Annotated in this window: 38 protein-coding genes, 1 tRNA gene and 4 pseudogenes (1 of these 43 running past the window's edge); 19 read left to right on the plus strand and 24 right to left on the minus strand. The window is 69.4% G+C overall.

Annotated features, from left to right (window positions below; all coding sequences use genetic code 11):
• Positions 1 to 130: 130 nt before the first annotated feature.
• Complete coding sequence (locus ABZS64_RS27525; protein WP_355835217.1) at positions 131 to 772, minus strand: class F sortase; 642 nt, start codon at positions 770 to 772, stop codon at positions 131 to 133.
• A gap of 117 nt (positions 773 to 889) precedes the next feature.
• On the minus strand, positions 890 to 1,381 hold the full coding sequence (locus ABZS64_RS27530; RefSeq protein WP_355835082.1) for a hypothetical protein: 492 nt from the start codon (positions 1,379 to 1,381) through the stop codon (positions 890 to 892).
• Positions 1,382 to 1,941: 560 nt separating this feature from the next.
• Between ABZS64_RS27530 and ABZS64_RS27535 the strand changes: the two genes are divergently transcribed.
• Positions 1,942 to 2,076 carry a hypothetical protein gene (locus ABZS64_RS27535; protein ID WP_355835219.1) on the plus strand — a complete coding sequence of 45 codons (135 nt, stop codon included), beginning with the start codon at positions 1,942 to 1,944 and terminating at the stop codon, positions 2,074 to 2,076.
• A gap of 6 nt (positions 2,077 to 2,082) precedes the next feature.
• On the opposite strand, the gene ABZS64_RS27540 is transcribed toward ABZS64_RS27535, so the two are convergent.
• Complete coding sequence (locus tag ABZS64_RS27540) at positions 2,083 to 2,265, minus strand: hypothetical protein (protein ID WP_355835085.1); 183 nt, start codon at positions 2,263 to 2,265, stop codon at positions 2,083 to 2,085.
• Positions 2,266 to 2,294: 29 nt separating this feature from the next.
• Here ABZS64_RS27540 and ABZS64_RS27545 point away from each other — a divergent pair, with 29 nt between their 5' ends.
• The 3 genes from ABZS64_RS27545 to ABZS64_RS27555 all read left to right on the plus strand — a co-directional run bounded on the left by ABZS64_RS27545 (position 2,295) and on the right by ABZS64_RS27555 (position 4,835).
• Entirely contained in the window at positions 2,295 to 2,999 is a 705-nt protein-coding gene (locus ABZS64_RS27545; protein ID WP_355835088.1) for a VanZ family protein, read from the plus strand.
• A 68-nt stretch (positions 3,000 to 3,067) separates the two neighbouring features.
• Positions 3,068 to 3,763, plus strand: coding sequence for a response regulator transcription factor (locus ABZS64_RS27550; RefSeq protein WP_355835091.1), 696 nt, complete (start codon positions 3,068 to 3,070; stop codon positions 3,761 to 3,763).
• A complete protein-coding gene (locus ABZS64_RS27555; RefSeq protein ID WP_355835094.1) occupies positions 3,756 to 4,835 on the plus strand; it encodes a HAMP domain-containing sensor histidine kinase in 1,080 nt (359 codons plus the stop codon). The genes ABZS64_RS27550 and ABZS64_RS27555 overlap by 8 nt, the downstream gene beginning before the upstream one ends.
• Before the next feature lie 270 nt (positions 4,836 to 5,105).
• Here ABZS64_RS27555 and ABZS64_RS27560 read toward each other — a convergent pair whose 3' ends face one another.
• The 4 genes and pseudogenes from ABZS64_RS27560 to ABZS64_RS27575 all read right to left on the minus strand — a co-directional run bounded on the left by ABZS64_RS27560 (position 5,106) and on the right by ABZS64_RS27575 (position 8,393).
• On the minus strand, positions 5,106 to 6,155 hold the full coding sequence (locus tag ABZS64_RS27560; RefSeq protein ID WP_355835097.1) for a putative sulfate exporter family transporter: 1,050 nt from the start codon (positions 6,153 to 6,155) through the stop codon (positions 5,106 to 5,108).
• Positions 6,155 to 6,733 (minus strand): cysteine dioxygenase family protein, encoded by a 579-nt coding sequence (locus ABZS64_RS27565; protein WP_355835099.1) that lies wholly within the window; start codon positions 6,731 to 6,733, stop codon positions 6,155 to 6,157. The genes ABZS64_RS27560 and ABZS64_RS27565 overlap by 1 nt, the downstream gene beginning before the upstream one ends.
• 91 nt (positions 6,734 to 6,824) lie before the next feature.
• Positions 6,825 to 7,730 carry a LysR family transcriptional regulator gene (locus ABZS64_RS27570; RefSeq protein ID WP_355835102.1) on the minus strand — a complete coding sequence of 302 codons (906 nt, stop codon included), beginning with the start codon at positions 7,728 to 7,730 and terminating at the stop codon, positions 6,825 to 6,827.
• A 70-nt stretch (positions 7,731 to 7,800) separates the two neighbouring features.
• A pseudogene (locus tag ABZS64_RS27575) lies at positions 7,801 to 8,393 on the minus strand (SAM-dependent methyltransferase).
• Between the two features lie 182 nt (positions 8,394 to 8,575).
• Here ABZS64_RS27575 and ABZS64_RS27580 point away from each other — a divergent pair.
• Together ABZS64_RS27580 and ABZS64_RS27585 are read left to right on the plus strand one after the other, a co-directional pair.
• Positions 8,576 to 9,826, plus strand: coding sequence for an SGNH/GDSL hydrolase family protein (locus ABZS64_RS27580; RefSeq protein WP_355835105.1), 1,251 nt, complete (start codon positions 8,576 to 8,578; stop codon positions 9,824 to 9,826).
• A 73-nt stretch (positions 9,827 to 9,899) separates the two neighbouring features.
• Entirely contained in the window at positions 9,900 to 10,700 is an 801-nt protein-coding gene (locus tag ABZS64_RS27585) for an N-formylglutamate amidohydrolase (RefSeq protein WP_355835108.1), read from the plus strand.
• Here the strand turns inward: ABZS64_RS27585 and ABZS64_RS27590 are convergent, their stop codons facing one another.
• The 5 genes from ABZS64_RS27590 to ABZS64_RS27610 form a co-directional block, all read right to left on the minus strand.
• Positions 10,701 to 11,495 (minus strand): maleylpyruvate isomerase family mycothiol-dependent enzyme, encoded by a 795-nt coding sequence (locus ABZS64_RS27590; RefSeq protein ID WP_355835111.1) that lies wholly within the window; start codon positions 11,493 to 11,495, stop codon positions 10,701 to 10,703.
• A gap of 375 nt (positions 11,496 to 11,870) precedes the next feature.
• Positions 11,871 to 12,416 (minus strand): hypothetical protein, encoded by a 546-nt coding sequence (locus ABZS64_RS27595; protein ID WP_355835114.1) that lies wholly within the window; start codon positions 12,414 to 12,416, stop codon positions 11,871 to 11,873.
• Between the two features lie 189 nt (positions 12,417 to 12,605).
• Entirely contained in the window at positions 12,606 to 13,076 is a 471-nt protein-coding gene (locus ABZS64_RS27600) for a hypothetical protein (protein WP_355835117.1), read from the minus strand.
• A 31-nt stretch (positions 13,077 to 13,107) separates the two neighbouring features.
• Positions 13,108 to 17,763: an RHS repeat-associated core domain-containing protein gene (locus ABZS64_RS27605; RefSeq protein WP_355835119.1), complete on the minus strand. Its 4,656-nt coding sequence runs from the start codon at positions 17,761 to 17,763 to the stop codon at positions 13,108 to 13,110.
• Between the two features lie 338 nt (positions 17,764 to 18,101).
• Positions 18,102 to 19,979, minus strand: a complete 1,878-nt coding sequence (locus ABZS64_RS27610; RefSeq protein WP_355835122.1) for a cellulase family glycosylhydrolase — start codon at positions 19,977 to 19,979, stop codon at positions 18,102 to 18,104.
• A 604-nt stretch (positions 19,980 to 20,583) separates the two neighbouring features.
• Here ABZS64_RS27610 and ABZS64_RS27615 point away from each other — a divergent pair.
• The 7 genes from ABZS64_RS27615 (at position 20,584) to ABZS64_RS27645 (ending at position 33,497) form a co-directional block, all read left to right on the plus strand.
• Entirely contained in the window at positions 20,584 to 20,820 is a 237-nt protein-coding gene (locus ABZS64_RS27615; protein WP_355835125.1) for a type A2 lantipeptide, read from the plus strand.
• Positions 20,821 to 20,963: 143 nt separating this feature from the next.
• Complete coding sequence (locus tag ABZS64_RS27620; RefSeq protein ID WP_355835128.1) at positions 20,964 to 21,770, plus strand: HlyD family efflux transporter periplasmic adaptor subunit; 807 nt, start codon at positions 20,964 to 20,966, stop codon at positions 21,768 to 21,770.
• Positions 21,767 to 24,046 (plus strand): NHLP family bacteriocin export ABC transporter peptidase/permease/ATPase subunit, encoded by a 2,280-nt coding sequence (locus ABZS64_RS27625; protein WP_355835131.1) that lies wholly within the window; start codon positions 21,767 to 21,769, stop codon positions 24,044 to 24,046. Before ABZS64_RS27620 ends, ABZS64_RS27625 begins: the two co-directional genes overlap by 4 nt.
• A 1-nt stretch (position 24,047) precedes the next feature.
• The gene (locus tag ABZS64_RS27630) at positions 24,048 to 26,918 is read left to right on the plus strand and encodes an NHLP bacteriocin export ABC transporter permease/ATPase subunit (RefSeq protein ID WP_355835134.1); all 2,871 of its coding nucleotides are present in this window, start codon (positions 24,048 to 24,050) and stop codon (positions 26,916 to 26,918) included.
• A 276-nt stretch (positions 26,919 to 27,194) separates the two neighbouring features.
• Entirely contained in the window at positions 27,195 to 29,039 is a 1,845-nt protein-coding gene (locus tag ABZS64_RS27635; RefSeq protein ID WP_355835136.1) for a glycoside hydrolase family 47 protein, read from the plus strand.
• Between the two features lie 5 nt (positions 29,040 to 29,044).
• The gene (locus ABZS64_RS27640; protein ID WP_355835139.1) at positions 29,045 to 31,465 is read left to right on the plus strand and encodes an RICIN domain-containing protein; all 2,421 of its coding nucleotides are present in this window, start codon (positions 29,045 to 29,047) and stop codon (positions 31,463 to 31,465) included.
• 10 nt (positions 31,466 to 31,475) lie between these two features.
• Positions 31,476 to 33,497 carry a lectin gene (locus ABZS64_RS27645; RefSeq protein ID WP_355835142.1) on the plus strand — a complete coding sequence of 674 codons (2,022 nt, stop codon included), beginning with the start codon at positions 31,476 to 31,478 and terminating at the stop codon, positions 33,495 to 33,497.
• A gap of 91 nt (positions 33,498 to 33,588) precedes the next feature.
• On the opposite strand, the gene ABZS64_RS27650 is transcribed toward ABZS64_RS27645, so the two are convergent.
• Both ABZS64_RS27650 and ribA read right to left on the minus strand, forming a co-directional pair.
• Complete coding sequence (locus tag ABZS64_RS27650) at positions 33,589 to 35,424, minus strand: protein kinase (protein ID WP_355835145.1); 1,836 nt, start codon at positions 35,422 to 35,424, stop codon at positions 33,589 to 33,591.
• 223 nt (positions 35,425 to 35,647) lie between these two features.
• Positions 35,648 to 36,298 carry a GTP cyclohydrolase II gene (gene ribA / locus ABZS64_RS27655; protein WP_355835148.1) on the minus strand — a complete coding sequence of 217 codons (651 nt, stop codon included), beginning with the start codon at positions 36,296 to 36,298 and terminating at the stop codon, positions 35,648 to 35,650.
• A gap of 125 nt (positions 36,299 to 36,423) precedes the next feature.
• Between ribA and ABZS64_RS27660 the strand changes: the two genes are divergently transcribed.
• On the plus strand, positions 36,424 to 37,173 hold the full coding sequence (locus tag ABZS64_RS27660; protein ID WP_355835151.1) for a creatininase family protein: 750 nt from the start codon (positions 36,424 to 36,426) through the stop codon (positions 37,171 to 37,173).
• Positions 37,170 to 38,051: a RibD family protein gene (locus ABZS64_RS27665; protein ID WP_355835153.1), complete on the plus strand. Its 882-nt coding sequence runs from the start codon at positions 37,170 to 37,172 to the stop codon at positions 38,049 to 38,051. The genes ABZS64_RS27660 and ABZS64_RS27665 overlap by 4 nt, the downstream gene beginning before the upstream one ends.
• 30 nt (positions 38,052 to 38,081) lie before the next feature.
• Here ABZS64_RS27665 and ABZS64_RS27670 read toward each other — a convergent pair.
• From ABZS64_RS27670 to ABZS64_RS27690, 5 genes and pseudogenes are all read right to left on the minus strand, one after another.
• A pseudogene (locus ABZS64_RS27670) lies at positions 38,082 to 38,990 on the minus strand (lysylphosphatidylglycerol synthase transmembrane domain-containing protein); the annotation flags it as partial.
• Positions 38,987 to 40,003 carry a class I SAM-dependent methyltransferase gene (locus ABZS64_RS27675; RefSeq protein WP_355835157.1) on the minus strand — a complete coding sequence of 339 codons (1,017 nt, stop codon included), beginning with the start codon at positions 40,001 to 40,003 and terminating at the stop codon, positions 38,987 to 38,989. The gene ABZS64_RS27675 and the pseudogene ABZS64_RS27670, both read right to left, overlap by 4 nt.
• Positions 40,000 to 41,094, minus strand: coding sequence for a glycosyltransferase family 4 protein (locus tag ABZS64_RS27680; protein ID WP_355835160.1), 1,095 nt, complete (start codon positions 41,092 to 41,094; stop codon positions 40,000 to 40,002). Before ABZS64_RS27680 ends, ABZS64_RS27675 begins: the two co-directional genes overlap by 4 nt.
• A complete protein-coding gene (locus ABZS64_RS27685) occupies positions 41,091 to 41,489 on the minus strand; it encodes a 6-carboxytetrahydropterin synthase (protein WP_355835162.1) in 399 nt (132 codons plus the stop codon). The genes ABZS64_RS27680 and ABZS64_RS27685 overlap by 4 nt, the downstream gene beginning before the upstream one ends.
• Positions 41,490 to 41,552: 63 nt before the next feature.
• Positions 41,553 to 42,530 carry a zinc-binding alcohol dehydrogenase gene (locus ABZS64_RS27690; protein WP_355835164.1) on the minus strand — a complete coding sequence of 326 codons (978 nt, stop codon included), beginning with the start codon at positions 42,528 to 42,530 and terminating at the stop codon, positions 41,553 to 41,555.
• Between the two features lie 106 nt (positions 42,531 to 42,636).
• Here ABZS64_RS27690 and ABZS64_RS27695 point away from each other — a divergent pair, with 106 nt between their 5' ends.
• Together ABZS64_RS27695 and ABZS64_RS27700 are read left to right on the plus strand one after the other, a co-directional pair.
• The gene (locus ABZS64_RS27695; RefSeq protein WP_355835167.1) at positions 42,637 to 43,407 is read left to right on the plus strand and encodes a CDP-alcohol phosphatidyltransferase family protein; all 771 of its coding nucleotides are present in this window, start codon (positions 42,637 to 42,639) and stop codon (positions 43,405 to 43,407) included.
• Between the two features lie 44 nt (positions 43,408 to 43,451).
• Positions 43,452 to 45,281 (plus strand): AMP-dependent synthetase/ligase, encoded by a 1,830-nt coding sequence (locus ABZS64_RS27700; protein WP_355835170.1) that lies wholly within the window; start codon positions 43,452 to 43,454, stop codon positions 45,279 to 45,281.
• Positions 45,282 to 45,360: 79 nt separating this feature from the next.
• Here the strand turns inward: ABZS64_RS27700 and ABZS64_RS27705 are convergent.
• Positions 45,361 to 45,445, minus strand: a tRNA-Leu gene (locus ABZS64_RS27705).
• A gap of 532 nt (positions 45,446 to 45,977) precedes the next feature.
• Here ABZS64_RS27705 and ABZS64_RS27710 point away from each other — a divergent pair.
• Positions 45,978 to 46,224, plus strand: a pseudogene (locus tag ABZS64_RS27710) (L-serine ammonia-lyase, iron-sulfur-dependent, subunit alpha); the annotation flags it as partial.
• A gap of 66 nt (positions 46,225 to 46,290) precedes the next feature.
• On the opposite strand, the gene ABZS64_RS27715 reads toward ABZS64_RS27710, so the two are convergent.
• The 4 genes and pseudogenes from ABZS64_RS27715 to ABZS64_RS27730 all read right to left on the minus strand — a co-directional run bounded on the left by ABZS64_RS27715 (position 46,291) and on the right by ABZS64_RS27730 (position 56,846).
• On the minus strand, positions 46,291 to 46,650 hold the full coding sequence (locus tag ABZS64_RS27715; RefSeq protein WP_355835172.1) for a hypothetical protein: 360 nt from the start codon (positions 46,648 to 46,650) through the stop codon (positions 46,291 to 46,293).
• 201 nt (positions 46,651 to 46,851) lie between these two features.
• Positions 46,852 to 47,937, minus strand: a pseudogene (locus tag ABZS64_RS27720) (enoyl-[acyl-carrier-protein] reductase FabV); the annotation flags it as partial.
• Positions 47,938 to 47,978: 41 nt separating this feature from the next.
• On the minus strand, positions 47,979 to 48,677 hold the full coding sequence (locus ABZS64_RS27725; protein ID WP_355835175.1) for a hypothetical protein: 699 nt from the start codon (positions 48,675 to 48,677) through the stop codon (positions 47,979 to 47,981).
• A 15-nt stretch (positions 48,678 to 48,692) separates the two neighbouring features.
• On the minus strand, positions 48,693 to 56,846 hold the full coding sequence (locus ABZS64_RS27730; RefSeq protein WP_355835177.1) for a ricin-type beta-trefoil lectin domain protein: 8,154 nt from the start codon (positions 56,844 to 56,846) through the stop codon (positions 48,693 to 48,695).
• 373 nt (positions 56,847 to 57,219) lie between these two features.
• Between ABZS64_RS27730 and ABZS64_RS27735 the strand changes: the two genes are divergently transcribed.
• Positions 57,220 to 57,671: the 5' portion of a LamG-like jellyroll fold domain-containing protein gene (locus ABZS64_RS27735; protein ID WP_355835180.1), read on the plus strand. The gene runs 3,946 nt beyond the window's last position; the window shows 452 of its 4,398 coding nt (coding positions 1–452); it begins with the start codon at positions 57,220 to 57,222; its stop codon lies off the right edge, out of view.

Below are 57,671 nucleotides of genomic sequence, written 5' to 3' on the forward strand. Positions count from 1 at the left end.
CTCCCCCTGCCTTCGGCGGGGGGACCCCCATCCTCCGGCCTGCGATGCTCCCCCGTAGCCCTTCGGGCACGGGAGGTGCCCCCATCGCCAGACCCCGCTCCCTCATCCGGCCTGATCCAAAAGACACCCCCTAGTTCAGGCTGGTCAGGCGTGCGTAGACGACCACGTTGCCGAGGTATCCGGTGTCCTTGCTGTAGCCGCCACCGCACGTGATGATGCGCAGTTGAGGGTCGGCGGAACTGCCGTAGACCTTCCGGCTCGGAAACTCGCTCTTGGAGTACACCTCGACGGCGTAGACGGCGAACATCGCGGTCCGTCCGTCACGGCGCGTGATCTCGACGGTGTTCCCCTTGGTGACGGCACCGAGAGGGTAGAAGACGGCGCGGCCGGTGGGGGTGTCGACGTGGCCGGCCACGATGGCCGTACCGGGCTCTCCGGGAGCCGCGCCGTCGGCGTACCAGCCGGCAAGGTTGGGCCTGTCCACCGGTGGCACTTCAAGCGCGCCGTCTGCGTCCAGCCCGAGCTTCATCATCGGAGCCTCCACACCGATGGCGGGGATACGCAGTCCGACCGGAGCGGAAAGGGACCGCGAGCCGGTCGGGCCGTTCAGCGGCGGGGCACCAGCGGTCTGCCGGACCGAGCCCGGTGCCCCGGCCCCGCGGGGAGTGGCAAAGACCTGCGGGCTGGGGGCGGCATGGGCCTGCGCGGCGGACGGCTGTGGAGCCGTTTCACCGCGCAGGCCGCTGTTCAGCAGAGCGATGCCGATGATCATGACGACGACGAGAGTCTTCGTCGACACTAAGGGGGCGGGCTGTGTGCTTCCCATGGTGATCCGGGCGTCGGTGGGTGTGTGGAGGGGCATTGTCTGCCGACCGTTGAACCCGGTCGGTCAGGCGGGGCCGCCGGCGAAAAGACGCCGCCGCATCCTCAGCACGCCGCCGGCCGCCGCACCGGCGATCAGCAGGGAGCCGACCGCGGCCCGAGTGCCGTTCAGCCCTTCAGCGCCGCCGAATCCACCGTGCACCGCACCCTCCGGGCGGCTGACGACCTCGAAGCTGGTCTCGACACTGGTCTTCGGGGGGCACCGGACTGTGATGGTGTACACACCCTCCTCGGCAGTGTCCGGCACAGTGAAATCGCCGGCCAGTTCACCGCTGCGCTGCCCCTCGGTCAGGTTGATCTGGCCTCCGGCCGCCGCCTGCCCCTTGGCGTACGTGACGTCCGGCCCGCACACCTCCGTGCTGACCGTGATGGTCGAGCCGGGGAAAGCCTTCTGCGGGCTGACGAAGACCTCGGACTCATCGGCGCCGGCTGCGGTCTCCGGGAGACCGAGGGCACACAGGGTCAAGGCGGCACAGGCGAGAATACGTGCGGTGCGCATTTCACGACCTTTCGACCGACGCGGGGCAGGACCAGCTGTCCCGACGAGAGTGCCGCGCTCCAGTGCCAAGACAAGCAGCTCCTGCGATCCGACGGCCGGGCCGAAACGAGCCGGCCGGCGCGCGCCGGATTCCCGTCGCGGGATTCCCGCAGGTCGCACGGGCTGCGATAGGCCCGAAGGTGGAACGTCGGGGGGATGCGGCGATCGGGTGGCGACACGCACTCCCGCGCAAGGGGGGACGCTCACTGTCACGGGAGCCGGCAAGCGCTGCCCCTAACAGCCTGTCAGGAGACTGCCTTCTTGTACGTATGAGCATCTGCCCATGTGCTTGCTGAGAGGGTGTCAGGCTCGCCGCCCCCTCTCACCGGACGGGTCCGGGCGGTCCTGCTCCGCTGCCCCAGCCCTGCGTCCCGGGCACGCCGGCGGCGGGGCCGCCAGCGGGTGTCCGGCGCTGCTTGGCCGGATCAGTGAGCGGGGTCCGGTGCGTGCGCCGCCCGCAAGGCGGGGGCGCTCCGGTGTGACGCTTCCGCCAACTCCAGCGCCGCGCGATGGCCTGCCTCATGGCTACCCATGATGACGTCCAAGGGGCCCATCAGAGCTACCGGCTCAAGGGCGACGGCGTCCACCAGGCCATGCTCGGCATCGCCCGACTTCACAACCTCGCCCTCACGGGAAGACTGTCGCCCCATACGTGACAGCCTTTAGGCGTTCACGGTCCAGGGCAGATGTGCGGGCGTGACGGCGAGCTCGTCCTGGATGCTCGGCAGTGCGATGTTCACGGACGAGTAGTCGTCCAGCACCTGCATCTCACTGCCAGCTTGCGCCAGTTCCTTGATGCCGCGGATTCCGTGTATCGCGGGCGTATCGAAAATCGCATACGCCACCGCGACCGCCCTCCGTCTCCAATGGGGGCATGAACCACAACGCATCCCTGTCAGCACCGCCCCGCCGCACGCGCAGGATCGCGCTTTTCAGCCTGGCGATCCTCGGCATTGCGAGCGCCACGTTCGTCGTGCGGCGGCCGCTCATGATGTCCGCTCCGATGTGCATGGCCGGGCGGTGGCACGGCTGCTTCGACACGTTCAACGGTGTGGTGCTCATGACGTTGGTCACGCTGCCGTTGGCCGCGCTCGTGGTGTGGGCTCTGGCGCGCAGTCGGCGTGCCGCCGGCGGCACATCGGCGTGGCGGATGTCGCTGGCCGAGGTGGGCATGGTCCACGGGACGGTGCCGTTCCTGTGGCTGACCATGATGCCGGGCGCCGGGGCCGGCACCGTCCCCGGCCGAGTAAGCCTCGTACCGCTGCGGGACCTGCTCACGATGGGGCCGCTCGGGATCATCGGCAACCTGCTGATCTTCGCGGCGCTGGGGTTCTTCGCCCCGATGCGGTTCGCGGCGCTGGCGTCCGTGCCGCGGATCCTGGCCCTCGGGGCGGGCTGCTCGGTCCTGGTCGAAACCGCACAGTACGTCCTGCGGCTGGACCGGGTGTCCTCCGTGGACGACGTACTGGTCAACGCCGCCGGCGCCGTGCTGGCCGCGCTGGCGTCGCGCCGCTGGTGGCGCACTACGGCAGAAGCGCCGTCGGACCAGCCTCGCCCCGCGCTGGCACCGGCAGGCTGAGTCGCGTGTCCGGTGGGCACACGTCCTTGCATACGTCGGCGATATGTTGTGCTGCTTAGGCTTCAGACATGCGCGTACTGATCGTGGAGGACGAGCCCTACCTGGCCGAAGCCGTCCGTGACGGTCTGCGGCTGGAAGCGATCGCCGCCGACATCGCCGGCGACGGCGACTCCGCCCTGGAACTGCTCAGCGTCAACTCCTACGACCTCGCGGTCCTCGACCGCGACATCCCAGGCCCCTCCGGCGACGACGTCGCCCGGCGCATCGTCGCCTCCGGCAGCGGCATCCCGATCCTCATGCTCACCGCCGCCGACCGGATCGATGACAAGGCGTCCGGGTTCGAGCTCGGTGCCGACGACTACCTCACCAAGCCGTTCGAGCTGCGGGAGCTCGTCATGCGGCTGCGGGCGCTCGACCGCAGGCGCGCGTACGCCCGGCCCCCGGTCCGCGAGATCGCGGGCCTGCGCCTCGACCCCTTCCGCCGGGAGGTCTTCCGCGACGGACGCTACGTCGCGCTCACCCGCAAACAGTTCGCCGTGCTCGAAGTCCTCGTCGCCGCCGAAGGCGGGGTCGTCAGCGCCGAAGAGCTGCTGGAACGGGCCTGGGACGAGAACGCCGACCCCTTCACCAACGCCGTCCGCATCACCGTCTCCGCATTGCGCAAACGGCTCGGCGAACCATGGATCATCGCCACGGTGCCGGGTGTCGGCTACCGCATCGACACCGGCCCCGACACCACCCGCCCCGGCAGCACGCATGCATAGGCGCCCAGGGCTCAGCGTCAGACTGAAACTCACCCTCAGCTACGCCGGGTTCCTCGCCGTCGCCGGCGCTCTCCTGCTGGCCGTGGTGTGGGTGTTCCTGCTGCGCTACGTACCCGACAACCCCCAGGGCCTTCTCGGGATCTCGCCCAACCGCTACCTCCTAGTGCGCACCTTCGCCCCCGCGGCGGCCGTTGCGATGGTCTTCCTGCTCGTGTTCGGCCTCGTCGGGGGATGGATCCTCGCCGGCCGGATGCTCGCACCGCTCACACAGATCACGGCCGCGGCAAGCATGGCCGGGAACGGATCGCTGTCCCACCGGATCCGCATGGAAGGCCGCCAGGACGAATTCCGTGAACTCGCCGACGCGTTCGACACCATGCTCGAACAACTCGAGTCGCACGTCGCCGAGCAGCAGAGGTTCGCCGCGAACGCCTCCCACGAACTACGCACCCCGCTGGCCATCTCGCAGACGCTGCTCGACGTCGCCCGCAGGGACCCCACGCGGGACCAAGACGAACTCTTCGAACGCCTGCAGGCTGTCAATACGCGCGCGGTCGACCTCACCGAGGCCCTCCTGCTGCTCAGCCGCAGCGACCGCGGGAACTTCACCCGCGAGAGCGTCGACCTCTCCCTCGTCGCCGAAGAGGCCGCCGAAACCCTGCTCCCCCTCGCCGAACAGCGCGGGATCACGCTCGACGTCACCGGCGGAGCGACACGGACCAGCGGCTCCGCGGAGCTCCTGCTGCGGATGGTGATGAACCTCGTCCAGAACGCCATCGTCCACAACCTCACCGTCGGCGGCACTGTGACGGTCCACACCGAAGCGCAGGGCGACGCGAGCGTGGTGCGGGTCGAGAACACGGGTCATCCGCTCCCACCGGAACTGGTGCCGACCCTCACCGAACCCTTCCAGCGCGGAACGGAACGCGTACGCACCGACGAGCACGCCGGCGTCGGCCTCGGCCTTGCCATCGTGCACAGCATCGTCCGCACCCACGACGGGACCCTCGACCTCGTCCCCCGCCCCGCCGGCGGTCTCCTCGTCACGGTTCGGCTTCCCGGCACGCCGTAGGCATCGTCCCCGAGCGGGGCCCACTAGATCGTTGACGGGAAGTTCGGTGCAGGCCAGGGTGACCCGTGGCAGCGACGGGTCAGCGGAGCGTCGAGAGGCTAGATCCTTCGGGACTGCCGCACCGGCAACAGGCTGCGGACCCCGGCCCACTCGGTATCCGTCATGTCCGAGGGATACCGCCGCTCACGGTCCGGCGTCGGCCGCCGTAGATCACCCCGGAGGGAAACCCGTTCGACCACCGCGCTCCAAGATCGATTGCGCAACGGCTTCTCAGCCCATCACCAGCTGCACTCCCGCGTACGAGACCCCCGCCACCACCACCCACGCGCTCAGCCCCAGTGCGGCGACCCGCGCTCCGGTACGGGTCAGGGAGGGCAGGTCGACCGCGCTGCCCAGACCGAACAGCGCGGCAGCCAGCAGGAGTTCCTGCGCATGCTGTGCCGCGTCGATGGCGGTCGTCGGCAGCAGGCCCGTACTGCGCAGGGCCACCATCACCAGGAAGCCGATGACGAAGAGCGGGACGAGCGGCAGCCTCTTGCTGGCCTGCGAGGCCGACGAGGACCCGGCGCGCCGCCTGCGTACCGACACCGCCACCGCCGCCACCAGCGGGGCGAGCAGCGCCACCCGCATCAGCTTGACCAGGACCGCCTCACCGAGCGCGTCGGATCCTGCGGTCTGCGCGGTGGCCACGACCTGGCCGACGTCGTGCACGCTCGCGCCGACCCAGCGCCCGAACTCCGCGTCGCCGAGCCCCAACGGCAGTTGCAGCAGCGGCAGTACGGCGATGGCGAGCGTCCCGCACAGGGTCACCAGCGCCACCGAGGTCGCCGCGTCGCACTCGTCGCTGTCCGTCGCCTCACTCACCGCGCCGATCGCGGACGCCCCGCAGATGGAGTATCCGGCGGCGATCAGCAGCGGCTGATCACCCGGGAGCCCCATCCGGCGGCCCAGCCACCAGGTGCCGAGGAAGGTCGCCGCGACGACGCCGAGCACCATGGTGACCGTGGCCCAGCCGAGGCCGAGCACGTCGTCGAGGCTCAGCTTCAGGCCGAGCAGCACGATGCCGATGCGCATGAGGCGCTTCGCGGCGTACGAGAGTCCCGGGCGGGCCGGCCCCCGGACCACCGCGCGCGCCCTTGGCAGATGCGCCGCCACGATTCCCAGCACCACGGCGACGGTCAGCATGGGTATGTCCGGCAGCAGTTGATGCACGGACCAGGCGACGCCGACACCGAGGGCGGCGAGCGCGAGCCCGGGCAGTCTGCGGGGTGCGAGCGCGGAAGGGGGTGCCTTGGCCGCCCGTTCCCTCAGCAGCGCCATCAGCGGTCGGCCGGCAGCTCGTAGACCCGGCGGACGCTGGTGCCGAGACGGGAGATGTCCGCACCGTAGACATGGAGGGAGATCGCCCGGCCGGAGCCAGCGTTCCAGACCCGGTGGATGTCGCCGGGCGGCGCGAATCCGCAGACCGCGCCCTGGCCGTTGACGACATCGCCGGTGGCGACAAGACGCGCGGCCGTGCCGGTGGCCGGGGACGGCAGGAGGCGGTAGCGCCGTTCGTACTCCTCGCCCTCGTGCACTCCGGTCGTGCACCAGGACACATGGTCGTGCACGGATGTCCCCTGGCCGGGCAGCCAGACCAGTGCGACGACGGAGAAGCTTCCGTCGTGCTCGGCGTGCAGCAGATGCTGGCGGTAGCGGGCGGGGTCGCTCTCGCACTGCTCGAAGGTGAGCAGATCGTCCGCGCCGAGATGCGGTGCGAGGCGCTCACCGACCAGATACGCCGTCAGGTCCGGTGGCAGCCCGCGCCCGACGGCCTCGCGCACCTCGGCGATCAGCACATCGAGGCGGTCGGTCGTACGCGCGGCCGTGAACGCGGTCGATCCGGTCGAAGTGGTCATAAGGGCAGCGTCGAGCCGCCCGACCCATCACGTCCAACGACGGTTTCTTGGCGACTTCCCAAGCTCCGCTTATAAGTGCGTTGCTGCCGGCTCAGCAACCGATCTTGTTCGCCGCGACCTTCTTCAGCTCGTCGAGGACCAGTGCCGTCGCCGGGATCCGAAGATGCTCCCTCAGGACGTACGCCGAGATCTGCCGCCGCGAGGCCGGTTGCAGCGGCCGCCCGGTGACTTTGCGGTGACAGAGGAAGTTCAGTACGAGCGCCGGGATCATCGCGACACCGAGCCCCTCGGCGACCAGGCTCTGCACCACGAGATTGTCGTCGGTCGTGAACGCGATGTCCGGCGCGAACCCCTGCTCGCCGCATTCGTGAAGGAGATTGGCGCGGCAGCGCAGACATCCCGCTATCCAGCGCTCCTCCGCCAGATCCGCCAGCTGCACGGCTCTGCGCCGCGCCAGTGGATGCCCGGTCGGCAGGAGCACCGTCAACTGGTCCTCCAGGAGCGGTATCTCCACCAGCTCGTCCGGCACCTCTTCATGCAGACCGGGATAGGTGAAGGCGAGCGTGATGTCGCACTCCCCGCGTACCAGGCGCTGAAGCGACTCGGGCGGCTCGCTCTCCAGCAGGTCGACGCGCACACCGGGATGGGCGGCGGCGAGGCGGGCCATCGCCTCGGGGATGAGGGTGGCATTGGCACTGGGGAAGGCACAGACGCGGACCCGTCCCGAGCGCAGCCGGGTGAGGGCGCTCATCTGCTGCTGGGCCGCGGACATGTGGTCGAGGATGACCGTGGCGTGCCGCGCCAGGGCCTCGCCCGCCTCGGTGAGGCGCATACCGCGGCCGACCCGGATGAACAGCGGTGTGCCGACGTCCCGTTCGAGAGACTTCATCTGCTGGGTGATCGCCGGTTGCGTATAGCCCAGGGCGCGAGCGGCCGCCGAGTACGAACCGGCCCTGACCACTTCGTGGAAGGTTCTGATGTGCCGGGAGTCGAACACACCCAAATCATAAGCAGAATTTGGGTACCCCGGGCTCCCGGCCTCTCCCCTGACCGGTATATGCCATGGACTACGGCTTGCGCGCCACTGCCGCGTAGAGCGAGACCGCCTCGTCGCCTTCTGATTCCTCGTCGACGCCGAGCTCCGGGTGCCACTGTGTGAGCTGGACGATGCCGGGCTCCGTCAGCTCAAGGCCCTCGAAGAAGCGGCCGACCTGGTCGCGCGTGCGCGGCACGAGCGTGACGCCACCGGCCGCGTACATGTCGACGCCGCGCTGGACCGCGAGCGGGTCGAAGTCGGCGGTGAGCTGCGACAGTACGAGATAGCTGCCGGACGGCAGAGCCTCGACGAGCCGCCCCACCAGCTGTCGGGCACCGCGCCCTGGGCTATCTGGTGCAGATTGGGCTCGGTGGGAATGCCGGTGCCGATGTCGAGGTACTGGCGTATGCCTGCCTCGCCCGCCATCCATCGCGTGACGCGCTGCATGAACCGCCGGTTTGTCTGGGCGACATGCTTGGCGCGGTTGTCGATGCTCATGATGTGCAGGCCCAGCTGCTCGTCGACCGGGTAGTTGTCCTTGCCGCCCAGGAACCAGTCGTACACCCGGGCCGGATGCGGCCTGCTGGTGTCGATCCTGGGGACGGCCGACTCGCTCCCGGTCATTGGATGCTCCCTCGATGCTCAGGAATCCTGGTTCACCGATCATGCGATCCTCGCAGGAGGAGGGGGCACCGGCAAGCAACTCCCCGGCTGGGGCGGGGAGTTCGACGCAGGTCCAGGGTGCCTTCCGGAGTGGCCTGCCGGGGTATGGACAGCGAGCACAGGACCGCGAGTCAATTCATGGCATGGACATCGCAGATAGATCCATGCCTCCCTTCTTGCGCCGTCGCGTCCTGCCCACCCTGACGGCCGCCCTGGCCGTCGGCGCCCTCCTCACGACCGGCACCGCGCAGTCGACGCCCTCCAGCCCCGCGCAGCGCACATCCCCGGTCGTCACCTGGGCCGCAAGCACCGACCTGATCGCCCCGGCCGCGACGCAGGACCGCACCTACCGGCTCGTCGTCCGCACCAGCGTCGGCGGCAGCGCGCTGCGGATCCGCCTCTCCAACGCCTTCGGCGACCAGCCGGTGACCTTCGGCCGCGCCTTCGCCGGACTGCGGGCCTCCGGCGCGGCCCTGGTGCCCGGCAGCAACCGGCCGCTGTCCTTCGGCGGTTCGCCCACGGTCACGGTCCCGCCCGGCGGCACCGTCTACAGCGATCCGCTGCCCGGCACGGTGCGCGCGCAGTCCGATCTGGCCGTGAGCCTGTACGTCCAGCGCGCGGCCGGTCGCGCCACCGGCCACAAGCTGGCCCTCCAGACCTCGTTCGTCGCACCCGCCGGCGACCACTCCGCGGACGACGCCGCCACCGCGTACACCGAACGCACCGGCTCCTGGTTCTATCTCGACGCGGCCGTGGTCAGCGCCCGACGCGGCACCGGCGCCGTGGCCACGCTCGGCGACTCGATCACCGACGGCTCCAGGTCGACGGCCGACACCAACCGCCGCTGGCCCGACTTCCTGGCCCGCACGCTCCAGGACGACCCCCGCTCCGGTATCAAGGGCGTCGCCAACGAAGGCATCTCGGGCAACAAGGTCCTCACCGACGGCTCGGGCCAGAGCACGCTCAAGAGGCTCGACCGGGACGTCCTGTCCCAGCGCGGTCTGCGTACCGTCGTCCTCCTCGAAGGCATCAACGACATCAAGGCCACCCCGGCCCCCACGGCCGCCGACATGATCGCGGCCTACCGGCAGATCATCACCCGGTCGCACACCGCAGGCGTCTGCGTCGTCGGAGCGACCGTCATGCCGTACGAGGGATGGCGGGAGTGGACACCGGGCGGCGAGGCCGTCCGCCAGGAAGTCAACGCCTTCATCCGCAGCAGCGGAGCCTTCGACGAGGTCGTCGACTTCGACGCGACGGTGAAAGACCCCGCGGCCCCGGCCCGGATCCTGCCCGCGTACGACAGCGGGGACCATCTGCACCCCAACGACGCCGGGATGCAGGTCATGGCCGCGGCCGTCGACCCCGGGCAGTTGCGCTGCTCCAGGAGGTGACAGCAGCGAGACGGCCTCTTCCGGCTCCGTAGAATGCACGTCGATCTCCGGTCGCCGGGCAGGAAGGAACGCGATGGACCACGCTCCCCCACCCTTCCGGCTGCTGCCCGGCTCCGACCGCTCTCCGGTGCTGCTGCACGTCCCGCACTCCGCCCGGACCGTCCCCGCGCCCGTCCGCGACGGCATCGAGCTGGACGACGAGGCCCTGGAGCGCGAGCTCGACCACATCACCGACTCGCACACCGCGGAGATCGCGGCCGCAGCTGCCGAAGCTGGTCTGCTGACACCCTGGCGGTTCGTCAACGGACTCTCGCGCCTGGTCATGGATCCCGAGCGGTTTCCCGACGAGCGCGAGGAGATGCTGGCCGTCGGCATGGGCGCCGTCTACACCCACACCACGCACCGCGAGCGGCTGCGCTCACCGGACGTGAACCCTCAGCCCCTGATCGACCGTTACTTCCATCCCTACGCGGAGGCGATGACCGCGGCGGTCGGCGAGCGGCTGGCAGCCACCGGACGCGCCGTCGTCATCGACATCCACTCCTACCCGACCGAGCCGCTGCCCTACGAGTTGCACGGCGAGGGCCCGCGGCCCCCGATCTGCCTGGGCGCCGACGACTTCCACACTCCGGCGGAGCTCGTTGCCGCGGCCGAGAAGGCGTTCACCGGTTTCGGCGGTACGGGCATCAACAGCCCCTTCGCCGGTACGTATGTGCCGCTGAAGTACTACGGCAAGGACCCTCGCGTCAGCGCCCTGATGATCGAGATCCGCAGGGACGTCTACATGACGGAACCGGGCGGCCCGGCGGGCCCCGGCCTCCCGGCACTCGCGCTCGCCGTGGCCGACCTGGTCAACGCCCTGTCCCCATCGTGATCACACGGGCGGGACGAGGGCGCCGTAACGGGCGAGGATCGCCAGATCGCCGTTCACGCGGAGCCGGTCCGCCGGGATCCGCCCCCAGAGGAACAGCATCAGCTCCGACGCCGTACCGGCCAACTCGACGTCGTACGACTCGCTGTCTTCCGTGCGCCGGACCTCGTCGCCGTCGAAGCGCACCGACCAGGTGCCCGTGACATCGGTGGCCCGGAACCGGTAGCGCTCGCCCGATCCGGGCGCGGCCGGTTTCCGGGACCGGCTCACAGGCATCATCAGCTCGGTGAAGTGCTCGACGCCATCCACAGCCAAGTCCTGGTGCACGGGACGGGCCGCTTCGAGCGCGCACTCGGCGTCCCAGAGGTGCACGGCCGCCTCGATGGTCTGCATCCGCAGCCAGAACGCGACGGACTGCTCCCGCGACCATGCCCACACCGGCTCCTGCGGATCGATGCTCCTGAAGCACGACTCCAGCGCGGCGGCGCCCGCCGCGAACCAGTCGAGCAGACCCTTGGCCAGCGGCCCGCGATTCGGCGCGTTCTCCGGCCGCGGCCAACACTCGGTGTCCGCGGGAAGCCGGAGGTAGAAGATGTCCGTCGGATCCGGCCGCTCCGCGGGCAGTTCCTCGAGCAGGAGCGTCACATATCGGTGCACCGAGCCGAGATGCAGAACCAGATCGGACACCGACCAGCCGGGGCAGCTCGGGACCATGGGGGCTTCGTCGGCGTCGGCCGCCCGGCGGGCTGCGGCCTCGAACGCAAGGATCTCGCGGTGGAAGTGCGCGGCGTAGTCCATGGCGTCACTGTGCCACTCGCCTGCCGCCAGTCACCGAGAATCAGCCGCGTCCGGCCGCCCATGCCGCCAGTTCCGCGCGCGCAGCAACTCAAGGGTAGATCTGGTCCCGGACGAGGCCGTGGTCGTAGTACAGGAGCGAGCCGGTCCTGCGAACCGACGTGAACGAGGACGGATGCAGGTGATCCGACAACGGCGGCCCGGGGCCCGGCCGGGGGCGGGACCCGGGCTCAGGCCGTGCGCCAGCGCTGGACGGTGTCGCCGTCTACTGTCAGCCAGGTGCCATCGCCCAACGCCAGCGGATCTAAGCAGCTCGTCCCCGGGCGATGATGCCCGAGATTCGGCGAACACGCGGCCCCTCCAGGCACATGTGCGTGGTCAGGCCCGGTTCTTCATGCGGTTGTCGTAGTAGTGCTCGCCGCCGACCAGGACCGAGGTGACGTGGACGGGGAGACCGTCGGGCGTACGTGGGACCTCCTGGGAGGTCTGGCGTGTGAATCCGAGCGAGACGCCAGGGACGAAGGGGTATTCGGCCTCGGCCTGATCCACGGCCCAACCACGTTCAGCCGCTCTCCGGAACAGGTCCTCGGCGGGGGTGCGGAAGACGTCTTCACCGTCGAGGAGCACCCGGACGTCGGTCTGCCAGCCTTCGCCGGGCCACCACAGCTCGACAGCGGTGACGGCTTCACCTGAGCCTTCCAGCAGGACGTTCACTCGGATTTCCTGGAGCGCCGTATGGATGGTCTTCGAGGCCTCCCCCTCCTCCGGCGCATCCTCTTCGTCCTCGTCCTCGTCGTCGAAGTAGTCGAACTCCTCCACGATCCTGTGGGGACCCCACGGGGAAACCGCGGCCACGGCCTCGCCGAGTGTCATCCCCAGCCGAACCGGGCCGGCGCCGTGGGGCGGATCCAGAACAAGGTCCATAGCCGTCTCCTTCCTCATCAACAGCCCTGCCGGGGCAAAACACCCTTTAGGACAGTCAGCCGGGCACGACGGTGGGACGCGAAGACCTCCGTGCGTGGTGTGGAGCCTGGACACCTCCACCACACCGGAGGTCTTCGCCATGATCAAGACCCACGACCGTCAACAACGCTCGTGACCACTACAGATGGGTCACCCGACAGGCTCCGTCGTGACCAGGACGTAGTCGAAGTAGAGGGGATCCCCGTCCTCGTCCACCGGGTACTCGAAGCTGCTGTTGTTCGCGAAGATCACCTTGAGGTCCGGCAGGGCGTCGAAGCCGAGGTCGTTCTCCTCGGTGGTGTGGCCTCGCTCTTCGAACTGTTGCAGCAGTTCCTCGCTCGGGGTGCGGAAAACGTCGAGCCCGTCGAGTGTGACCCGCACGTCCGCATCCTCGTTGCGGAACCGCCACACTTCTACGTTGCCCAGCGCGCCCTTGATGAATCCGAGCGTGAAATTCATCCTGAACTCATCGTGCGTGAAAAGGATCTGTCCCGGGTCGGACTCGGCTTCCGCACCGGTCGCGAGGAGACCCAATTCCTCTGCCGCCCGCGTGGCCTCTTCGGCCGACATGCCCAGCCGGAATGTCGCGACACCCACGTGCGGCAGCAGTTCCATTTCCATCGTCACTCCTTCGGATACGCGTTACGGCCTGTCATTTCAGCAGGGCGGCCTCGTCGATTGTCCACCCTCGCTTGGTAAGCAGCGCTTGAAAGTTCTTGTTGTCCTTCAGGCTCTCCACCATGTCCTTGATGTGGTCATCGTACTTGCCGGGGAACCTGGCCTTGATGTCGTCGATGTCCATTCGCATGGCCTCGGTGAGGCGGCCCTGATTCACGAGTTCGCGCTGCCACTGCTGCCATGCCTGCGACTCCAAGCTGTATCCCGTGCTGTACAGCCTCTGATGGTCGGCCAATTCCATCCGAACGGCCGGTCCGTTGTTGACCTTCTGCTTCTTGTGCGGTTTGTTCGCGATGTAGAAACCGGGCTCGATGATGTCCTTCCACGCCGACTTGGGCGGGATGTGGTTGACCTCCATGTCGACGGCGGAGATCCGCTGCCCGTTCTTCTTCTGGTTCGCCGGGAGCAGTCCCCCGTACCAACCGCCCCTTGTCGTACACCCCTTGGCGATCAGCCCTTCCGGGTCCATCCACGTGTACGGGTTGGTGACGTAGGCGGCCGGATTGGGAGCGGGGGCGAGGCCCAGAGGGTCCGCAGACAGGTACCGGGCCGTCTCTGGGTCGTAGTACCGGTGGAGGTTGTAGTGGAGGCCGGTCTCCGGGTCGTCGTACTGGCCGGGGAAGCGGAGCGGGGTGTACGCGTCGGCTCCGCGGTTCCAGGACGTGAGGCCCCAGACGGTGGAGCGGTTGTACCAGGCGATCTCGCCCTGTTCATCGACGAGTTCGGTCGGGGTGCCGACGAGGTCGGTGACGATGGCGAAGAAGCGGCTGTCGACCTCGTTCTGCGAGGAGTCCGCGGTTATTCGGCGTTCGAGCTGGGAGACGGGGCGGTAGCCCTCGTGGTCCCACGTCAGCGTCACCCCGGTCGAGGTGTCAGTCTGCTCAGCCAGCCGTGTGTCGTCCCAGGAGAAGTGGACGGTGGCCTCGACCGTAGCCCCGTCGGGTGCCATGCGGTGCTTGGCGGTGCGGCGGCCGAACGGGTCGTAGGTGTAGCGCCACACCGTGCCGTCGGGAGTGGTACAGGACACCAGGCGGTCCTCAGCGTCCCACTCGTAGCGCCAGGTGTCGGGCTTCCTCGACAGCCGCGTCTTCTGCCGCAGCACGACCCGCCCGGCGTCGTCGTACTCGTACCGCACCCCGCCCGCGCTGAGGAGGCGGGTGCCGTCATAGACCCGTTCGCCGCGGCTTTCCGTGTGCCGTGCCCGGTCGGGCCACTGGGCACCGGTCTGGTTTCCGGCGGCGTCGTAGACGTAGCTCTCCGACCAGTCGCCCGCGGTGACGCCGAGCGGGCGGCCCAGCGGGTCGAGCTCGAACCGCGCGGTCAGCCCGCTCAGTTGGTCGGTCGCCGAGGTGAGCAGGCCGTCAGCACGGTAGCCGAATGCCCGTGAGCGGACCGTGCGCCGAGCCGTGGACACCGACTGGGACGTCAGGCGGCCGATCGCGTCCCACCCCGAGGCGAGCGTCACCGGCGACTCGGCGGGCCCGAACGTGCGCTGCAGCTCCCTGCCCAGCTCGTCGCGTGTGAAGTCGAGGACGTGGCCGGAGCCCTCGACGCGCACCCGGTTGCCGCCGGCGTCATAGGCGTACGACGCGACGGCCCCGGTCGGTGTGGTGCGCGAGATCAGCTCGCCGTACGCGTCGTAGCCGAACCGCATGGTGCGCCCGTCGACAGTCTCCGCCACCAGCCGGCCCACCGCGTCGCGCTCCACGGCGACCGTGGACGTCGGCGAGTCGGCACGGGTCAGCCGGTCCGCGGCGTCGTAGGTGTAGTGGGTGACCACTCCGTCGGAGTCCTTCTCCCGTACGTTTCCGAGGGCGTCGTACGACATCGTGACGCGTCGGCCGTGCGGGGTCGTGCGGGCGACGAGGCGCCCGCCGGCGTCGTGCTCGTAGGTGGTGGTGCGGCCGTCGAAGTCAGTCTCCGACGTGGGCAGCCCGGTCGGGCCGTACGCGTAACTCCACGCCCTGCCCTGCGGGTTGCCGACGCCGGTGACCCGCAGTTCGGTGTCGTACGTGAACTCGTAGCGCGCCCCGTCCGCACCCGTGCGGGCGGCGAGCAGGTCGAACCACGTGTACTCGAACCGGACGACGCCGCCCATGGGGTTGGTGTACGACAGGCAGTTACCCTCCTCGTCCCACGTCCACGACTCGCTCGTGCCGTCCGGAGCCGTGCGCCGCGACAGCCAGCCGTCCGGCGTCCACTCCATGCGGGTGACCGAACCGGCCGGGTCGACCGACTCACGGGGCTGCCCAAAGGCGTCCCGCCTGACCGCGTACGTGGCGCCCTGCGGGTCGGTGACCGAAAGCGTGAGGCCCGCAGGGTCGTTGGTGCGCCGCTCCGTGGCGCCGTTGGGGAACGTGACCGTGGCGAGGGCGCCCGCCGCGTCGTACGTGAACGTGGTCGACGTCCCGTCGGGCGCGGTGATCGTGGTCCGGTTGCCGAGCTCGTCGAAGGCCTGCCGCCAGACCGTGCCGTCCGGACCCGTCATCGACACCGGCAGGTGCAGGTCGTCGTACGTGGCCGACGCCTGCCGCCCGTCCGGGTAGTGCACTGTGGTCAGGTTGCCGCGTTCGTCGTAGGTGAACCGGGCCGTGGTGCCGAGTTCGTCGGTGCGGGAGAGCAGGTTGTCGTAGCGGTCCCACATGAAGTGAACGCTGTTGCCCAGCGGGTCGGTCTCGGAGACGGTCTGGCCGAGGTCGTTGAGGCGGGTGACGGTGACCGCACCAGTGGAGTCGGTGAAGCGGGTGACGCGGTTGGCCGTGTCGTAGGCGAAGTGGGAGGACAAGGCGCCGTCGGGGCCGATGGTCCGCACGACGCGGCCGGCCGAATCGTAGAGGTACTGATACGTGTAGCCGTTGCGGTCGGTCCACGACGTGATGCGCCGCTCGCCGTCGTAGGTGAACCGAAGGGGTGTTCCGGCGGAGTTGGCGACCGACTCCAGGTTCCCGTCACCGTCGTAGCCGAATGCGGCGATCTCGACCGGGCCGTCCGGGGTTTGTACCTCCAGCCCGGTGACACGGCCCAGTGCGGGGTCCGAGGAGACGGCCACGCGGTAACCGCCCTCGTGCAGCACCATCACCGGCAGGCCGTCCTCCGACCGGCCGATGCGTACGGCGTTGCCGTTGCGGTCCTCGATCTCGTCCAGCCAGTACAGGCCGCCGCCTTGATAGGGGTTGCCCGTGAAGCGCCGGGTCAGACCCGAGTGCGGGTCGACGACGGCGTAGGTCGCGTTGCCCAGTGCGGTGCGCTCGACAAAGGTGATCGGCAGCCGGTCGCCTTCCAGCGGCAGGACTTCTTGGCCGTTCTCCGCGGGGAGTTGCGGATAGACCAGGACCGAGCCGTCGTCGCGGGCCCAGGCCGCGCCGCTCGCGGTCAGCTCCAGGCGCTCGTCAAGCGTGGAGGCCCAGCTGGTGCCGAAGCACTGACCGAAGCGGTAGCTGGAGATGTGTGTGCGTCGCAGTACCAGCGGCAGGACCCCGGGCAGGGCCAGATCCGTCTGGGACAGCACCATCTCCCCGCTTGCGACGTCCACGGGGTCGGTCTTGCAGCGCCGCTTGAACAGGGACATCGCCAGTTCGCGCGCCCGCTCGACCGCTTCCCGCATGGACTTCGGACGGGGGCGGGCAGCGCCCGACTTCCCTCGTCGCCCGTCGAGGTCGCCCTGGTCCTTGCGGTCACCGCCCTTGACCTTGCGGATGCCGTCGTGGGCGTCCTGGTCCGATTCCTTGTGGGTCTTCGAACTCTTGCCGATGGCCTTGGGAAGGGTCGTGCCGACATGCTCGCCGAGGTCTTTGAGCGCCTTGCCGAGCTTCTCGGTGACGCGCTCGATCGTCGTGTCGAGGACAGCGGTCAGCGCGTCCTTGCCCTTGGCTCGTCCGTGGTGCCCCTTGGCCTTGCCGAGCTTGCCTCCGGCCTTGTTGCGCATCGAGATCTGCACATTGGCCAGGTGCATGCCTGTATTGCCGTGGGCGTCGTGGTCAATCACCGGTCCGCCGCCGGGCCCCGGACCACCCGGCCCAGGGGCGGAGTTGAGCTGGAGGCCTTCCTTGCCGGCCTTCACGGTCTGGTCTGTGTCGTACCCGTCCTGCACGCCGGCGACGTTCATCGCGGTCTGGACGGCCAGGTCCGAAACCACGTTCTCGATCGCGGCGACGGCGGGCTCGGTGAGGGTCGCGACGATCTCTTCGACGGCCGCCTCCGCCATCTCCTTCAGGATCCTCTTGAAGGCGATGCGGGTGGCTGCGATTTTCGCGCCCGCGATGAGCGTCGACAGACCGGCGGTCACCGGCGCGAACGCGAGCGTGATGCCCACCGTGGCGCACAGATCGGCGAGTTCACCGACCGCGGCGATCTTACGGGCGACGATGATGTCCGCCACCCGGTCCAGCGCACCCGCGACGATCCGGGCGGCCTTCGCCAGGTCCTTGTGCTTGCCCTGCACCTTCGACCAGTGCTTGTCGAGCGCGGTCAGTGACTCGCTCTGCCCGCTGGAGAGCAGCCGCTGAATGTGCTGATGCGCTGCATGGCCGTCCTCGTCCGCGTCGTCCGCGAACTCCCGCAGCGAGTCGGCCATATCGCGGTACGCGTCCTCGTCGACGTTCGGCCAGCCCACACCGACGACATCGAGCATGGTGTCGACACCCTCAGGAATCGTGTACCCCACGACGCAACAGCCCCCGTTCCCAAACGCAATCCGATCTTACGATGATCACTCTGACATGTGACGCCCCGTCGGTACTACTCGGTTGCGAGCCGACCGGTATGAGCGCTGTTGAGGATCAGGGGCGGGTGGTCGAGGAACGGGCCACCAGCAGTGGAGATCGCGGCAAGGGAAGTGCCGGACAAGTCCCTTGCCCAGCAAAGAGGTACGTGCCCAACAGGCACGGGCCCGCGCGGCAGCCGTGACGGCGGCGACGGATCGGGAGGCTTCGGCGTCGGCTCGGGGCGACGGGTGATCGAGGCGGGGCCTCAGCCGCGGCCGGCCGCCCACCCTGCCAGTTCGGCCCGCGCCGCACTCAGCAGCTCCGCCGAGGGTGCGGTCGCCCCATTGGTGACGAGCGCGTAGTGCAGGGCGTCGGCCTTCCCGGCGGTGAGCAGCAGACGGCGGCTGCCCGTCCCGCCCGGCTCCGGGGCCACCGCGATCGGTACATCCGCCCCGTACGACGGCAGTCCGCTGACCGTGCCGAGGTCGGAGACGACCGTCGTCCGGGCGGTCTCGAAGCTTGCGGGGAGATGGAGTTCGGTGGGGGCGGCGCCGCCGTCCGAGCGCCAGAGCAGGAGGCCGTACTGGCCGGAGCCGACGAGCTCGGAGACGCGCGGGAGCGACTTCGGTACGGGATTCCAGGTCAGGGTGGTCGATCCGTCGCGTGAGCGGTCCTCGTAGGTGAAGGCGAGGGCGCGGCCCGCGGTGGCGCTGGGGTAGAGGCGGTCGAGCAGTCTGGCGTCCTGCCGCAGTACGGGCGTGCCCGCGTCGTCGAGGCGTACGGACGACAGGTCCTCGTCGTTCCAGGCGTCACCGGCGGTGCGGACCTTGTCGGGGTTGCCGTTCATCAGCTCGTGGTGGCGGCCGTTGTAGATGTCCCACTGCCACTGCGTACCGGAGAGCACGGGTCCCGAGTCCTGAGGGCGGGACCACCAGGTGGCGCCGGGCAGCCGGGAGTCCAGGGCCTGGTACATGGCCTTGCCGACGGTCGGGGCCTTGTCGGAGACCGTCCCGGTCAGGGGGTGGCCGAACTCGCTGACGACCGCCGCCGTTCCGGCGCCCGCCGCGCGGTCGCGGACGGCTCCGAAGTCGCCCGCGTACTGCCCGTCGGAGGCCTTGCCCCACATGAAGACGCCGGAGATGGCCTTCTGGTCGTAGAAGTGGGTGTTGAAGACATAGCGAGGGCCGATGGTGCCCGCGTCGAGGAGGCCGCCCTCCTGCTTCTGGAAGGAGAGGTTGGAATTCCAGAAGAGGTTCGGTTCGACGAGGACGGGCTTGGACTGCCATCCGGCCGCGTCCATGCGGGCCCGGAACTTCTCGTAGAAGGGCCAGAGCAGGTCGCGCTCCCAGGTGCGGCTGGTCTGGCCGGAGTCGTAGGAGCCCGCGTGCGGTTCGTTGTACGGGTCGAAGCCCGCGACGGCCGCGAACTCTGAGGCGGTGAGATGTTCGGCGAGGTACGCCATGGTGGTCCGGGCGGTTGCGAGGAAGGCGTCCTGGATGCCGCCGCTGTTGTGCCAGAAGTCGTGCGCCGCCTGCTTCACGGCCTCGTTCTGGGTGATGTTCTGCCCCCAGAAGAGGCAGATGCCGCAGGACTCCCGTGGATAGCCACCGGCCTCGACCGCCCACTTGGGGGCTCCGTCGCCGGTGTACCAGCTGCCCGCGTTGAACAGGTACCGGGAGTAGAGGTCCTGGTGGAAGTCGGGGTAGACGCGGATGCCCGCCTGGAGGAAGGCGCGTATCTGCTCGGTGACGGCGGCGAGATAGGCGTGGTCGACCTGGCCCCGTGCGGGTTCGGCGTGGGCCCAGGACAGCAGGAAGCGTGCGCTGTTGCCGCCGCCGAGGGCACGCAGTGCGGTCGCGGACTTCCTGGCGTCGGCGACGGATGCGAAGGGCAGTCCGCCGTTCTCCTCCAGCTTGGTCTCGCCGGAGACGTTGTATCCGCGCAGCACCACTTCGCGGCCGAGTCCGTCGGTGAAGCGGCCGTGGTCGACCGTGAACGCGGTGGCGGCCTGCTCGTCGAACCAGAGGGAGCCGGGCAGGGGCGCGGCGGCGGAGGGCGCGGCGGCGGACGGCGCGCCTGTGGTGGTCAGGGACGCGGTCATCAGGACGAGGAGTCCGATCAGACGCGCACGCATCTTCGCCATGCACACCACCATCCTGACGGACCGTCAGATTGTCAATGGTGCCGAGCGCTGCCAAACGTCGAGGTATCCGCCGGAATCGACCATTCCGCTCACGTCGGGCGCATCTCCGTTATCCGCCTATCTCAGCTTCTCGGGATGGCCGAGTCAATTCCCCCGTAATGCCAGTCGCAAGCATCGCTCAGCACCCTCTGAGCACGCTGCGGAAACACTCCCTACACAAAGGCGCCTTCGGTACGTACGACACCTGACACGAGGAAGCGCTCTTCAGCGAATCTGCACACCGAATACTCAGGTGCCACACAGGCCCCAGCGCACCATCCCGGCGCTGACCTGCTGATCTATCGTTTGGTGCGGGAATGTCCGTCAATCGGTCAAGAGGGCACGCGGGCACCAGAATTGAGGCGGGGCGAATACGTGAAGAAGATGGCACCAACCCATGGACGCGCGTGCACGCCACGTAATTCAGGGACCCGGTACCGCCTTGATCCGCCGCTGTCCGATTAGCTGCACAACGCGCCTGCGTGCTTTGATCCTTCGCACTGCGGGAGTTGAAAGACTCAGTCGCAGTAATTCGAGAGTTAGCCATGCGAAGGGAAGCCTCATCATGAACTCCACCCCCCAGGTTGAGACCCAGGTCATCTCCGACGCCGACCTGGACAACGTGTCCGGCGGTCTGGTGGGCCAGGCTTCGGGCGCCGTCCTCGGCACCGTCGACTCGGTCCTCCCGGTCTCCGGCCTCGCCGCCGCCGCGTCGGGCACCGTCGGTTCGGTCATCGGCACCGCCGAGGGCCTCACCGGCCTGAACACCGCCGGCGTCACGGGCCTGGTCGCCGGTCTCTGAGCCGGTTCTGTGCCGCCGAGCGGCACAGCCAGTTGCGGTGACTACGGCCTGGTCGACGTCCCCTCCTTGTCGACCGGCCGGGCCGCATGCCCCGGATCCCCCACGGGTCCGGGGCATTCGGTCGCCGCCCCCCGAGGAGTGTCGTGCAGTTCCGCCAACAAGCCCTTTCCAAGCTCCAGTCGCCCGAGGAAATCGATCTGCCGGTGCGTTTCGCCCGGCCGCGCGGCTGGCTCGTCCTGGCCGTCACCGTCGTGGTCATGATCGCCGCAGCCGTATGGGCTGTGACCGGCACCGTGACCTCCACCCTCGGCGCGCCCGGAATCCTCATGCACGCGCAGGGCAGCTACGTCCTGCAGAGCCCCGTCTCGGGCCAGGTCACCGAGGTGCTGGCCGAGGAGGGCGAAAGGGTTCCCGCCAACGCTCCCCTGGTGAAGGTCCGTACCGCCGAGGGCAGCACCGTCGTGCGGACGATCGCCGCGGGCCGCCTGACCGCGCTGGTCGCCACGATCGGCTCGGTGGTCACCACCGGCGCGGACATGGCGGCCGTCGAACGGGTCGACAAGGCCGACGACCCCCTGCTGGCGGTTCTGTATGTACCGGCCGACAGCGCGTCCACCGTGCACGTGGGCGCATCGGTGGATCTCACGGTCCAGTCCGTGCCCACGCAGCAGTACGGAGTACTGCGCGGCCGTGTGAAAGAGGTCGGCCGGACCGCCCAGACCCGGCAGCGGATCTCCGGCTTCCTCGGCAGCAGCCAGCTCGGCGAGCAGTTCTCGAAGGCGGGTCAGCCGGTGGCGGTCCTGGTCACGCTGGATCCCTCCCGAGGCACCAAGTCCGGCTACTCCTGGTCGACTTCGCAGGGGCCGCCGTTCGCCGTCGACTCCATGACCCTGGCCACCGGCGCCGTCCGCCTGGCCGAGCAGCATCCGATCGATTGGCTGCTTCCATGACCACGCAGCAGCAACTGCCGCCGCCGGCGGGCCGTGGCCGGCACCGCCCGGAGAGCGCGCCCGCCCCGCGTCGCGGCGGCGCGCGCCGGGGAGCCCCCAAGCCCAAGAAGCGCACGAAGCAGAAGACTGTCCGCACGCCGACCGTTCTCCAGATGGAGGCTCTGGAGTGCGGCGCCGCCTCGCTCGCCATGGTGCTCGCGCACTACGGGCGGCATGTGCCGCTCGAAGAGCTCCGTATCGCCTGCGGTGTCTCGCGAGACGGTTCGCGGGCCAGCAACATCCTCAAGGCCGCGCGCAGTTACGGGCTCGATGCCAAGGGCATGCAGATGGAACCGGCGGCCCTCGCCGAGATGCGGGCGCCCGCGATCCTGTTCTGGGAGTTCAACCACTATGTCGTCTATGACGGCATGGGCCGCAGGTTCGGCCGGCGGGGTGTGCACATCAACGACCCCGACAAGGGCCGCCGCTTCGTGGCGACGGAGGACTTCGACACCAGTTTCACCGGTGTCGCGCTGATCCTGGAGCCCTCAGGCAGCTTCCGCCGGGGTGGCCGCAAGCCGGGGATCATGCGCGCGGTGCCCGCGAGGATGCGCGGCACGACGGGCACCCTGCTGGCCGCGCTGCTGGCCAGCCTGCTGCTCGTCGCGGTCGGCGCGGCGGTGCCCGCGCTGAGCCGTACGTACATCGACATGTTCCTGATCGGCAACCAGACCTCGCTGCTCGGACCACTGTTCGCGTCGATGGCGGCGATGGTGGCGCTGACCGCGGTGCTGACCGGTCTGCAACAGGCGAACCTGCTGCGCGGACGTATCATCTCGTCCACGCTCAGCAGCGCCCGGTTCCTGCGGCATCTGCTGCGACTGCCGGTCACCTTCTTCGCCCAGCGCAGCCCCGCCGATCTGGTCCAGCGCCTGCAGTCCAACGACGCGGTCGCCGAAACGCTGGCACGTGACCTCGCCGCCGCGGGCGTGGACGGCGTCGTCGTGATCCTCTACGCGGTCCTGCTGTGGACGTACGACCCTCAACTGACCGTCATCGGCATCGGGATCGCGCTGCTCAATGTGGTCGCCATGCGCATCGTGATCAGGCTGCGGGCCACCCATACCCAGAAGCTGCGCGCCGACAGCGCCCGGCTCACCAACACCTCGTACACCGGTCTTCAGCTCATCGAGACCATGAAGGCCACCGGCGGCGAGAACGGATACTTCCGCCGCTGGGCGGGCCAGCACGCGACCACCCTGGAGGAGCAGCAGCGGCTCGGCGTGCCCAGTGCGGTCCTGGCCGTCGTCGCGCCGACCCTCGCGACGCTCAACAGCGCGCTGATCCTGTGGATCGGCGGCCTGCGGGCGGTGGAGGGCCATATCTCGATCGGTCTGCTCGTCGCCTTCCAGGCGCTCGTGACGCGCTTCACCGCCCCGATCACCCGGCTCAACGGTGTGGCGGGCAGGATCCAGGACTTCGCCGCAGATGTGGCCCGGCTCAAGGACGTCGAGAGCTTCCCCGTCGACTCCCTCTACTCACGCCGGGAGACCGACGAGGCGAGTACGCGCAGGCTCAAGGGCCATGTGTCGCTGGAGAACATCACCTTCGGCTACAGCCCCCTGGACAAGCCGCTCCTCAGCGACTTCTCGCTGACGGTCGGACCCGGGCGGCAGGTCGCGCTCGTCGGCGGGTCCGGCAGCGGCAAGTCCACCGTCTCCCGGCTGATCTCCGGGCTTTACAGCCCGTGGGAGGGCACGATCCGCATCGACGGACAGCGCCTGGAGGACATCTCCCGCAGTGCGCTGGCCGCTTCGGTCTCCTTCGTCGACCAGGACGTGTTCCTCTTCGAGGGCACCGTCCGGGACAACGTGGCGCTGTGGGACCCCTCCATATCGGACGACGCGGTCGTCACCGCACTGCGGGACGCTGCACTCTACGACGATGTGATCGCCCGGCGTCCCGACGGCATCCACAGCCGCGTCGAGCAGGACGGCCGCAACTTCTCCGGCGGGCAGCGCCAGCGTCTCGAGATCGCCCGGGCGCTGGTGCGGCGGCCCAGCATCCTGGTCCTCGACGAGGTGACCAGCGCACTGGACGCCGAGACCGAGCGGATCATCATCGACAATCTGCGGCGCCGCGGCTGTGCCTGCGTCGTCATCGCCCACCGGCTGAGCACGGTGCGCGACAGCGACGAGATCGTGGTGCTCGACCACGGCTCGGTCGTCGAACGTGGTCGGCACGAGGACCTGGTCAACGCCGGGGGCCCGTACGCCGAGCTGGTCAAGGAGCACTGACGTGGCATCCGTTCACCCCTCCGCGGTCGCAGGACCGGGCGAGACCGACGCGGTGACCCATGCCCTGGGCGGGCTGGGCGCACCCGTCGACTGCACCGGCCTGCGCAGCCTGTCGCTGGAGGGGCCGCATGTGCTGTGGCTCGTCGTCGGCGGGGCCCTGGATCTTTTCGCCGTCGACGCCGCCCAGCAGGGGCACTGGCACTTCCTCGGCCGTCTGGAAGCGGGAAGCCTCCTCCTCGGCCCGGTCGAGGGCCCGCGGCACACCCTGATCGGCAGGCCCTCGCAGGACTGCCTGCTGCACCGGATCCCGCTGCGGGAGCTGTACCGGCCGGACTACACCGGCGAGTACGCGGCATACGGAAGCGGCTACGAGACCTACGACACCGGCCAGGTCTACGACGCGCCGACCCCGCTGGAGCACGCATTCGCCCTCGGCACCGGACGCGGTCTGGGCGTCCTGTTCCAGGCTCCGCTGGAGGGCCGGGCCGCCGACGAGGCCATGGCCGACGACGACATCCTGTGGATGCCGGTCCCGTCCGGCAGCGTCCAGTACGGCGCCATGTACAGCGCGGAGGCGGCGGGCGATCTGCTGGTCGACGCCGCGCTGTGGCAGCAGATGGTCAACCAGCAGTACCGGCTGCTGTCCGCGGTGGACCGCTGGATCGAGGCGCTCGAGCGCGCCCACGAGGACCGTACGGCCGCGGGCATCAAGGCGGGCGAAGCCGTCAGGGCCCGGGCCGACCAGGCGCTGCTGGCCTCCATCGGCAGGCCCGAGCGGTCAGGACGGACATCGGCCAAGGCGGACGCGGCCGAGGACGATGCCACGTTCGCCGTCTGCCGGCGTGTGGCGGAAGCCGCCAGGATCACGCTCACCGAGCCGCCGAGGAGCGGCCCGGTCAACGACCGCATCAGTCCCGTCGAGCGGATCGCGATCGGTTCACGGATCCGAACCCGCGCGGTCCGGCTGGAGGGCCGCTGGTGGCGTACGAACACCGGGCCGCTGGTGGGCCATTGGGCCAAGTCCGGCGCCCCTGTCGCCCTGCTGTGGCGCCGTGGCCGCTACGAAGCGCTGAACCCGGCCTCCGGACTGCGCATCCGGATCGGCAGTATCCAGGCGGAGGAACTCGAGCCGCGTGCCGTGATGTTCTACCGGCCGCTGCCGGAAAAGCCCATGACCGCAGGGCGGCTGCTGCGCTTCAGCCTGCGCGGCACCGGCTCGGACGTGCGCAATCTGGCGATCGGCGGACTGGTGACCGTCGCACTCGGCGCACTCGTGCCGATCGCGACCGGCCAGGTGCTCGGCGTGTACGTACCGACGGCCGAGACGAGCCTCATCGTCCAGGTCGCCCTGGCCGTGATGATCGCCGGAATCGTCTCGGCCGCCTTCATGCTGCTGCAGAACCTCACGGTCCTGCGGATGGAGGGACGTATCGAAAGCTCGCTCCAGCCGGCCGTGTGGGACCGGCTGTTGCGGCTGCCGACGCGGTTCTTCACCGAGCGCTCCACCGGAGAACTGGCCAGCGCGGCGATGGGCATCAGCGCCGTCCGACGCCTCCTTTCCGGCATTGGCCCGGTGGCCCTCCAGGCGGGCACGGTCGGCGGGATGAACCTCGTCCTGCTGCTCTGCTACAGCGTGCCGCTGGCGCTCACCGCGATCGCCATGCTGCTCGTCATCGGAGCCGTGTTCCTCGGGATGGGCCTGTGGCAGCTGCGGTGGCAGCGGCAGCTGGTCGAGCTCGGCAACAAGCTCAACAACCAGGCCTTCCAGACCCTGCGGGGACTGCCCAAGCTGCGGGTCGCGGCGGCGGAGAGCTTCGCGTACGCCGCGTGGGCCCGGGAGTTCGCGCGCTCGCGCGAACTGCAGCAGCGGGCTGGCCGGATCAAGAACCTGACGACGGTCCTCGACGCGGTCTATCTGCCGCTCTGTTCGCTCACCATGTTCATGCTGCTGGCCGGTCCTGCTCGCGGCAGCATGTCGGCGGGTGAGTTCCTGACCTTCAACACCTCCGTGACCATGCTGCTGACATCGGTCACGCAGCTCTCCGGGGTGCTCGTGTCGGCCGCCGCCGCACTGCCCATGTTCGAGCAGATCAAGCCGGTCTTCGACGAGGCCCCCGAGGTCCGCGGGTCCAGCGCCCAACCCGGCGCCCTGTCCGGCGGGATCGAGGCCAGAAAGCTCTCCTTCCGCTACACCGACGACGGCCCGCTCGTCCTCGACGATGTGTCCCTCCAGGTGCGGCCGGGCGAGTTCGTGGCGATCGTCGGCGCCAGCGGCTGCGGCAAGTCGACCCTGCTCAGGCTCCTCATCGGCTTCGACCGGCCTGCCTCGGGCAGCGTGCTGTACGACGGCCAGGACCTGGCGGCCCTGGACCAGGCGGCCGTCCGCCGCCAGTGCGGAGTCGTCCTGCAGAACGCCCAGCCGCTGACCGGATCGATCCTCGACTGCATCTGCGGCACTGAGGCGTTCACTCAGGAAGAGGCCTGGGAGGCCGCCGAGATGGCCGGCCTCGCCGAGGACATCAAGCGCATGCCGATGGGCCTGCACACCATGATCGCGGCCGGCGGTGCTATCTCCGGCGGCCAGCGCCAGCGCCTGATGATCGCCCAGGCTCTCATCCGCCGCCCCCGGATCCTCTTCTTCGACGAGGCGACGAGCGCGCTGGACAACGAGACCCAGCGCATCGTGATCGAGTCCACCCGCCGCCTGAGCGCGAGCCGCGTCGTGATCGCCCACCGGCTGTCGACCGTCATGGACGCCGACCGAGTGATCGTGATGTCGGACGGCCGGATCGTGGAGCAGGGCGCTCCGGCGGAGTTGCTCGCGCATCCGGGCGGACATCTGCACGAGCTGGTACGGCGGCAGATGACGTGACGGTCAGCCCGTAGGCAGGAGCCCGGCCGCGAGGACCGGTCACCGAGCGAGTCGAGTCGTGTCGCGGACCGGGCGTGGGGCGTCATCGAGAGGCCGGGGGCTCGCGATCACATGCGCCAGGGGTTGACGGGCGCATGCCACTTCTCCACACTCGGCACTCGACCACCACGCAGCGGCGCACGCAAGCAGCCGTACCCATCGCTCGTATCTGCACCAAGAACTCTGACTGCCGCGTGACAACGTTGTCAACAGCCCCGTCCCTGATGGAGGCACCACATGACGACCCCCCTCAACGCACGGCTGTCACGGCGTGCGCTGCTCCGCGTCGCGGCAGCCGCCGGAGGCGCGATCGCCGTCGGCGGACTCGGAGCGCAGCCCGCGTTCGCGGCGCCGGGCCCGCCCGATCCCACGCTGGCCAATGACGTACGGCAGGAGTTCCTCACCGCCTGGACGGCGTACCGTCGGCTCACTTGGGGCCGCGACGAACTGCATCCGGTGAGCGGCACCGGCTCCGAGTTCTTCATCAGCGGCGTACCGCTCGGCCTGACCATCGTCGAGTCGCTCGACACGCTCTATCTGATGGAACTCGACGGCGAGCTGGACGCGGGCATCGCCTGGATCAACGGCAATCTGAACTTCAACCGCAACGCGAGCGTCCACGTCTTCGAGACGATCATCCGGCTCGTCGGCGGCCTCCTCTCCGGGTACCACGCCACCGGCAATGCCGTGCTCCTGACCAAAGCCCGTGACCTGGCCGACCGGCTCCTGCCGGCGTTCACCTCGTCGCCGACCGGCGCACCCTACCGGTACGTCAACCTCCAGACCGGCGCGGTCTCCGGGAACCAGGTGCCGCTTGCCGAGATCGGGAGCAACATCACCGAGCTGGGGTGGCTGTCCCAACTCACCGGCGATCAGAAGTACTTCAACGCGGCGAAGAAGGCCTTACGGGCGGTGTACGACCGCAGGTCGTCGCTGAACCTCGTCGGCACCACGCTGAATGTGGACACGGGCGCCTGGACCGACACCACCGCGCGTATCGACCCGCCCGTGGACTCGTTCTTCGAGTACCTCTGGGACGCGTACCAGTTCTTCGGCGACACCGAGATCCGCGGCTGGTACCAGACGCTGACCACGGCCGTCCTGCAGCGCCTCGGCGAGACCTACAACGGCCGGCTCTGGTTCAAGGCCGTCGACATGAACACGGGCGGGCTGGTCAGCCGGTACCAGTCGGAGCTCACCGCCTTCTACGCCGGGCTGCTCGCCCAGGGCGGCAGTGTGAGCGAGGGCGAGTCGTACCACAGCTCGTGGGCGGCGGCGCTGGCCCAGCACCGGCTGCCGCCCGAGGGCATCAACTACACGACTTTCGCGGCGACGAGCAACGAGTACCAACTGCGTCCGGAGTACGTCGACTCCGCACTCTTCCTGTGGCTGGCCACCGGCAACGAGGTCTACCGGGATCGCGCCAAGTGGCTGTGGGACGGCCAGAAGGCACACTGCAAGGTGGCAGGCGGCTACACGATCGTCTCGAACATGACCACAACGCCCACGACCAAGGGCGATCTCACTCCGGGCTACTGGTACTCGGAGAACATGAAGTACTTCTACCTGCTGTGGGCGGGCGCGCCGCGGTTCGACTACTCGGCCAACTACCTCACCACCGAGGGCAATGTCCTGCGCGGCATCAACAGGGCCGCGGCACCGTTCGCGAGCGCCACGTACCGGCTGGTCAGCCGGGCGACGGGACGGGCGCTCGATGTGAGTGGCGCATCCACGTCCGACGGTGGCGCGGCGATCGCGTGGACCGTTCACGACGGTGCGAACCAGCTCTGGATCACCACTACGACCGGCGGGTACACCCGGCTGACGAGTCTGCACAGCGGCAAGGTGCTCGAAGTGCCCCAGTCGTCCACGACGAACGGCACGGGGCTCGTGCAGTGGGGCCACAACGGCACCAATACGCAGCAGTGGACGCTCCAGTCCACCGGCGACGGGTACTACCGGCTCGTCAACCGCAACAGTGGCAAGGCCGCCGACCTCGCGGGCACCGGCAACGGTGCGGCGGTGGTGCAACAGCCGGTGAGCACCGCCACCACCCAGCACTGGCAGCTGGTGAGGGTGTGATCCCGATGCGACGCGTCCTCCTTGTTGTCCTCGCGTTATTGGCGGCGGTCCTGGCGCCGACCGCGCCCGCGCAGGCCGCGACAACCATCACGATCAGCGGCGCCGCGGCCGGCCGCGTCTTCGACGGCGTGGGTGCGGTCAGCGGCGGCGGCGGTAACTCGAAACTGCTCTACGACTACCCCGAGCCGCAGCGCAGCCAGATCCTGGACTACCTGTTCAAGCCGGGCTACGGGGCCGCCATCTCGCTGCTCAAGGTCGAGATCGGCGGCGACGCCAACTCCACGGACGGCGCCGAGCCCAGCCATATGCACACTGCCGGCGACCAGAACTACCAGCGCGGCTACGAGTGGTGGCTGATGGAGCAGGCCAAGGCCCGTAACCCGAACATCAAGCTGGCCGCCCTCGCGTGGGCGGCGCCCGGCTGGATCGGCACGTCCCATGTGTGGACGCAGAACATGATCACCTATCTCGTCAACTATCTCCGGGGCGCCCGGGACGTCCACGGCCTCACGATCGACTATCTCGGCGGTTGGAACGAGAACGGCTGGGACACCACCTGGTTCGTCAACCTGCGCAGCGCGCTCGACTCGGGCGGATTCGGCAACGTACAGCTCGTCGGCGCAGACAGTGGGTGGGACGTCGTCACCGATATGCAGAACAACGCGGCGTTCAACAAGGCGATCAGCGTGGTCGGGGCGCACTATCCGTGCCAGGGCGTCTCCGAATCCACCGGCGACCGGTGCGAATCGACGCCGGCCGCGCAGAGCACCGGAAAACCGCTGTGGGCGAGCGAGAACGGATCCCAGGATTACAACGCCACCGGCCCGGTGATGGCTCGCCAGATCAGCCGCGGCTATATCGACGCGAAGATGACCGGCTACATCAACTGGCCGCTGATCGCGGCAGTCCCGCCAGGACTGCCCTTCCAGACCACCGGGCTGATGGTGGCGCCGCAGCCGTGGTCCGGCCAGTACAGCCACGGCAAGGGGCTCTGGGTCCAGGCGCACTGGAACCAGTTCGCCGAGCCAGGGTGGCAGTTCATCGACTCGGCCGGCGGCTATCTCTCCGGCGACCGCAACATTGGCAGCTATGTGACGCTCAAGGCACCCGGCAACGGCAACTACACCACGATCATTGAAACCACCCGCGCCACCGCGACCGAGCAGTTCACTGCCACCGTCACGGGCGGGCTGCCCACCGGCTCGCTGCGGGTCTGGGCCACCAATCTGGGCTCTGACAATCCCGCAGACTGGTTCGTACGCCAGCCGGACATCACGCCGTCCGGCGGTAGCTGGTCACTGACGCTCCAGCCCGGCCGGATCTACTCGATCAGCACGACCACCGGGCAGGGCAAGGGTTCGGCGGCCGGCCCGGCGGCTGCCGCCTTCCCTCTGCCCCACACCGACACCTTCGACTCGTACGCCACCGGGCGGGAGGCGCGGTATCTCGCGGACCAGCACGGTTCCTTCGAGACCGTCGCCTGCGGCGGCGGCCGCACCGGGCAGTGCGTGCGGCAGATGGCGCCGGTCGCGCCCATCCCGTGGCATCCGCACCAGAGCCCTGCGTACGCCCTGATCGGCGACAATTCGCTGACCAATTACACCGTCCAGTCCGACGTGATGTTTGAGCAGACTGGCGGATCCGTGGCGCTGCTCGGCCGGTTCGGGGCACGGGAGTACTGGCAGGTGGGTCAGCTCAACGCGTACTACCTGAAGGTCGGGCAGGGCGGCGGCTGGCAGATACTTCGCGGCGACACGTCCGGCGCGATGACAGAGCTCGCCTCCGGTACCCGGGCGGCGCTGGCCGCGGGCACCTGGCACACGGCTGCCTTCCGGCTCCAGGGATCGACGCTCACCGCCGTCGTCGACGGCGTGACGCTGGGCAGCGCCACCGACTCCACTTTCGGGCTGGGCCCGGCCGGCCTGGGGGTCGGGGTGGGAGAGAGCAGCATCGCCACCCGCTGGCGGACGGTGCAGTTCGACAACCTCTCCATCACCCCGGGTGCGATCACGACGTACAAAATCGTCAACCGCAGCAGCGGCAAGGTCCTGGCGGTGGCGGGCGGTTCGACGGCGGAGGGTGCGTCGATCGTGCAGCAGACCGACACCGGCGCCGCGAGTCAGCGCTGGCGCACGGTCCAGTCCGGCAGTTACGTCCAGATCGTCAACGTGGGCAGCGGCAGAGCCCTCGACGTGCCCGGCTTCTCGACGAGCCAGGGCACCCAGCTCGCCCAGTGGACCGCCAACAGCGGTGCGAACCAGCAGTGGACCCTCGGGACGGTCACCGGTGGCTACAACACGCTGGTCAACCGGCACAGCGGATATCTGGCGGATGTCACAGGCGGTTCGAGTGCCGACGACGCCGCGGTCATCCAATGGCCGTCGAACGGCGGGACCAACCAGCAGTGGCAGTTCGTGGCGTCCTGAGGAGGCTTTGATGAGAAGAACACTGACAGGGCTCGTGACACTGGCGCTGATGGTGCTGGTGGGCGCGGCACAGCCGGTGTCGGCAGACACGGCCGACATCACCGCGGCGACCCCGGCGGTCGCGATCTCCCCGACCGACACACCCGCGCAGATCCGCGCCAAGGCCGCCGGCGTAACCCCTTCGTCCCGGCAACTCGCGTGGCAGCGACGTGAGTTGACCGCGTTCGTCCATTTCGGCGTCAACACGTACACGAGCCGCGAGCACGGCACGGGCACCGAGGATCCCAATGTCTTCCAGCCGGCCGAGCTGAACACCGACCAGTGGGCGACGGCACTCAAGGGCGCGGGATTCAAGCAGGTGATCCTCACCGTGAAGCACCACGACGGGTTCCTGCTGTTCCCCTCGCGGTACTCGGACTTCGGTGTGACCGCCACCTCGTGGCACGGAGGCACCGGCGATGTCGTGCGTGACCTCGCGAACTCCGCCCGCGCGCAGGGCCTCGCCTTCGGCATCTACATCTCGCCGTCCGACCTGCACGAAGCACAGCCCGGCGGCCGGTACGCCAACAACAGCGCGGCCACGGCCCGCACTGTCCCCAGCAACCCGGCGGACGTCGTGGGCGGCCGGACCTTCTCCGTCACCGCCGACGACTACAACACGTACTTCATGAACACCCTCTACGAACTGCTGACCCGCTACGGCGACGTGGCCGAGGTGTGGTGGGACGGGGCCAACCCGACCGGCAAGTCCAACCCGTACAACTACACCGACTGGATCGGCATCGTGCGGACGCTGCAGCCCAACGCGGTGATCTTCCAGGACATCGACATGCGCTGGGTCGGCAACGAGGACGCCGTGGGACGGCAGTCCGAGTGGTCGCCGACGCCGCTTGTTGGCGATGCCGCGACCGCCGCGGACCGGTTCCTGGAGCCCGAGGACGAGCGGGCCGAGGACCTGGCCGGCGATGCCGTGCTCGGTCAGCGCAAGGCCGACGGGACGAGCAAGTGGAACGTCCTGCGCTGGACACCCGCCGAATGCGATGCATCGATCATGGCCGACGGCTGGTTCTGGCCGACGTCCGCGATTAAGACGCCGGCGCAGTTGGAGAACGAGTACTACACGTCGGTCGGGCGCAACTGCCAACTCCTGCTCAACGTGGGGCCCGACCGTCGCGGGCTCTTCGACCAGGCTGCGCTGGATGCGCTTTCCGCCTTCCACACGACGATCTCCGGCACGTTCACGACCGACCTGGCCGCCGGCGCCACGGCCACCAACGACTCGGGTACGGGCAACACCGCCGGACACGCGCCCGCTGCCGCGGTCGACAACGACCTGGACACCTCGTGGCAGCCGACCGCTGAAACAGGTGCGCTGGTACTGGGGCTGAGCGGCTCGAAGACATTCGACGTGATCTCCGTCCAGGAGGACCTGAACCTCGGGATGCGTACTCAGTCGTACGCGGTGGACCGCTGGACCGGCAGCGCCTGGACCCCGATCGCGGCCGACACCACGGTCGGGCACAAGAAACTGATCCGGCTGAGCGCGCCCGTGACCACGGACCGGATCCGGCTGCGGATCACCGCCTCGCGGACAGCTCCGACGATCGCCTCACTCGGCCTGTTCAAGCGCGCGCCCAGCAGCGCGCAGCCCGGAGTCACCGGTCCCGTCCGGTCGGGTCTCGCCGGCAAGTGCCTGGACGACAACGGTGGCAGCAACGCCGACGGCAACCGCGTCCAGATCTACGACTGCAACGGCAGCGTCGCTCAGCTGTGGACGGTCAACAGCGACGGCACGGTGCAGATCTTCGGGAAGTGCCTCGACATCCACGGTGGCAGCTCGGCCAACGGGGCAGCGGTTGAGCTCTACACCTGTCACGGCGGAGCCAACCAGACGTGGCAGTCCTCGGGCGGCGCACTCGTCAACCCGCTGTCCGGCCGCTGCCTGGACGTGCCCGGCTTCGACTCGGCCAACGGCACGCAGGTGGTTCTGTGGGACTGCAACGGCGGCACCAACCAACGCTGGACGTTGTAGGCCGTTTCTTTTGGATCAGCGTGCTGACCAGAGGACGTGGAAGCACCAGGGCCGGTGCCCTGGTGCCCCTGAGGTCGGTCGGCTGCCTGGCTCAGCGCGCCGTCTTGGACCACTTCTCGTCCCGTGCGCCGTTGCAGGTCCACTGGATCAGCTGGGATCCCTTGGTCGCGTTGGAGCCGAGGCCGAGGCACTTGCCGGAGTAGACGTTGCGCAGTTCGCGCGCGCCCGGGTCGTACCACCACTTCTGGTCGACCGCGCCGTTGCACGTGTACTGAACCATGCCTGCCCCGTTGGCGAGGCTCGACGCAGGGCCCATGCACTTGCCCGAGTACGCGTTCTGCAGGACGTAGGCGCGTTTGCCGTTGGAGTCGGTGGTGTCCTCGAACACCCACCGCTCGTCCTGGGCGTTGGTGCATCCCCACTGGATGACCTTCGAACCGTTGGTGAGCTTATTGCCCGCACCGGCGCAGAGGGCGCTGTAGTCATTGCTGAGGTAGACGGCGCTGGGGTTGGTCGTCGGAGAGGCCGACGAATGCGGGTTCGCACCGCCACCACCGCTGCTCGGCGTCGTCGCGGGGCCCGCCTCGCTGTCCTTGCCGTCGTCCTCGTCCGGCCGCTGAGAGGGCGCGCCGGACGGCTTCCCGCGCGCGCCTCCGGAGGGCGAGGCGCTCACGCCGGTGTCGCCCTCGCTCGGTTGACCGCTGCCCGCCGGGGAGCCGCCCCCAGGCTGCTCCGTCCCTGCCTCGATGCCGCTCGTACCGCCGTACTTGCCTACCAAGGCGTACGTGACGCCGCCCCCGGCCAGCACAACCGCGACCGCCGTTGCGATGACCGTACGGCGGCGGCGCCGCGCACGGCCGGCCGCGGAGCGGCTGGCGCCGGGAGCGTAGCCTGCGGTCGGCGCGCCGGACTGCGGAAGCGTGGGGGGCGGGCCGACCGGCGGGTAGCCGGTGTGACCAGGCTGCGGGGAAGCCTGGTGGGACGGCGCGGGACCGAAACCGGGCGGCGGCGTCGGGATGGCGGCCTCCGTCGGCGTAGGTATGGCGGCCGGCGGCGCGAGGTTCACCGTGCTGCCCGCGGCCACCCGCTCCAGCATCTCGCGCGCCTGGTCGGCGGTGGGCCGGCTCTCCGGCTCCTTCGCCGTCAGTGCCTGCAGCACCGCCGTGAGCGGTCCCGCTCTCCGGGGCTCCGGCAGCGGCTCGGTGATGATCGCCGCCAACGTGGACCACGCGGACGTGCGGCGGAACGGCGAAGTGCCCTCCACTGCCGTGTACAGCGTCATGCCGAGCGCCCAGATGTCCGACGCGGGACCGGGCTCCCTGCCCTGCGCGCGCTCCGGCGGCAGATAGTCGAGGGAGCCAACGATTTGACCGCTTTGGGTCAGCTTGGCCATGGCGTCGTCGCCGGAGGCCTCCATGCTGGCTATGCCGAAATCGGTGAGCACGACCCGGCCGCCGCGCTCCAGCAGCACGTTTCCCGGCTTGACGTCCCGGTGCAGTACCCCGGCCCGATGCGCGGCGTCGAGCGCGTCCATCAACTTGGCGCCGATCGCAGCGGCCTCTCGCGGCTCAAGCGGGCCGCGCTCCGCCAGCACATCGTCGAGCGAGGGCCCGTCGACAAGTTCCATGACGATGACCGGCAGGCCCTGTTCCTCGGTCACGTCGTGCACGGTGACCACTCCGCTGTGCCGGATACGGGCGGCGGCTTGCGCCTCCCGCTGCATCCGGGTCCGCACGTCGGCCAGTTCGGCTGCGGAGGTGTCGGTGAAAGCCCGCAGGACCTTGACGGCGACCTCCCGGTTGAGCAGCTCGTCCACCGCCCGGGCGACCACGCCCATGCCACCGCGCCCGACCGTCGCAGTCACCCGATAGCGCCCCCCGAGTATCTTGCCGACCAGCTCTCCGCCGTTCGTTTCCCCCGCCGACACCGCGCGCTCCGTTCCGTAACTGGTCGTCAATTCACGACCTGGCGGGGACAAGCGTAGAGGCAGGAGTACTGGGGGAGGCGCGGCAGCTGGGGCGCGCGGCCCGACCGGACGGAAGGACGCCGTGACCCACCAAGGCCACTTACCGAATGGCCTCGGGCGCATCGGCCAGCCGGTTTCGTTTGTCCGGCCGATCCTGCCGGGTTCAAGATCGGCCGGACAGGACCTACTCGACCGCGCCGTCCAGGTGGGGCAGATAGTGATCCAGGCGGTCCCGCTTGGTCCACAGATACGCCTTGTTCTCCGCGCGCGGCGGTATCAGCAGGGGAACCTGCTCGGTGATCTTGATGCCGTACCGCAGCAGCGCCTCGCGCTTGAGCGGGTTGTTCGACACCAGACGTACCGAATCGACGCCGAGATCGTGCAGGATGTCCGCAGCCACCTGGTAGTCGCGGGCGTCGACCGGGAGCCCGAGGGCGATATTCGCCTCGACTGTGTCGAGCCCCTCCGCCTGGAGCTTCATCGCCTGGAGCTTGGCCAGCAGGCCGATGCCCCGCCCCTCGTGACCCTGGAGGTAGACGAGAATGCCGCGCCCTTCCTCCACGATGGCGCCCAGCGCTGCGGACAGTTGATCGCCGCATTCGCAGTGCTTCGACCCGAAGACATCTCCGGTCAGACACTCCGAATGCACGCGGGTAAGTGCTCCCTCTCGTTCGACATCGCCGAATACCAGCACCATTTGCTCGTCGCCGCTATTGCGGTCCAGGTAGCCGATCGCGACGAAATCGCCGTGCACGGTGGACAGTTGGACATCCACCACTCGTTCGACACCTGATGGACGAACACTTCCGCGGAACGCGCCATCACTTTCTGTCATAGCCCCGATCTTATCTGGCAGACTCCGGGTGATGTGAGGGAAAATGACGAAGGGCACAACTGGCTGCCCGATTCGTCACGTTCGACCATGAGCGCGCAGAGCAAGCAACGAAAGGCCGGAAAGACATGAGCGGTTCGGGAACGCCACGGCAGGCATCGAGCCTGTTGCCGTTGCACTCCACGGAGGATGCGGGGGCCCTCGGGGGCGGCGTCGCCGTCCTTCCCATCGGCAGCTTCGAGCAGCACGGTGCGTATCTTCCGCTGGTGACGGACACGGTCATCGCCTGCACGATCGCCCGTGAGGTCGCCGCCGCGCATCCGGTTCACCACCTGCCTCCGCTGACGATCTCCTGCTCCCACGAGCATGCCGCCTGGCCGGGTACCGTCAGTATTTCTGCCGCGACCCTCCACGCCGTCGTACGGGACATAGCCGACTCGCTCCGCCGGTCCGGTATCGGATCCCTGATTCTCGTGAACGCGCACGGCGGAAATTACGTGCTGCGCAATGTGGTTCAGGAATCCGCCGGCAGCGGTATACGCATGGCGCTTTTCCCGGGCTCGGCGGACTGGGACGCGGCGCGGGCCAGAGCCGGTGTGCAGACACCGTCGCACAGCGATATGCACGCCGGTGAAGTGGAGACGTCGATCCTCCTGCACGCACATCCCGAACTGGTACGCCCCGGCTATGAAACCTCCGATTTCCTTGCCGACGAACGTAAGCATCTCCTCACTCTCGGTATGCCTTCGTACACGAAGTCCGGTGTCATCGGCCGCCCTTCATTGGCGTCGGCCGATAAGGGAAAGGAACTGCTTGCCGGACTTGTCGAATCGTTCGGTGAGTACGTCTCCCTGCTCTCCGAGGGAGAGACACGATGACCGGGCGCGGTGGTGTGCTGGATGCGGCAGAGGCGTGGGAGCGGCTGCGGGGCATCCGGTCCGAGGCGGACGCGGAGGCCGCGGGGCTGGTCCCGGACGGGGAGGGCGGCGGGCTGGTCCGGGACGCGGAGGCCGCGGGCCTGGTCCCCGATACTCAGGACGGCCGGCGCTGGAAGCAGGACGCCTCGCCCGAGGCGGAGTTGCTCGCCGACCGCTATCTGCCGCTGTGCCTGGCCGGTCCGCGCGTCGCGTTCGCCCAACTGGGCCAGAGCCTGGACGGTTTCATCGCGACCCGTACCGGCGACGCCGACTATGTCACCGGCGAGGAGGACCGCCGCCATCTGCACCGTCTGCGTGCCCTCGCCGACGCGGTGCTCGTCGGGGCCGGCACCGCCGTCGCGGACGATCCTCAACTGACGGTGCGTGCCTGCACGGGGACCAACCCGGTGCGCGTCGTCCTCGATCCGCGCGGCCGGGTGCCGCTGGGGCGCCGGGTGTTCACCGATGGGTCAGCTCCGACTCTGTGGGTCGTGGGCGCTGGCAGTGGCCGCGACAAGTCCGTCGTCCCGCAGGGCGTCGAGGTCCTGACGCTGCCGGACCAGGATGCGTTCGCCCCCGGACGCCTGCTGCAGTCGCTCGCGCAGCGCGGCCTGGGCCGGGTGCTGATCGAGGGCGGCGGCGTCACCGTGTCGCGGTTCCTGCACGAGAAGGCACTGCACCGGCTCTACGTCACCGTGGCACCGGTCCTGCTCGGCGACGGCATTCCGGGGCTGCGCTTCGCCGGTGAGCCGGTGATGCGGGACGCGCTGCGGCCGCCCGTGAGACGGGCCGTCCTCGGCGAGGACACGCTCTTCGAACTCGACCTGCGGACGGCGTAGACGGGCGAGCCAGTGGCCGGCGAACGGGCCGACGAGTACTGCGATACCGGGCAGGCTCGCGGCGAAGGTGAGCACTCCGTAGACGACGGCGACCGTCAGGCCCTGGGCCGCGCCCAGGCCGGCGGCGCCGAAGGCCCATGCCGTGACGCCTTCCCTCGGCCCCCAGCCGCCGACGTTCAGCGGCAGCGCCATGGCGAGCAGTGCCAGGACCATGATGGGCGCCAATTCAGCGAACGGCGCCGTTGCCCCCGCTGCCCTGGCGGCGAGAAGGAACATGCCGAGATGGCCTGCCACCACCGCGACGGACGAGATCACCACTCCCGGCCAGCTCCCCCGGGCAAGCAGTCCGAGGCGGGCTTCGGCCAGCGCGGTGCGCATCGCGCGGTGCCATCGCGATGTTGCGGGCTTCCCGCGCCGCCGGACGGCGACCGCGATCATCGCCGCGCCCGCCACGGCGACGGCCAGAGCAATCACCGGCGACATGGAGAGGTGGCCGCTCGCCGCAAGCGCCGGGGAGGGCTGGACGAGCAGCACCGTCACGCCGACCGCGATCAGGACGAGCTGCCCCGCTGTCCGTTCGAGGACGACCGCGCGGACGCCCCGGCCGATGTCACCGGTGTGCTGCCCGTGCCGTACCGCGCGGTGCACATCGCCGAGTACGCCACCGGGCAGTGCCGCGTTCAGGAACAGGGCGCGGTAGTAGTCGGCGACGGCCCGGCCCAGCGGCAGCCGGATGCTCAGGGCGCGGGCCACCAGCTGCCAGCGCCAGGCGCTGAACACGGTGGTGAGCAGACCGAGTCCGAGTGCGGCCAGCAGGGTCGGTCCGTCGATCCTGCGCAGCCCGTCCAGGAAGGCGCCCGTGCCGAGCCGCCACACCAGCACCGCCAGGATGGCGGCTCCGGCAAACGTGCCTATGCGGGCCCTCGTCCGCCCGGTCATGAGATCCCGCCCCCAGGCCCTGTCCGGCCGATCTTGCCGGGCTCGCGTGCACTGGCACGGCACCTCGCTGCGTTGTCGTCAGTCGCCGACGCTCCGCGTCGGCTCCCTCCTCCGCCTTGCGATGCACCACGCCAGACCCCGCTCACTGATCCGGCCTCATCGACCGGACAGGGCCTCGGCCGCGGCAGTGCCAGCAGATCGCTGTGGTGCACCACCACCTGCAACTCCCCCGCCGCGCACGCCGCCAGGCGACGCCGCAGATAAGCCTGGGCGCGGGGTGCGAGGGACGGGCGCTCCTCGCACGCTGCGCCGACCCAGCCGCGCAGCCACTGAGCCGTCAGCAGCGACTCGTCGGCGCCGAGCCGCCACGGGCTGGCGTGCATCCGTACCGTCGCCCCCTGCCGTACGAAGGCTTCGGCGGCGAACGTGACGGCGTCGGGCCCCAGCAGACCCTCACGGCGCTGGTGTTCGTTGAACGCGTCGGCGATCTGCGCATCCAGCGGCTCGGCCGGTGTCAGCTCGACATGCCCCACCACGGAGAGCGCCAGCAGTGCCGGGCATCCTGCCCCGGCGCAGGCCCGGGCGAGCGCCTCCACCTCGTCCCGGGTGAGTACGTCCAGGAGAGCGGAGGCCGTCACCAGTGAGGCACTGGCCAGGAGGTCCGTGGTCAGGTGGGCGACGTCGCCGCGTTCCGTCGTGACCGTGACGCGGTTGCCGTCGGCTGTCGTCCGGGGAGTCTGGGCGGCCGCCAGGTCGAGCAGTTCGGGGTCGCGGTCGTGCAGGATCCAGTGCTGGGGGCCGGGCAGCCGGGGTGCGAGCCAGCGCCCCATGGAGCCGGTGCCGCAGCCGAGATCGCGGACCACCAGTACGCCGGCCCCTCGCTTCTGTCCCGCCAGCCACTGGTGCAGCGGGTCGAGAAGTGCGGTCGCGCGGGCGGTGGCGTCGGCGCCCTCGCGCAGCTCCAGCCACTCGGGTGCGTATCGAGGTGCGTCGGTTGCGTCGGTTGTGTTCACGCGGCCCTCCGGGGATCGATGCGGAGCTGTTCCAGCGCCCCGGCGAGGTTCCATACGGTCGTCCTCCACCCGTCCAGCGCGGCGCGCCGCCCGCGTGCGGCGGCCTTCAGCCGACGGCGCAGCGCGGGCTCACCGAACCAGCGGTGCAGTGCCGTCGCGAGTGCCACAGGGTCCTGCGACGGTACGAGGATGCCCGGCACACTGCCGTCGGGCGCGCGCCCGACGGCCTCCGGGAGTCCGCCGACGTCCGTCGCCAGCACGGGAATTCCCCGCGCGAGCGCCTCGGTCACGGCCATGCCGTACGTCTCGGCGTACGAGGTGAGCACCAGGAGGTCGGCGGCGGCGTAGCTCGCGTCCAGCTCCGCACCGCTCTGCGGTCCGACGAGATGCACCCGGTCGTCCAGGCCCGTCTTCTCGATCAGCGCGCGCAGTTGGCCGACGTATCCGGGGTCCTGGCCGAGACCGCCGGCGCATACGCAGGTCCAGGGCAGGTCCGCGACGGCGGCAAGGGCCTCCACCAGCCGGAAGTGTCCCTTGCGTGGGGTCACCGAGGCGACGCACAGCAGCCCCGAGGCACCGTCGGAGCCGGACGCCTGAGGCGCGATGTCGACGCCGGGGGCGGCGACATGGACCCGGGCGGGGTCGAGCCCGTGGTGGGTCACCAGCCTGCGGGCCGCCCAGCCACTGGTCGCCACGACCGCCGGCACGGAGCTCAGTGTCCTGCGCTCGAGCGCGTCCAGCTCCGCCGCGCGGGCGGGGGCGAGCCCTGTCTCGTCGCCCAGCGGCAGGTGCACGAGTACCGCGATGCGCAGCCGTTCGGTCTCGGGGACGACGATGTCGGGAACAGCGCAGGCGACGAGTCCGTCGAGGAGGACGAGACTTCCGGGCTCTGACTCCGCCAGGATCTTCGCCAGTTCATCCCGCGCGGCCGCTCCGGGCTGCGGCCAGGTGCCCGCGACGGCGTGCTCGTGGACCTGCCAGCCGATGCGTGGCAGGTCGTCGCACAACCGGCGGTCGTAGACGTTGCCGCCACTCGGCGCGGCCGGATCGTCGACGCCACCGGGCAGCACGACGTGCACCGAGCGGTTCATAGCGAGCGCTCGTAACTCGCCCAGGCGATATGCGATTCATGCAGGGTGACCGTGATCCCCGCGAGCCCGCGGGCACCCTCGCCGAGAGCTCCTGCGTGCACCCGGTCGGCGAGGCGGTCGGCGATGACCTTGGCCAGGAATTCCGTACTGGTGTTGATGCCGGCGAAGTCGGATTCGTCGTCGAGATTGCGGTAGTTCAGCTCGGCGACGAGCTTGCCGAGTTCCTGGGTGGCAAGACCGATGTCGACGACGATGTTGTCGTCGTCCAGCTCGGGGCGGCGGAAGGTGGCGTCCACGAGGAACGTCGCTCCGTGCAGGCGCTGCGCAGGTCCGAAGACCTCTCCACGGAAGCTGTGAGCGATCATGATGTGATCACGAACGGTGATGCTGAACAACGGACGACCCTCCAGGCGCGGCGTACATCTGACCCTGTAGTACGGCCGATCTGTCCGCCCTGTTCAGCGGTCGTACCGTACGCGCAGACACAACCCCGGAAGGTCGCCGGAGGCAAGCCTCGGCAGCACATCCGGCAGCTCGTCGAAGGCGCACTCGGCGGAGATCAGCGCGTCGAAGGCCGGGTCGGCGAGCAGCTCGAGCGCGAGCGCAAGCCGGTCGGCGAACGTCCGGCGGGAGCCCCGGGCCGGGGACACCGTGCCGACCTGGCTGCTGCGCACGACCAGGCGGCGGGAGTGGAAGGCCTCCCCCAGTGGCAGGCTGATCTTCCGGTCGCCGTACCAGCTCAGTTCGAGGACCGTCCCCTCCGGGGCGAGGAGTTCCAGTGAGCGCGCGAGTCCGTCCTCGGTGGCGCTGGCGTGGACGACGAGGTCGCAGTCGCCCGCGGCATCCTCGGGGAGCGCGAACTCGACGCCGAGCGCCTTGGCGATGTCCGCCCGCGCGGGATTCGCGTCGACCAGCTGGACGCGGACAGCGGGATACCGGGCAAGTACGGCGGCCACGCAGGCGCCGACCATGCCCGCTCCGACGACGGCGATGCGGTCGCCGAGCATCGGTGGCGCGTCCCACACGGCGTTCACCGCGGTCTCCACGGTCCCGGCCAGCACGGCCCGGGCGGCGGGAACGCTGTCCGGCACCGGAGTCACGGCACTGGCCGGGACGACGTACCGCGTCTGGTGCGGATACAGACAGAACACCGTACGACCCAGCAGATCCGGTGGCCCCTCCTCCACGAGACCCACGTTGAGATAGCCGTACTTCACGGGCCCGGGGAAGTCGCCCTCCTGGAACGGAGCCCGCATCACGCCGTGCTGGCTCTCCGGTACGCCGCCGCGGAAGACGAGCGTCTCCGTTCCACGGCTCACCCCGGAACAGAGCGTGCGCACCAGCACCTCGCCGTCGGCGGGCACCGGCAGAGAGACGTCCCTGATCTCTCCTCGGCCGGGAGAACGGAGCCAGAAGGCGCGTGCGGTGAGCTCCATCTGCGTCCTCCTGAACGATCGCGCGGTGATTAACGTACTGGTCACTGAACCCGCGGCCACGGTACGCGGGAATGATCGAATCTGTCACTCGGCCGGAGGATGCACGGTGGCCTTGAACCACACGTACGACATGAGGCCACTACGGCATGAGACGGCGGTAGGAGCGGGCGCACAGCTCGCCCTGCTGGCCCTCCTCGGCACGGCGATAGGTCTAGGGCCCGCGGGCTGGTTGACAGGCCTGGCTTTCGGGGTCGGCACCTGGGCCACCCTCACCCGCGCCCTGCGCCGCTCCTGGCTCGAGTCCTTCGGACCGGCCAACCGCGTCACCCTCGCGCGGGCGACGCTCGTCGGAGGAGTGACCGCACTGGTCGCGGACTCCTTCGAAAGCCCCCCGCCGGTCACGGTCCTGGTCGCCCTCACCTCGGTCGCCCTGATCCTCGACGCGGTCGACGGCAAGGTCGCCCGCCGCACCGGGACCTCCTCGCCCTTGGGGGCACGTTTCGACATGGAGGTCGACGCCTTCCTCATCCTGGTGCTCAGCATCTACGTCGCCTTGTCGCTGGGCCCATGGGTGCTGTTGATCGGCACGATGCGGTACGCGTTCGTCGCGGCGGCCCGGGTCCTGCCGTGGCTGAACGGAGCCCTGCCGCCGAGCACGGCGCGCAAGACGGTGGCCGCGCTGCAAGGAATCGTGCTGCTCGTGGTGGGGGCCGGGATCCTGCCGGTTCTGCCCGCTTTCGGGGCTGTTCTCGTGGCGCTGGCGCTGCTGGTGTGGTCCTTCGGACGGGACATCAGGTGGCTGTGGCAGGTCAGGAACTTCGAGCAGGCTCCCGGATCTAGGCACGAGTCTTTTCAACAGGTACATTCCGCTCCCTGAGTTGCATAGAGTGATGCCCCCAACACGGGCAAGGGAGAGGCCATATGCGCGGAAACGGTCCTCCCCTTCGTACCGCACCGCTCCGGTCCGGCGGACTCGCCGACTCGGTGTACGAGACCGCCGAGCGCGACCCCTCGCTGGCGCAGCTCTCCCGCCTGACCGGCACACGACCCGGGACCTGGGAACCGGTCAGCGCGCAGGAGCTCCGCGACGAAGTCATGGCCGTGGCCAAGGGATTCCTGGCCAGTGGCATCCGGTTCGGCGACCGGGTCGCGCTGATGTCCCGTACGCGCTACGAGTGGACGGTTCTGGCGTACGCGCTGTGGTCCATCGGCGCCGAGGTCGTTCCGATCTACCCCACGTCGTCCATCGAGCAGGTGCGCTGGATCCTCTACGACGCCCAGGTCGGGGCCATCGTGGTCGAGCACGAGAACCACGCGATGACCGTGGCGGCGGCCACTGACTCCGAGACCCGGCTTGCCGCGATCTGGCAGATGGACCTGAGCTGTGTGGCATCGCTGATCAATCAGGGCACAGGCGTGGACGACGAAATGATCCACCGTCACCGGGCCGCTGTGACACCCGACCAGATCGCCGCGATCAGCTACACCTCCGGCACCACCGGAACGCCCAAGGGCTGCCTCATCACCCACGCCAATCTGGCCGCCGAATGCGACATCCTGCTCGAAGGCTGGGGCGGCATCCTCGCCGAGCCCGGTGTGCAGCCGTCGTTCCTCAACTTCCTGCCCGTCGCCCACATTTACGGGCTGATGGTCGTCGTCGGCTGCCTGCGCGGCGGCATCCGCCTCGGCCACCAGCCCGACCTCTGCCCCGATTCGCTGCTCCCCGCCCTGGCGTCGTTCCGGCCGACGTTTCTCTTCGCCGTGCCGTACATCTTCGAGAAGATCTTCCACAAGGCCCGCCGCGCCGCCGAAGACGCGGGACACGTCAGCCTCTTCGACAAGGCCGCGGCCGTTGCCACGCGCTACGCCGAAGCCGTGGAGCGCCACTCCATCGGCTCGGGCCACGGCCCGAGCGCGTCGCTGAAGGTCGTGCACGCCGTCTACGACCGCCTGGTGTACAGCAAGCTGCGCGCCGTTCTCGGCGGCCAGGTGCGCAACGCGGTGTCCGGCGGCTCGACGCTCCGCAGGGAACTGGGCCTGTTCTTCTCGGGCGCGGGCATCACCGTGTACGACGGCTACGGCCTCACCGAGACCGCCGGCGCGATCACGGCCCAACCACCGGGAGCCGTCAGATTCGGCACCGTGGGCCGCCCGATCCCCGGCTCCGCCGTACACATCGCGGACGACAGCGAGGTGTGGGTACGCGGCGACACGGTCTTCGCCGGGTACCTCAACAATCCCAAGGCCACCGAGGCGGTGCTGCGCGACGGCTGGTTCGCCACCGGCGACATGGGCCACCTCGACGACGAGGGCTACCTCGTCATCACAGGCCGCAAGAAGGACATCATCATCACCAGCGGCGGCAAGAGCGTGGCCCCGCTCCCCCTGGAGGAACAGCTGCGCCACCACCCGCTGATCTCCCAGTGCCTGATCGTGGGCGACGACCAGCCCTACATCGCGGCGCTGATCACTCTGGACCCGGAGGCGCTGGCGCACTGGCAGAGCCTCAAGGGGATGCAGCCCGCGGACGTGTCGTCGATGACAGACGACGAGGAACTGCGGGCCCAGATCCAGCGGGCAATCTCGCGGGCGAACACCCGGGTCTCAAGGGCGGAGTCCATCCGCGCGTTCCGGATCCTGCCGAACGAGTTCAGCCTGGACGACGGCCTGATGACGCCGACGCTGAAGCTCAAGAGGCGGGCGATTGCGGGGGCGTATGCAGCGGACATCGAGGCGCTTTACGCGCGCTGACGGGGGCTTCTGAGCCGGCCGCTCAAGGGGCCCGCTCAGCAGAAAACCCCACACGAAGTGGGGTTCTCATGACCATGAGTGTCCGAGGGGGGACTTGAACCCCCACGCCCGATAAAGGGCACTAGCACCTCAAGCTAGCGCGTCTGCCATTCCGCCACCCGGACAGGGTGACCGCGGTCTCCCGCGGCGACAGGGATAACAATACCAGGGGTTTCAGGTCGCTCTCACGTGCATTTACCGTGGTCAGTGAGGTGCAGCAGTGGCCGCCGAACGCTTGTGTGCCCGCCGCCAAGTAGCCCGCACAGTGTGCGTCTACTCGAGCACTGTCAGTGAGCGGCGCATGCTCCGGACACTGCGCATGATCGCGGTCTTGTCTGGCCCCTCTGCTCCGGGTGGTCGGCCAGCCAACGGAGGTAGGCGTCAACCGTCCGCCCGGCGTCTCCCTCGGTCAGCACGTGGCCCTCGATGAGTACCTGGGACGTCGGCCCTCGAAAACGACGGTGCCGCAGACTTCGCCATCGCCTTGTACGAGGCGGCCACAAAGGTACGTGAGGGCCTGGTCCCCACCGCGCTCAAACGCGCCGCCGACACCGCGCACCACCTCGTCAGAAGGCTGCCCGCTGGTGAGCAGCGGCCCGGCGAGAACCAGGATGCAGGAGTCCAGGATCCACTGGGCGTCTACCGAGGTCGGCAGCCCAGGACCCGTGCATCGAGCGCAACGGCATGGTTGCGGCCAAGGCCGTCACGGCGGCGCATGGCGATTCACGGCGACAGCAGCCACAAGGTCTCCCTGGACAAGGTCATCAAGACCATGGAGGAGACGGGCGCGGACATGAAAGTCAAGTACAAGGAGACGGCCCGCGGCGGGCTCGCGGTGAACGTCACTGACGTGCTGACGACTGCTGACGACTCCGCTCCGCTGAACACGCCGAAGGGGCGGTGACCGGTTTCCCGGTCACCGCCCCTTCGGCGTCACCACGCCGCGGTCATACTCCGCGCCGAGCAGTTTTCACGCGCCGGGAAATCGGCCGAAGTACGAAGGGTCTCGAGAATCCCCCATGTCTTCGTGATACTGGATGATTCCGGCTGTGACGAAATCATTCCGGCTCGCCCCCAGCGAATAGAGCTTGAAGCCAGGTGGGACCTCACCCACTCGATCACGGTGGGCACCCCATTCTTCGGCAGGCACTTCCACCACGGTCAGCCCTTCGTACAGGGGGCTGACCAGCATGTGGTCGACTCCGCCGAAACACACATCGATACGCGAAGCGGCGCCGCCTTCCGACGGACTGCGCAGCAGCAGACGACGGTGACTGACCGTGTAGGCCCACAGCTTGAAGGTCCGGGTTGAGCTGAAGATCTCGGTCATGCTACTCATACCCAACCTTCGCCTGGTCGAGATGCCAGGTCGGTTCCGGGACATCCTCGATCTGCTTGCCATTGAAGAACCACTGAATCTGCTGCCATTCCAGGTTTTCCAGTCCCACTGCCGACGCATCAACGGCCCAGGTCACTAGGGCCGGCGCCGCGACCTCGTTTTACGACGCGATCGGGGGGGTTGTGGCGCGGGTCAGATGGTGAGAGTGGGCCAGGGGACGTCGGTTTCGACGGCGGCGGTGTAGTCGACGCCGGGGACAGAGAAGCCGTAGAGGCGGCGGACTTCGTCGCTGAACCAGTCGAGGTCGGCGAGTTCGGTGATGGTGTCGCTGGTGGCGGTGCTCCAGCGTTCGGCGACCGCGTTCTGCACGGCGGGGTCGAGTTCCCAGGTGTCGAGGCGGACCCGGCCCTCGTCGTCGAGGTCGAGGGGGCGGGCGCCGGTCAGCTGGTCCCACAGCTCCACCAGTTGACCGATCGGGGCCACCATGGCGTCGCCGAGGACGCCGCGTAGCAGCCCGACGTACACGGCGATGCCGGGGATGGCGGTGGAGGACTGGGTGACGGCAGCGGCGTTGACCGAGGTCACGGCCCGGCAGCCCAGGGTCTTGCCGAGGCGCTCGTCCAACGTGCGTGCGGTGGCTTCCAGATGGGACTTTGCGGCGCCGATGGTGCCCTGCCGGTAAATCGCCGCGGTGAGCGGCGAGCCGATGTAGGACAGGGCGGCGGTGGCGAAGCCGTCGGCGAGCAGGGACCGGTCGGCCAGGAACGTGATCCACCGTTCCCAGTCGGTGCCGCTCATCACCGCCACGGTCTGCTCGATGTCGTCGCCCTCGGCCGGCGCGGTGGTGACCTCCTTCACCTCCGGGGCACCGTACTCGTCGAAGACGAGGGTCTTGGTGGTGTACGGCGAGCCGATCGGCTTGAGGACCGAGGCATACACGTTGCCGATGTCCGGGTCGGTGCGGCGAGGAGCGGCCACCGAGTAGATCAGGAAGTCGAGTCGTCCCCCAAACCGCTCGGCGAGGAGGTCGGCAACCTGCTCCTTCACCGTGTCGCTGAACGCATCGCCATTGAGGAAGACCATGTCCCGCCCGTGCTGTTGGGCGAGCCGGGCGGTGGCGGCGGTGCGATACCAGCCAGCCGTGCCGGTGCGCCGCGCGGGCGCCTTCTCGAAGCACACGCCGATGCCACGGATACCGACACGGGCCAGGCCCGCGATCGTAGCGGCGAGGCCATACCCGGCGGACGAGCCGATGACCAGAGCCACCGCCCCTTGGCCCTTCGGCTTCCCCGCCTTACGAGGCCTCGCCGCGGAAGCGGTCAGCGCAGCCGGCGGGCGGCAAGCGCCCGGGCCGCGTCATGCGCCGCGGCCGGGAGGTCCACCCGGTAGTGGATGACCACGCAGTCCTTGCACTTCTTGTACGGGCCGAGGGTGACCCGGTCCCGCCAGGAGTCCCGCATCCGCCCGATGGTGACGAGCGCGGAGTCCACGACCTCGGGGTCATACCTCTCGGCCGGGACGCCGAGGGCGGCCATCAGGTCGCCCAGCGGCAGGATCCCGTCGGCCACGGCGGGGCGGATCCGCTCCGCCACCGCCTCCCACGCCTCGCTGTCGGTCGAGGCGAACAGGGTGCGCATCCGCGCACTCCGTACGCCCGCCCGCTCCTCGGCGGTGTCCAGCTCGCCCGGCCGGAGCGTGGCCTGCCGGCCGTCGGACCAGACGAACCGGTACTGGTCCGCTCCGGGGATCCAGGCGACCTCGCCCCCGGCGAACGGGGCCTGGCCCTGCGGTACCGACCCGGCGGTGCCCCACCGGGTCAGTACGGTCGCCCAGTCCGGCCCGGCTGCCGAGCGCACCAGGCACTGCTGGTGCGCGGCCCCGGTCCAGCCTCCTGCGTCGATGCGCCGACTGGCCTCGTCGTCCCCCAGACAGTAGGCGGGCAGCTGGCAGGCCTGAGCTTCCAGCCCGATGATTCGGTCGCCGCAGAAGCGGCAGCGCGGAAGCTCATCCGGTTGCATTGCTCGCACTCCTCCTCAGCCCCTGGGACGGCCGACGAAGTATCCGAAGCTGTTCACGAAGGACACCCCCGGGTTCTCGATCACCTTGGCGCCGTCGTAGTAGAGCAGGTTACCGCTCCAGTCGATCACGGATTCGAGGTACTTGGCGTGGTCGATGTCGCCCTGCACCTCACGTGCGTCCGCCGCCCACGAGGGGTGCACGTGCGAGACGATCACCTCGTTCCGCTTCAACCGGAACACGGTGGCGGTCGGGGATGTGCCCAGGATCGCGGACAGCTTGCCCGTCTTCATGTTCTGGACGACGCCGATCTCCATGTAGAGCGCCTGCGAGGCGTCGGCGAGTGACTGGACAGGCACACCGCTGCCTATTCCGATCCGGCCCTTGGGTCCCTTGCGGTCGAGGGCCGTCGCGATCCGGCGCGCGGAGCCGCTGAGCTGCTTGGTGTCGGTGATCTCCCGCGAGGCGGGATCCGCCCGCACCGAGCGCGTCTGCGTGGTTCCGGTGGAGGGTGCGTCCGGTGCCGCCGAGGAGGCCGAGGAGGATTCCGCCGCGTCCTGGCTGGAGGACTTCTTCGGAGCCGCCGCGTTGCCGCCGGCCGCGTCCTTCGAGGCCTCCTTCGCCGCACCCGCCTCGGCGGCCGCGCCCTTGGGGCCCGCGGGCCCGGCTTCGGCCGAGGCCTTTCCGCCGGCTGCCGCCTTCGTCCCTGCCGATGAGTCTTCGCGGGCCGTTTCTGACAGTCCTTCGCCGCCGGGGCCGGGGCCGCAGTCGCCCAGCATCGCACCGCAGGTCGCCGCGAAGGCCATGCCTGCGCCTTCGATGCAGGCCGGGCCGAGCAGTCCGCCGGACTCGGCGGTGCAGGCCGTGGCCGCGACCACGACCACCACGACGACGAGCACCACCACGATGACCGGTACGGCCTTCTCGATGAAGTGGCCGGCGCAGTCCCAGAATCCGTCGCAGTCGTCATCGCCGCCGCCGCCCCCGGAGGAGGTGGTGGTGGTCGTCGTGACGGTGGTGGTCGTGGTGGTCGTGGTGTCCTGCGGACCGCAGTCGATCACGCACTTGTTCATGGTCGGGTCGTTGTACCAGTCGTCCAGGCCGCTGGGGTCGCTGGTGCTGGCCGGGTTGTCGGCCGCGTACGTGTAGCCGCCCATCTGGTTGGGATCGCCGGCCTGGAACACCGGGTCGGGGCTGAGGAACCGGCCCGTCACGGCGTCGTAGTCGCGCGCGCCCAGCAGATTCAGCCCGGCTGCGGCGTCGAGCGGTTGCCCGACGAACCCGCGGTTCTCGTCCGGTGAGACCCACGACCCGGGCTTGGGTCCGCGCGCGTTGCCGTACGGATCGAAGTACCGCCGCGTGGCGATCAGGCTGACCGCGTCGATCGAGGTCGTGGTCGTGCCGTGCATGGCCGGGAGCTGGTAGCTGACGGCGCCCGCGCTGGTGCGCGTGACGACGGTGCCGTCGGGTCCCTGGTAGTGGCGCAGACCCGTCCAGGTCTTCGCGGCCACGTTCAGCGTGATCTGCTCGGCGCCGCCGAACACGTACAGCACCCGGGTCTTGTCCGTGCCGCCCACCGCTGCGGTCTGCAGGAGCAGCCCGCCATCGGCGTCGTACAGGTACTTGCTGGTGCTGCTGGTGCTGCCATTCCCGGTGGTGACGGTGGCCGTGCGGCCCGCGCTGTCGTACGTGAGGGTCTGGGTTTGGCCCGCCGGGACTGCGCCCGTCTCGGCCGTGTCCCACGCCTGGCCGGCGCTGCCGCAGGCGGCCAGCGTCAGCTGGGTGCCCTTGGTGGCGCTGGCGCCCGGGTCGGTCAGGCACATGGCGCTGTTGGCGGCGTTGACCAGGGCGCCGGTGGTAGTGGCCTTCCACTTCTGGGTGGCGTCGGCACTGCACGTGTCGATCACCACGTGGGTGCCGGCCGTGGTGCCGTTGGAGACGGTGTCCAGGCACATGCCGAGCACCTTGACGGTGCCGTCCGTGCCGATGGTCCACTTCTGCGCGGTGCTGGTGCCCACGCAGGTGTTGACCTGGACCTTGGTGCCCGGCGCGGTGGCACCGCCGGCGTCCTCCACGCACAGCTTGCCGCCGCCCGCCAGGGTGAAGCCGGTGGACAGCGGGCCGGTGGTGCTCACCTTGCGGGTGATGGTGTTGCCGCTGTTCTTGTTGCCGTACGCCGGGTCGGTGTACGTGTTCGTCCAGGTCGCCGAGCCGTCGCCGGGGTGGCTGCTGACCGTGTTGCCCGCCTGGTTGGGCTGGGCGGTCGCGACCGTGCCATCGGCGCCCGCGTAGGCGATGGACTGGGTGGTGTTCGCGAGCGCGTTGCCACCCGCGTCGTGGTTCACCATGCCGGTGCGGTCACCGAGCAGGTCGTAGGTGTACGTCTGCCAGTACGTGGCCGGGCCGCCGACCGTGGTGGTCTTGATCTGCCCGCTGCTGGTGGTCTGGACGCGCGCGGTGTTGCAGCCGCCGACCGCGCCCACCGGCGTCGCCGAGGACGAGTTGATGCCCGCGGTGTCCGTCCAGGCCTGGGTCAGGCGCTGGAAGGAGTCGTAGGTGAAGCACTGGGTGTCGTGGGTGGTGTTGTTCTGCAGGTCGTCGATCGCGGTGACTTCGCCAGCCTGGTTGTAACGGTAGTTGACCACGTCCAGCGCGGTGGCCGAGGTCTGCACCATGCTGCTGGTCTGCGTCAGCCGCCCGGTGGTCGCGTCGTACTGGCCGAAGGTGGCCGTCTGCTTGCCGCTGGGGCCGTAGTTCGCCTGCTGGACCCGTCCGAAGACGTCGTGGACGGTGGCGGACAGGTAGGCCGGGGTGTTGGCCGCGCTGATGTAGCCGCCGAAGGTGTCCAGCGTGCCCTGCTGGGTGTAGCCGTAGTCCACGTCCTCGGCCGGCAGGTTGCCGTCGGCCTGGTAGTGGGTGGTGGACAGCAGGCCGACGGTGGGCGTGTGGTCCGCGGTCATCGTGTACGTGACGGTGCCGCTGGCGGGCGCACTGCTCTGGCCCGCGGCCGCGAAGCCGTCCGTGGCGGGGATGGTCAGGGTGCTGCCGTTGGCCTGGTAGGCCGTGTTGTAGCCGCTGACGGCCTTGGTGTACGCCTTGCCGGTCGCGCCGCCGACATAGCGGGTGGACGAGGTGGGGTAGCCCTTGGCGAGGGTGTCGAACAGCCAGCTCGCCTGGAGCTTGGCCGGGTCCGGGGTGGTCTGCCAGGGGCCGGTGTACTCGCCGGTGCGGCGGTTGTTCCAGTCGTAGGTGAAGGAGAGCACCTGGCCGCGGGGGTCCGTGGTCTGGAGCAGGTTCCCCGCGACGTCGTACTTGTCGAAGCTAGTGGTCCCGGAGTTGGGGTCGGACTGGGTGAGTTTCTGGCCGAGCAGGTTGTACGTGTATGACCAGGTGTTGCCCGCGTTGTCCTTGACCGAGGCGACCTGGCCGGCCGGGTCGAAGGTGTAGTCGGTGGTGGCGTCGGCCGCCGGGACCGTGCCCGCGGTGCCCTGCTTCCAGAGCACGGTGGAGCCGTCGCTGGCGACCACGACCGCGGTGGAGTCGGCCTGCACCCGGAAGGTGGAGCTGGTGGTGGCGGTCAGTCCGGTGGTCCACTTCACGGCGCCGGCCGTGGTGAGCACGGAGAGGTTGCCGTCGGTGCCGAACTTGGCGAAGGCGCCCGGGTTTCCGGCGGTGCCACTGGACCAGATGGTCTTGCCGGTGGCCAGCGCGCTCAGCATCAGGTTGCCGTCCGCCTGCATGGTCAGGCGCACGCTGTTGGAGGCGAGCGAGGTGCCGGAGGGGATTACGTCCCCACCGTGCAGGATCACGGAGGCGTCGGTGTTCTTGGCCACCGTGCGCACGGTCTGGCCGAGCGCGTTGGTGTAGCTGGTGGTCTGGCGCCCGCCGGCCGGGGGCGTGCTGTCGGTCTGGTCGGCGCCCGGGTAGGCGGTGGAGGCGTGCCACTGCTCGACGGCCTGGTGCCACAGGGTGGTGGTGAGGGCCCGGCCCTGGCCGTCATAGGCCGTGGTGGTCTCGGCGGGGATCTGGTTCTCGTTGGCCGCAAAGAGCGTGCTGGTGGGCGCGGTTGCCGGGTCGTAGTACGGGGAGTACGTCGTGACCGGCCAGCCGTGCGAGTCGTGGAAGGTGTCGGAGACGATCCGACCGGTGTCGCTGTCGCCTTGCGGCGTGCTCTGCGTCTGGCGCGGCTGGAGCATGCCGTCGTAGATGGCGACGCCGACCGAGTACGTGCCGTCCTCACGCAGGGTTTTGGTCGTCACCGAGGTGGGCGCGCCGGGCTGGGTGACGGTGTCACCGGGGGCCGCGACGGCGCCCGGGTTGACCGAGTACAGGAAGAGGCGGTCGGCGCTCTGGCCCGCTCCCTTGTCGCGGCCGGGCAGCCACACCGCGGTGCGGCGGCCGAGAGCGTCGTAGGTGATCTCGGTCTTGCGGCCGTTCGCGTCGGTGTGCTGCGTCTCCAGGCCGCGCAGCGGGGAGTGTGTTGAGGTGACCGTCCAGCTCTTGCTGTTGGTGGTCTTGACCGTGGTGGGGTTGGTGTTGTTGCCGGCGGAGTTCCACACAGGGGTGAAGTCGGTGTGGGTGTTCTGCCCGGTGGCGTCCAGGGCGTCGGTGACCCGGCCGATGGCGTCGTACTTCATCGCGGCCGAGGTCTGCCAGTTCTCGGTGCTGCCGGTGAAACCGGTGGCGATTTGCACGCCGGTGGCCGCCGCGTTGGCTGAGAGCTGGCCGAAGGTGCCGAGGCCGGTGAGGGTGCCGTCGCCCTTGTAGTAGATCTTCTTGTCGGACAGCAGGGTCGAGGCGCTCACGGCCGTGCCACAGGGCCCGTGGACCTGGGTGATCTGGTCCGGGAACGAGATCATCGCCGGGTTGGTGGCCGGGGCGCTCGCGTACTGGGTGGTGCTGCACCTCTCCTGACTCGCGTCGCTCACGTCGCCGTGCGCGTCGGCCGTGGAGACCCGGCCCTGTGCGTCGTACGTCGTGTCCGTGCGGGTGTGCCGCCAGGTGCCGTCGGCGAGCTTCGCGTAGCCGTGGCTCTGGGTGCTCTGCATCCGCCGGGCGACCAGTGGGGGCAGGGTGTTCAGGGCGGGCTTGGTCTCGCCCGGGTGGTCGGTCTGCTCCCAGCCGCTCCATGCGGTCTGGGGCACCGTCGCGGTGTCGGTCGAGGTGAAGGGGCCGCTGACGCTCGTGGACGTGATCGTGCCGCCCGCGGCCGTGTAGATGTCCTTCTGGAGCTCGGTGCCCGACAACTGGTCGGCGTCGGTGACGCTTTGCACGACCGACCCGCCGACCTTGGCGTGCACGCTCGCGGAGCGGCGGCTGCCGTCGGCCTTGTAGTCGCCGTCCATGCCCTGGAGGTACGTGGAGACCGTCTGCGTGACGGGCTCGGGGGCGCGGCCGGTCTGGACGGTCACGGTGCGGAAGCCACGGAACTGGCCCCAAGTGCGGTACTGGTCGTCGGTGAAGGGCGAGTCGTCGCGGTGCCAGGCGGCGCCCGCGTAGCTGTATGTGGCCACGCGCGCGGCGGAGCCGGCCGGAGCGGCCTTGCCGTCGGGCCGGTAGGTGGAGGCGATCGTCAGGTCGGAGGTGGTGACCTGACGGACGGTGATCTTGTTGAACCAGTCCTCGATGGGCTTAGAGGCCCCCGGCACGTTCCAGTACACCGGGTAGCAGGAGTTGGTGTTGGAATCGGCCGTGGCGAAGGTCAGGTTCTTGCCCGCGCACGGGTCGAGGTTGTAGTCGACGGCGATGGACTCGCCGGTCTCCGTCTGGATCGTCGACATACGGGGGTGGTAGAGCGGCGGGGCCGACGGCATCACGTCGTTGACGCGGTTGTCGATCTCCGTGCCGGTGAACGCCACCTTGTTCAAGGTGATGTCACTGTTGTCGTTCCCGTAGGTGTCCTTGCCCGTGTGCTGGATGGTCTGCAGCCACATCACAGCCTGGAGGAAGCCGGAGTGCTCGGGGTCGACCGAGGTGCCGGTCACCGGGTCGACGGAGCCGCCCGCGTCTGAGAAGACATGGCCGAGCTGGTAGGAGTCGACCGCCACCAACTTGTCGTTGTCGGCGTCCTTGACGTGCACCTTGGTGGTGATGGAGTCCAGGCGCGTGGTGGACCAGAAGGTCGGGCCCGCGATGACGCAGACGTCCTTGGGGACCGTGGTCGAGCCCTCCGGGATCTCGGTCTTGTCCGTGGAGTCGCAGTGCAGGTCCCACGGCGTGTCCGGCCAGTGCGGGGAGGTCTCGTCCTTCAGGTTGCCGGCCGAGCAGTCCGTGAATGTGGCGTCGGTCTGGCAGCGCTGCTTGGTGGTGAAGACCACCTGCGCCGAGGGGGTGCGCTTGGCCAGCGCGTCGGCGAGCGTGTAGCCGTACGAGATCGACGCGAGGGCGCCGCCGCGGGTGTACGAGGTGAGCGTGCCGAAGTCGCCGTCGGGCGCCTGGCCGCCGCCGAGGCTGTAGTAGTTCGATTCGGTGGAGTAGTCGTACCGCTGGACCAGGCCGTTGGGTGAGACGACGAAGTCCAGGTTCCAGCGCCAGCCCTCGGGCTTGGCGCAGCGCGAGGCCTTGCCCTTGGCCGAGTCGTAGCAGGGGTCGCCGGACTGAGGGTGGAAGACGGGCGCGCCCCAGGCGGAGTCGGTGCTGTCGTCGGTGGGGGTGCCGGACTGAGGGACGGCGGCGGTGCCGAGGCCCGCGGGCGCGTGGTCCGAGCCGAAGTAGGCGGCCGAGCCGTCCGTGGTCAACACGCGGAAGTACGTGCCGTCCTGGAGGCCGTTGGCCGCGCCGGAGAGCTCTTGGACGATCGTGCCGTCGTCGCCGCGCAGCTTCCACTGGCGCAGCAGGCCGGGCACGCCCGAGTCCTTGGTGTCGGGCACCAGCACGCCGGAGTGCGGTCCGAAGGAGATCTGGGCGTTGGCGCCGGTCCAGCAGTTGTCGCCGGAGCCCTTGAGGATCTTGTCGCCGTTGGCGTCGCGGAGGGTGTTGCAGCCGCGGTACGTGCGCTCGACGAAACCGGGGTCGTAGTTCCAGCCGTCGCCGATCCAGGAGGACTGGGAGTTGCGTGCCGAGGTCTCACCGTCCACGGCCTGGGAGTCGTACGACAGGCCCACCGAGGGCGCGTTGCCGCCGAGGCCGGCCGGGACGTCGATCGGGTACGAGTACGTGAACGAGCCGGTGCCGCTGGCCTGCCAGCTGCCCGAGGGGTTCAGGGAGGTGGCCGCGTAGTCGCCCTGGGAGCCGCCGCTGCCGGAGGTAACGGCGAGGGTGGTGCCCTCGGCGGCCGACTGCGTGGACATCGCCGACCTGGCGGTCTTGGCCGGCTTGCCGCCCGTACCGGGGGCGGGGGCGGGGGCGTCGAGGGAGACGGTGGCAGTCAGCTGGTCCGCGGCGGCCCGGTTGGTGAAGGGGATCGCGGTGCGGGTCCGGCACTGGGCCAGCTGGGGGGTGGTCAGGGCGCAGTCGGGCATGCGAACGAGCTGAAGGCGGGAGCCGTAGCCGCCGCCGTACGCCTTGGCGAGGGAGCCGTAGTCGATAACCACCTGCACCTGGCCGGAGTTGGTGGCCGGGCCGGCCGGCGCGACGGAGATCAGCATGCCGTTGGCGCCGGCCCGCAGGGCCTGGGCGTGGGAGCCGACCTTGACGCGGACCGCGCCGGGAGCGGCGTCGGGGGTGGCAGGCGCGCCCTCGGCGCTCTTGGCGGAGCCCTTGCCGTCGGCTGGCTTGGCCGGTGCCACCGGAGTCACCCAGACGGGCAGCGGGCCGGCCTTCAGGGGCGCGTGGGCGCCCTTGGAGCGCTGAGTACCGCCCGCCAGGTTCACCGTCGCGGACCCGGCCTTCGGCCAGGCGGCCCGCTGGGGCTCGTAGCGCTTCAGCGGCCGGTAGCCGGACGGGTGACCCTGCTTCGGGCCGGGGGCGAGCTCATGACCTCCGACCCCGGCGACCTGGGAGACCTTCTTGGGCTTCCAGACCTCGCCCTGGAAGCGGTAGTGGCCGGCCTGGCCGCCCCGGCCCTCCCAGTCGTCGCCCTTGCCGAAGCCGGGCAGGCGCAGGTCGAGACCCTGAGTGAAGGCCAGCGGCAGGAGCAGCGCCAGGCCGGCCAGAACGGCCACACCCAGGAGGCTCTTGCCGCCCCATATCCGGAATCTCTTGCTCGCGAACCAGCGATGCCGAGCTGCCACGTGCCATCCCCCCGCCCACCGGTGGCCGTGCCACCGCAGTTCTGCGTCACACAACTCGCGTGACCGGCGGAGGCTATTGATGTTCGTGAGGTTTGATCAATACGGTGACTCGTCAGCCAGTTCGAACGAAATTAGCCATTGCGAAGGGTCAGTTGCCCCTTTTGCGCGGGATAAAGAACCAGCCATTCAGACAAAACGTGAGGCCTGCTTTGCCGCGCCGCCGCAACGCCGCTGCCGATGCATGGGGGAATCAATGATTCCAACTCACATGATCTTGCGAGGAATTTGACGCATGCTTTGCCATTCTGACCCGAGTCCAAGAGGACTGAGACGCCTGACGCTGTCTCAAAAACTCCTGATAGCAATTTCGGCCATGGCGCTGGCCGCGCCCGCTTTGCCCGCGATCGCCCAGGATCAAGAACCGGCCACCGGCGGCGCCCTGTTCACGGCCCAGCAGGAAGCGGTCGCCGAGGGCCAGACGGTCCCGGTGGACTCCCTCACGACGCAGACCACGACGGTGGCGGCCAACCCGGACGGCACGTTCACCAGCACCACCAGCCTCATGCCCGTACGGGTGCAGAAGGACGGCGCGTGGGTCCCGGTCGACGCCGCCCTCGGCCGCAATGCGGACGGCACGTGGTCTCCCAAGGCCAGCCCGAACGCGGTCGCCCTCTCGGGAGGCGGCAGCGGCCCGGCGGTCAGGCTGACCCACGAGGACGGCAGCGAGCTCGCGCTGACCATGCCCTTCCCGCTGCCCGCCCCGCAGGTCTCCGGCGACGCCGCCCTCTACCCCGCTGTCCTGCCCGGCGTGGACCTTTCGGTCTC

This window comes from Streptomyces sp. NPDC005408 (assembly GCF_040606445.1).
Lineage (GTDB): Bacteria > Actinomycetota > Actinomycetes > Streptomycetales > Streptomycetaceae > Streptomyces.

What these genes read in the sequence shown, in the direction of transcription:
- ABZS64_RS27565 (WP_355835099.1), bottom strand. Translation starts at nt 6,733, where the DNA reads ATGACCACTTCGACCGGATCGACCGCGTTCACGGCCGCGCGTACGACC.
- ABZS64_RS27555 (WP_355835094.1), top strand. Translation starts at nt 3,756, where the DNA reads ATGCATAGGCGCCCAGGGCTCAGCGTCAGACTGAAACTCACCCTCAGC.
- ABZS64_RS27580 (WP_355835105.1), top strand. Translation starts at nt 8,576, where the DNA reads ATGGACATCGCAGATAGATCCATGCCTCCCTTCTTGCGCCGTCGCGTC.
- ABZS64_RS27715 (WP_355835172.1), bottom strand. Translation starts at nt 46,650, where the DNA reads ATGACCGAGATCTTCAGCTCAACCCGGACCTTCAAGCTGTGGGCCTAC.
- ABZS64_RS27600 (WP_355835117.1), bottom strand. Translation starts at nt 13,076, where the DNA reads ATGGAAATGGAACTGCTGCCGCACGTGGGTGTCGCGACATTCCGGCTG.
- ABZS64_RS27525 (WP_355835217.1), bottom strand. Translation starts at nt 772, where the DNA reads ATGATCATCGGCATCGCTCTGCTGAACAGCGGCCTGCGCGGTGAAACG.
- ABZS64_RS27605 (WP_355835119.1), bottom strand. Translation starts at nt 17,763, where the DNA reads ATGCTCGATGTCGTCGGTGTGGGCTGGCCGAACGTCGACGAGGACGCG.
- ABZS64_RS27590 (WP_355835111.1), bottom strand. Translation starts at nt 11,495, where the DNA reads ATGGACTACGCCGCGCACTTCCACCGCGAGATCCTTGCGTTCGAGGCC.
- ABZS64_RS27635 (WP_355835136.1), top strand. Translation starts at nt 27,195, where the DNA reads ATGACGACCCCCCTCAACGCACGGCTGTCACGGCGTGCGCTGCTCCGC.
- ABZS64_RS27690 (WP_355835164.1), bottom strand. Translation starts at nt 42,530, where the DNA reads ATGGAGCTCACCGCACGCGCCTTCTGGCTCCGTTCTCCCGGCCGAGGA.
- ABZS64_RS27550 (WP_355835091.1), top strand. Translation starts at nt 3,068, where the DNA reads ATGCGCGTACTGATCGTGGAGGACGAGCCCTACCTGGCCGAAGCCGTC.
- ABZS64_RS27595 (WP_355835114.1), bottom strand. Translation starts at nt 12,416, where the DNA reads ATGGACCTTGTTCTGGATCCGCCCCACGGCGCCGGCCCGGTTCGGCTG.
- ABZS64_RS27645 (WP_355835142.1), top strand. Translation starts at nt 31,476, where the DNA reads ATGAGAAGAACACTGACAGGGCTCGTGACACTGGCGCTGATGGTGCTG.
- ABZS64_RS27615 (WP_355835125.1), top strand. Translation starts at nt 20,584, where the DNA reads ATGAACTCCACCCCCCAGGTTGAGACCCAGGTCATCTCCGACGCCGAC.
- ABZS64_RS27560 (WP_355835097.1), bottom strand. Translation starts at nt 6,155, where the DNA reads ATGGCGCTGCTGAGGGAACGGGCGGCCAAGGCACCCCCTTCCGCGCTC.
- ABZS64_RS27625 (WP_355835131.1), top strand. Translation starts at nt 21,767, where the DNA reads ATGACCACGCAGCAGCAACTGCCGCCGCCGGCGGGCCGTGGCCGGCAC.
- ABZS64_RS27530 (WP_355835082.1), bottom strand. Translation starts at nt 1,381, where the DNA reads ATGCGCACCGCACGTATTCTCGCCTGTGCCGCCTTGACCCTGTGTGCC.
- ribA (WP_355835148.1), bottom strand. Translation starts at nt 36,298, where the DNA reads ATGACAGAAAGTGATGGCGCGTTCCGCGGAAGTGTTCGTCCATCAGGT.
- ABZS64_RS27660 (WP_355835151.1), top strand. Translation starts at nt 36,424, where the DNA reads ATGAGCGGTTCGGGAACGCCACGGCAGGCATCGAGCCTGTTGCCGTTG.
- ABZS64_RS27640 (WP_355835139.1), top strand. Translation starts at nt 29,045, where the DNA reads ATGCGACGCGTCCTCCTTGTTGTCCTCGCGTTATTGGCGGCGGTCCTG.
- ABZS64_RS27545 (WP_355835088.1), top strand. Translation starts at nt 2,295, where the DNA reads ATGAACCACAACGCATCCCTGTCAGCACCGCCCCGCCGCACGCGCAGG.
- ABZS64_RS27585 (WP_355835108.1), top strand. Translation starts at nt 9,900, where the DNA reads ATGGACCACGCTCCCCCACCCTTCCGGCTGCTGCCCGGCTCCGACCGC.
- ABZS64_RS27725 (WP_355835175.1), bottom strand. Translation starts at nt 48,677, where the DNA reads ATGCAACCGGATGAGCTTCCGCGCTGCCGCTTCTGCGGCGACCGAATC.
- ABZS64_RS27700 (WP_355835170.1), top strand. Translation starts at nt 43,452, where the DNA reads ATGCGCGGAAACGGTCCTCCCCTTCGTACCGCACCGCTCCGGTCCGGC.
- ABZS64_RS27680 (WP_355835160.1), bottom strand. Translation starts at nt 41,094, where the DNA reads ATGAACCGCTCGGTGCACGTCGTGCTGCCCGGTGGCGTCGACGATCCG.
- ABZS64_RS27610 (WP_355835122.1), bottom strand. Translation starts at nt 19,979, where the DNA reads ATGGCGAAGATGCGTGCGCGTCTGATCGGACTCCTCGTCCTGATGACC.
- ABZS64_RS27665 (WP_355835153.1), top strand. Translation starts at nt 37,170, where the DNA reads ATGACCGGGCGCGGTGGTGTGCTGGATGCGGCAGAGGCGTGGGAGCGG.
- ABZS64_RS27535 (WP_355835219.1), top strand. Translation starts at nt 1,942, where the DNA reads ATGGCTACCCATGATGACGTCCAAGGGGCCCATCAGAGCTACCGGCTC.